Raw genomic sequence first — 57,671 nt, forward strand, 5'->3', positions numbered from 1 at the left:
GGCTCCCAGCTCACCAGGTCGTGGCGCCGGGCGGCTCCACGGTGCGCGATGGCGGCTGGGGCGTGGCCTGCGACACCGCCCCGCCCTCCGGTGACACGGGCCCGGGGTGGGCGCTGGCCCGTCGCCAGGACGGTCTGACCACCGCGTTGGTGAGCCTGCTCGGCGATCCGGCCGCGGACGCTCCGCACCACGGCACCGTCGCGCACACCCGCGGCCACAACGCCTACGGCCGCTACGCCGCCACTCCCCTGCTCACCTCGACGCATCCCGGCGGCACCCTGCTGCTGGTGACCCTCGTGGTCGTCACCGCCGACCCGTCCGTCCACCGCGACCCGCACGCTCTGCGCACGGGGACGCGCGCCGCGGTGACAGCCGGGAAGACCGTTGAGGTGCGCTTTCCCGACGGCCACGAGGAGCAGGTGCGCCTGGCAGCCGAGCACCGCCGGCCCCCGAGTCGTACGCCCGAATCCGGTAGGGCGTGATCCCGACCCGGTCGTCGACTACAGGAAGCGGTGCAGCGGAGCGGACTCGGTCAGCAGCATGGTCACCCGGTGGGCGAGACGCTGCCACGCCTCCTCCTGTGCGTAGGTCAGCCTCACGTCCTCGCCGTCGGCCGCTTCCACTGCCGCGAAGAGGGTGTCGGCGTCGGCGTCGGGCGTGAGGTCAACCATCGACAGGACGCGCGCCAACGCCCCGACGAGGCCCACCGCGGGCTCCGCCGCCGAAAGGACGCCGCCGTGGAGTGCGGCGGCGAGGCCTGACGGGTCGGGAAGGTCCCGCGGCGCCACCAGGGCACCGGACAGCTCGCGGAGCAGCGCGTACAGCACGTCCGTCTCCGCGGTGGGCAGGGTGAGGATGCGCAGGCCCTCGTGTTCCCAGCGGCCGTTCGGCGTCCACACCCGCGGTCCTCTCGCCACCGCGGCGGCCAGCGTTTCCCGGATGCGCAGGAAGGCGTCGAGACTGTCCGCGAACAGCCCGTGATCATCCGTCACTCGGGGGGATCCGGCCAACGGCGCCAGCAAGTGCTTCTCCACCCGGTCGCATTGGGCGGAGAGGTCCGGGTCCACGACGACGAGGCGAACTGACATGCGCTGTTCGTGCTGCTCCATGGCGAACACTCTGCCAGGCGGGTCGGACAACGGTCGCGGCGATGCCGACCTCCGCCCCGGTGTCAGGCCTCACCTTCGGGGCCGCCCTCGTCCGTCACCGACCGGACGGCTCGGCCACGTAGCATGGTCCCGGTCAGGTGGGATGCCGTGCCGCGGTGGGTGCGCCGACCTCTCGGACCGCAACAGTTGGGATCCACACGATGGACAGGACCACTGTTGGCAGGGACGATGCCAGGCCCGGCGGCCGGAGGTCGGACGGTATGCTCCCGGTCGGTCGAGAGGTGGAGCTCGGCCTGATTCTGGACTGTGTAGAGCTGGGTCGCAGCCGTCCTCAGTCCCTTCTCCTGCTGGGCGACGCCGGTGCGGGCAAGACCGAGTTGCTCCGTTTCGCGACGGAGCAGGCGAGGCTGCGGCACACACGTGTGCTGCCCGCCCAGGGCTGCGAAGCCGAGGCACAGCACTCGTTCGCTTCGCTGCACCAGTTGCTCCTCCCGGTGCTGGGCGACCTCGACCCGCTCCCGGAACATCTTCGCGACGCTCTGCGCACGGCCTTCGGGCTCGCCCCGGCCACCGGCCCGGTGGAACCCCTGCTGTTTCGCGTAGCGGTCCTGACGCTGCTGGGGCAGGTCGCGCGGACGGGCCCGGTGCTGCTGGCGGTCGACGACATCCAGCACTGCGACCGGGACTCGCTGGAAGTCCTCTCCTTCGTGACGCGACGCCTGACGACCGAGCCTGTGGCCGTACTGCTCGCCGCACGCGGCGAGGTGCCCCCGCCGGGTGTGGCCCCTGGTCTCACGGTGCTCTCGCTCGGCCCGCTGTCGGATCAGTCGGCGGCCCAGCTCCTGGATTCACTGCCCGGTGCGCCCACCGGGGGCGCCAGGCTGGACCTGCTCCGGCAGGCGGAGGGCAATCCGCTGGCGATCATCGAGCTGTGCCAGGCCCTGCGCACCGGTGGCGCTTCCGCACTGTCCAGCGACGGCAGGCCACGGACCTCGCGCATCCAGCAGATGTTCGCCGCCCAGCTGACGGGGCTGCCCGCGGCGACGCAGCGCGCCGTGCTGTATGCGGCGGCCGCTTCGGAGCAGGAGGAGCTGACGACCGTCATGGCCGCGTTGGGAGCCGGCCAGGACCTCGCGGTGTGGGAGCCGGCGGAGGAAGCGGGCCTGGTCAGCGTCACCGCCGGCCGTGTCGTCTTCCGGCACCCGCTGATCCGGACCGCGGCCTTGCAGCGCGAGCACGCTCAGCAGCGGCAGCAGGCCCACCAGGACCTGGCAGCGGTCCTCGGCGAGCACCCGTCCCGTCAGGCCTGGCACCTGGCAGGAGCGGCCATCGGCCCGGACGAGTCGGTGGCCACGGCCCTGGAGAACACCGCCCTGCTCGCCCAACGAAGGGGAGGCCTCTTCGCCACCGCCAAGGCGTTCGAGCTGGCCGCACGTTTCAGCCCCTCCGACGACGACCGTGCCCGCCGCCTCGCCAAGGCCCTGACGGCCGCGAACGACTTCGGAGACCCTGCCTGGGTGCGCGAGCTGTACGCGCGTTTCGCCGCGGTCAATCGCGACGCCGACCTGCTGCGCATCGCCACCTCCGCGACGAGCTGGGCGCTGTCGCTCTCCTCGTTCCAAAGAGAGGCCTTCGACCTCGTGCTGGACGTGTGGGAGCGCCATCCCCCGCGCGGCAGCAGGGTGGCCCTCACACTGACCGCGATCGCCGCCGGGATCGCCCATCAGTCCGGACTGACGGCACACCGGCAGGTGCTGCCGGGGATGCTCGAACAGATCGCACGGATCGAGCAGACCGAACGGCACGAGCTCGACGAGGCGGAACCCCACCACCACTATCTCGTTCCGGACGAGGTGGTCACCTCCCTCAAAGCGGTCGTTCTGACCTTGAGCGACCCTGCCGCGCACGCCCGCGGCCTGCTGAGCAGTCCGACTGCTCTGCCACGCGTCTCAGCTGCCCATGGTCTGGCGACGTTGACCTACTTGAACCAGATCGCCTCACTCGCCTACTTCGCCGACGAGTCGGACCAGTGTGTGGATCTCTTCCGGCAGACGTTCGCGCCTCTCCAGGCGCACGGCGCCATGGGCCCGGCAACGGGCTACTTCGCTCTGCAGGTGGACTCCCTGCTGAGCACCGGACGATGGGCCGAGGCAGCGGAGCTGATCGAGGAGGCACATGCCTTCGCCGTGGTCCGCAGGATGACGTACGTCGAAATGGATCTCGAAGCCCTGCGGGTCACCCTGCGTGCCCTGCGCGGGGAAAGCAAGCCGGGGATCGTACTCACCGGCTCCCACTGGCACTCCGTCAGCCTCGACGAGAACCGGGCCACGCACGCCCGGATGCTGCGGGCCCGCGGTGCTACCGCGATGGACCTCGGTGACTGTGAGAACGCCTTCCGCCACTTCCGTTCCCTGTTCGCGGACGACGGTGCGCCCCTGCACTACTTCCTCTCCAGCCGGTCCATCGCCGTCCTCGCCGCCGCCGCTCAGCGGATCGGCCGGCAGGAGGAAGCGGCGCGCATCCTCGCGGCGGTTCGCGCACACGAGGGAGCCCGGCCTACGACCAGGATGAAGCTGCTCATGCACCATGCGGCGGCCCTCGTCGACGAGGAGGCCGACACCGAGCACCACTTCCGGCTGGCCGTCGTCAACCCGGTGGCGGACCAGTGGCCGATGGAACGTGCCCAGGCACGCCTGAACTACGCGATCTGGCTGCGCAGACGCAGACGGCCGCTGGAAGCCCGCACCCAACTCGCGAGCGTCCTGGAGGCCGCGACCCGCCTCGGCGCCAAGTCCCTGACGGAGCAGGCCCATGGCGAGCTGCGCGCCAGCGGCGTAGCCTCTGCTCCGGCATCCGCTGATCCACTGGCGGAACTGACCGCCCAGCAGCAGCAGATCGTCCGGCTCGCGGCGAACGGACTGTCCAACCGTGAGATCGGGGCCCAGCTCCTGCTGTCCCCGCGCACCGTGGGTTCGCACCTGTACAACGTCTATCCCAAGCTCGGCATCAGCAGCCGCCATCAACTGCGCGACATACTCGAAAGTGACTGAAGGGACGGTTGAGAGATGAGTGGGATGCGGCCGGACCCCGAGCGGGGCACCGACGCGAACAGCCCGTCCGTCATCGCCCTCGAACCGTTGGCACGAAGGCTCCTCGAGGCGTCGTCCGCACCACCCTTCCTGCATGAGCTGGGACCCGTCGACGGCCGACAGGCACTGCTGGAGTCCCAGGGTCATGAGATCGACGACTTCGAGGTGGATGTCACCTTCCAGGCAGCGCCCGTGGGACCGTCCGGCCTGGTGGGCTTCTGGATCTTCCGGCCGGCCCGGGCGAAGGGACCGCTGCCGACCGTGTTCTACGTCCACGGCGGCCGGTGGATGCTGGGAGACGCGCAGACCCACGCCCGTCTGATCAGCGAAATCGTGCTGGGCACAGGTGCGGCGGCCCTCGTCCCGGAATACAGCCGGACGCCCGAGGCCCGCTATCCCGTGGCTGTCGAGGAGTGCTATGCACTGCTGATCTGGGCCGTCGGGCAGTCCAGTGAGCTCAGCCTGGACACGAGTCGGCTGGCGGTTGCCGGGGACTGCGCGGGCGCCACGATCGCCACAGCGCTCACGATGATGGCGAAGCAGCGCGGTGGCCCGCGCATCCAAGCCCAGCTCCTGTACTACCCGATCACGGACGCACGCTGCGACAGCCCCTCCCAGCGGCAGTTCGCCCGCGGGTACCTGCTGACCCAGGAGGCGCTGCACTGGTACTGGGAGCAGTACACCGACGATCCCGAGGAACAGGCCGAGCCGACCGCCTCCCCACTGCGCGCGAGTCCCGCCGAGCTCGCGGGTCTGCCACCGGCGCTCGTCGTCACGGCGGAGGCCGACGTGGCCCGGGACGAGGGCGAGCAGTACGCCGACCAGCTGCGCCGTGCGGGTGTCGAGGTGACCGCTGTCCGCTTCCTGGGCACGGTGCACGACTTCGTGTCGCTGACCTCGTTGCGCGAGAGCCCCACGACACAGGCAGCGGTGGGCCAGGGCTGCGCGTTCCTGCGCCGGCTGCTCGGCTGAGCACGCCCGGGAGACTGCGGAGTCCGACGCACGGACCAGTCAGCCGACTGATGCGTTCGTCCCCCTGCTGACGGCACGCTGGCCCCATGCCTGCGATCACTGTCTCCCCCCGATGGGGCGGCGGCACCGGCCTCGACGTCACTGCGACGCCACGGAGCCAGGTGCTGTCCACGCATTCGGTGCCGCGCCGAGAGAGCCTGGCCTACTGGCACGACGCGGTCCTCGCGACGCTCGTCGGCATGGACATCTTCGCCGAGGGCGGCACCTACAACGCGACGATGCGCACGGACCAGCTCGGAGACTTGCAGATCATCACGGTCGACTGCGATCCGGGAGAGGTCTACCGAGCGCCGCGCTTCATCGCCCGCGGCGACGGCGAACAGATATTCGTCGCTCTGCAGGACACTGGTATCGCCCAGGTCGAGCAGGACGGCCGCTCCACAGAACTGCATCCGGGGGACGTCTCCTTCTACGAAACCATCCGCCCCTTCCGCACGCGCTATCCGCAGCGCTTCCGGATGCGGGTCTTCGCCGTGCCGCGGCGCCTGCTCGGCCAGTCGGAGGCGGATCTGCAACGGATCACGGCCAGGGCCCTGCGCCCGACGGCGGGGCTTGCGGCGGTGCTCTCGCCGTTCATGGCACGGCTGGCCGACACCTGCGCCTCCTACTCCGGAGCGATCGCCCATGGGCTGGGCAGCAGCGCTGTGAATCTCCTGGCCGCCGTCGCCCAGGAACAACTCGGCAAGAGCTCGGCCGACGGCCCCGGAACCGATCAGGTTCTTCTCCTGCGTGTACAGACGTTCATCCGCTGGCATCTGAGCGATCCCGACCTGACGCCCGCGGTCATTGCCCGAGCTCATCAGATCTCCGTGCGTTATCTGCACCGCCTGTTCGAGAACGAGGGCACCACGGTCTGCCGTTGGATCCGGGAACTCCGGTTCGAGGAGTGCCGCAGGGAGCTGGCGAGCCCTGGGGTGGCGAGCGCGGGCATCGGCGCGGTCGCCCGTCGCTGGGGATTCACCAGCGCGACCCACTTCAGCCGGGTGTTCCGGAGCCGGTACGGCATGCCTCCGACGGAATGGCTGCTGCGTGAACGTACCCAAGGCTCCCGTGAGGAGGACCGGTGCCCCGTCCCCAGCCACTGAGCCCGGCACTGCACCTGTCCCTCTCCACGGAAACGGGCCCGCCCACAGACCGGATGACCTCCTGGAAGCAGGCCCTGTCCAGGGCTTTCGTCAGCCTGGAGGTGCTCGTCGACAATCCGGGGGCGTGGCGGGCGTCGGTGTACGCCGACCGGATCGGTCCCCTGCAGATCGCGACGGAGGAGTCCGATCCGGTCAAGTTCATGCGCACGCCCGAGGAGATAGCCTCGGACAACCAGGCGTACATCTTCGCCCGCCTCCAACTGCACGGCACGGTGGCACTGTTCCAGGACGGCCGCTCGACAGAACTGCGTCCTGGACTCCTCGCCTTCTACGACGCCGGCCGCCCGTTCAAACTCGTCATGTCCGAGCGCTACCGCTCCTGTGTCCTGATGATGCCCCGCCAGTTGCTGCGGCTGGACGACACGCAGGTACGACAGCTCACCGCCACGCCCGTCGGCGACGCCCCCGGCGGGCCCGCCGCGCTCCTCCTGCCGCTGCTGTCCGGTCTGGTGGCGGAGGTCCCCGCGACGGCGCCGCCCCTGCGGGAGAAGCTCGCCCGTACCATCGCGGATCTCCTCGCCACCTTGGCCGCGGGCCAGTTGACCACGCCCGGTTTCTCTCCGGCCGGGGCAGGTCCGACGCTGCTCGATCAGGTGAAGGCATCCGTCGAGCGCCGACTCGGCGAGCCGGAGCTGTCCCCTCGGCTGCTCGCCGACGAGCACAACATCTCGCTGCGCTACCTGCACAAGCTCTTCCATGAACAGGGCACCACCGTGGGCCGCTGGGTGCGACAGCGCCGACTGGAGGCCTGCAAGGAGGAGCTGGCTCGGCACGACGGAACGGACAGGGTGATCGGCACCGTCGCCGCACGCTGGGGATTCTCCAGCCCCGCCCACTTCAGCCACGTCTTTCGCAGCGCCTACGGAATGTCACCGGGCGAGTGGCGCAGCACCGCCGCCGGGGCAGCCCGGAGCCGCTGAGCACACCGGAAGCCGGACAGAAGGCGAAGACCCGCGCACTCCCTGTCCCGACGGAAGACCCCCTTCACGTTCGGCGCACCCACGGCCCGGCAGCGGTCACCTGATCGGGCTACTCGTTTCGCTCCCGGTCAGCCGACGCGGCGAGGAGCGACGACACTGGGAGGCGACGGACAAGCTCTGCCGGGGCTTCGCCGAACTGCTTCCCGCCTTCGATCCGGCCTTCCCGGCACGAGCACATCGAGGAGGCTGACCGGGTTGTTCGACGAACCCTCGTCGCCGCGCGTCGCCATGCTGCTGCGCCGGATTCTCGATGACACCGAGGCCGCCGTCGGCGTCCTCGACACGGAGCTGCGCTACCGGTACGTCAATCCCACGCTCGCCCGGATGAACGGTGTCGCGGCCGCCGAGCACCTCGGCCGTTCCATCGCCGAGATCGTCCCGGACATCGATGCGGGCGAGGACGTGATGCGCCGAGTCCTCAAGGACGGCCGGCCGCGCGAGATCGTCTCCAGCGGGCACACCCGCGCCGAATCGCCGCTGGAGCGCCGCTACTGGCATGGCGCCTACCACCGTCTGGAGGCACCGGACGGCGCCGTACTCGGTGTCGTGGGGATCATCCTGGAGATCTCGGCGGCGCGGGAGCAGCAGCGCGCGCTGGAGCAGGCCCGCGAACGGCTGGCCCTGCTGGACGCGGCCGCCACCCGGATCGGCACCACCCTCGACATGGACACCACCTGCGGCGAGCTGGCCGACTTCCTGGTGTCCCGTATCGCTGACGTGGCAACGGTGGAGGTGTTCCCGCAGACGGGGTCCGCCCGCAGGCCCGGCGGCGGAGTACTGCGGCTGCGCCGGGCCGCGATGGCTTCCGTACCGGAGTTGCGCGAGGCGGTACGACGCTTCGGCCCGCCGGGTTCGTACGTCGACTACCAGCCGGGGTCCACGATCCCGCGCTGTCTGGACGCGAGGCTGCCGATCATCGAGAACCTGCTCGCGGACGCGGAGTTGGGCCGCTCCGCCCCGCAGCCCGACCGGGTCGCCGCCTACCGGAAACTGGGCATCCACTCGGCGCTCGTCGTCCCGCTCACGGCTCGCGACCACGACGTCGGCACCGTCACCCTGATCCGGGCCGGCGACTCACCCGCGTTCGGCGCGGAGGACGCGGTGGTCGCGCTGGACCTGGCGGGCCGGGCCGCGATCAGCCTGGACAACGCGCGGCGCTACACGGCCGAGCACAACGCGGTCGTCGAGTTGCAGCGGGCGATGCTCGCCGAGCCGGGCCTGCCGCATCCGGACGTGGAGATCGCGCACCGGTACCGGCCCGCCGGGCGGCGCGTGCTCGTCGGCGGCGACTGGTTCGAGATCGTCGCGCTGCCGGGCGGCCGGACCCTGATGGCGGTCGGTGACGTGATGGGCCATGGTCTGGAGGCGGCGGTGGAGATGAGCCGCTACCAGGCGATGCTGCGGGTGGCGGCGAGCGAGGACCTGCGGCCGGACCGGATCCTGGAGCGGATGGACGTTCTGCTGGCACAGGTCGGCGTGCAGCGGCCGGCGACGTGCGTGATCGCCGTCGCCGACCCTTCCGAAGGTTCATGTCTGTACGCCAGTGCCGGGCATCTCCCGCCCGCCGCCGTCGCTCCCGACGGCACGGTCGTTCTGGTCCCGGTGCCACCCGGCCCGCCCCTCGGCATGGGCTTCGGCGGCTACGCGACCATGGCCGCCCCGTGCCGCCCCGGCCACACCCTGCTGCTCTACACGGACGGTCTGGTCGAGCGCCGCTCCGAGGACATCGACGCCTCCCTCGCCCGCCTCACCGGCCTCCGGCTGAGCGGTCGGGAGTCGACGGAAGAACTCCTCGACCGCCTGCTCGACGACGTCGCCCCGCCCGCCGCGGAGGACGACTTCGCGATCCTGGCGGCACGGATACACCCGAACCGGCCGGAAGGCTGACGCACCCGGTCAGCGCCTTGCCGCCGGCGCGGGGACAGGTCCGGCCCGGGGCGACGCACGCCTCCGGGCCAGATCCGTCGTACCTAAAGGCGATCCGCCTACGCCTCGCTCGCCTTGAGCATGTCCTCACGCTCAACGATCTTCACGCGCTCGCGGCCCTGCGGTGTGCCGAGGGCCTTCTCCGCGGCGTCGAGCCGGTACCAGCCCTCCCACGTCGTGAAGCGCACGTTCCGCTCGGCGAGGAACGCGTCCACGGCCTCCGGTGCGGGCGAAGTCGGCTCGTGCAGACGGCCGTTCTCGTGGTCGTCCAGCAGGCTGGCGACCGTCTCGTTCGCGTCGCCCTTGGTGTGGCCGATCAGGCCCACCGGGCCACGGCGGATCCAGCCGGTGACGTACGTCGACTGCAGGTGCTCGCCGGTGTCCTCGAGCACCCGGCCACCCTTGTCAGGCACTGTGCCCGACTCGACGTCCCAGGGCAGCTTGGCCAGCGGGTCGGAGAGATAGCCGACGGCGCGGTAGATCCCGGTGACGTCCCAGTCCTTGAACTCACCGGTGCCCTTGACGTTGCCGGTGCCGTCCAGGGCCGTACGTTCGGTGCGCAGGCCGACGACCTTGCCGTCCTCGCCGAGGATTTCGGTCGGCGACTCGAAGAAGTGCAGGAACAGCTTGTGCGGCCGTTCGCCGACATCGCGGATCGCCCAGTTCTCCAGCGTCTTGGCGACCATGTCGGCCTGCTTGTTGCCGCGCCGTGTCGCGATCGAGCCTTCGTCGTAGTCGATGTCCTCGGGGTCGACGATGACCTCGATGTTGGGCGAGTGGTCCAGTTCGCGCAGTTCCATCGGGCTGAACTTCGCCTGGGCCGGGCCGCGTCGGCCGAAGACGTGGATCTCGCGGGCCTTGTTGGCCTGCAGCCCCTCGTGGACGTTCGGCGGGATCTCGGTGGGCAGCAGTTCGTCGGCCGTCTTGGCCAGGATGCGTGCCACGTCCAGGGCGACGTTGCCGACACCGAGGACGGCGACCTTCTCGTCCTGCAGCGGCCAGGTCCGCGGTACGTCCGGGTGGCCGTCGTACCAGGAGACGAAGTCCGCGGCGCCGTAGGAGCCGTCGAGGCCGAGGCCGGGTATGTCCAGGGCCCGGTCGGCGGTGGCACCCGTCGAGAAGATCACCGCGTCGTAGAAGGCACGCAGGTCGTCCAGGCTGATGTCGCCGGGGTAGTCGACGTTGCCGAAGAGGCGGATCTGCGGCTTGTCGAGCACCTGGTGGAGGGCCGTGATGATGCCCTTGATGCGCGGGTGGTCGGGGGCGACACCGTAACGGATCAGACCGAACGGGGCCGGCATGCGCTCGAAGAGGTCGATGGAGACACCGGGCTCGGTGGCGGCCATCGGGGACTTCAGCAGCGCGTCGGCGGCGTAGATCCCAGCGGGTCCGGCACCGACGATGGCTACCCGCAGGGGGCGGGGCATGATCAGGTTCCCTTCGAGCGGCGATAACTGACTCGTCCGCAACCGTAGACTAAGGCAAGCCTTAGTTAGCACCCGGGTCCGATCTATGCCCCCATAAGGCCGGCTTATGAGGTGGCAAACCCTGCCTAGGGGCAGGGATATCACAGGCGGAGAGAGGGCCGACCAGTCGGCCCCACCGCGGACGGACACCCTCCTCTCAGCCCACCGCCACCGGCGACGACCCGCCCGCCACGACCTTGCGGGCTGCGCCGGTGCCGTCCGCGGGGACGCTCCAGATGTCGCTCCTACGACCGCCGCCCGCACCCGGCAGGGCGTACGCGACGGTGCTGTTGTCCAACCAGGCCGCCTGGTCGTCGACGCTGCGGGTCTCGGCGAGCGCGGTCTCCCGCATGGTCCGCAGATCGAGGACGTACAGCCGCCACGGCGCGGACGGCTCGTCGGACACCTTCTTCTTGAAGGCGATCCTGGTGTTGTCGGGCGACAGGGACGGACACTCGGCGTTCCGCCGCAGCGCCTTCGCCGACCAGTGCTTCATGTCGCCCGCCACGAGGTAGGTGCGGCCCTTGGTGGAGACCGTCGCGTAGAAGCGGTTGTCGTCGCGGGCGAAGGTCATCCCCCAGTAGTTGAGGTCGGGGGCGTGATGGCGGACGCCGTCGATGGTGAGAGGGATCTCCTCCATGGACTTGATGAGGTAGCCGGTGCGCAGGTCGAGGACGGCGGTGCGGGTGGAGAAGGCGGTGGTGGCGTAGGAGTCGCCGGTGGCGAACACCGTCCAGGCCAGCATCCGCCCGGAGGCGGAGACACGGGCCCGGGTCGGAATGCCCGGCACAGTGATCCGCCGCACCTCGCGCAGCCGCCGGTCGAGCACGATCGCGTACGTCCTCGGCAGCACCCCGGGCTTGGCACGCAGGCAGAGCGCGGTGCCCCCTGCCGCGTAGAACCGGTCGCAGGCGGGGCCGCCGGCGGTGCGGGCAACGGTGGTGCCGGCACCGGGAGTTGCGGCGCGAGGCTGGTGCGCGACGCGTCCGGTGGCCGTGTCCCGGAAGTACAGTGCGGGCCCGCCGAGGGTGAACGAGGCGTCGGCGCCGGCCTGTTGGCCGCCCGCGCGGGTTTCGGCGTGCAGTGCGTACCCCACGGAACCGGCCGCGAGGAGCAGTACCGCGGCCACCAGGACGGCGATACGTGCCCGGGGTCCGAGGGGGCTCGGGGGTCCGGGGAGTCCGGCAGTCATACGGTCCGCCTCTCAGGTGTCTGATCCACTGGTGGCCCTGCAGAGGCCGGGGTGCGCGGCAGCAGTGCCCAGCCGCCCGCGAGGGCGGCGAGCAGGATCGCTGTCGCCGCCCAGAGGGCGGGGCTCGGCCCCCACACCGTCCACGCGGCGCCGAAGCCCGCCGCGGCGAGCATGCGCGACAGCACCTGACCGGTCTGGAGCAGGGCGAGCCCGCTCGCGCGGCCGTCCGTGGGCAGCACGGATCCGGCGAGGGCCATCAGCACCCCGTCGGTGGTGGCGTAGAAGACGCCGAGCAGTACGAGGACCGGTGCGAGGACGAGCAGGGGTGGGCCGGCGACGGGGGCGAGGAGCGTGACGTACACGCCGAGCAGCGCGAGGTGGCCGGACAGGAACGGGATGCGTCTCCCGATCCGGTCCGCGACACGGCCGGCCGGGACGGCGAGCAGCAGGTAGCACGCGGCCGCGCCGAGCGGCAGCAGCGGGAACCAGCCGACAGGGAGATGGAGTCGGTGCTGCAGCAGGAGGTAGACGAAGGCGTCACCGATCGTGGCGGTGCCCAGCAGCGCGGCGGCCCCCAGTATGCGCCGGAAGGCAGGATCTCGCAGGGCACCGAATGGCTTTGTCCTACGTGGAGTTGGGGCCGGAAGCGGTGATACCGGTCGGTGCCCGGGAACGTACAGGACGAGGAGCAGCACGCCGAGCAGGCCGACGCAGAAGCTGACGACGAACACCGCGTCGTAGGCGTCGGCGGTCGCGCCGAGCAGGGCGAACGCTGCGAGCGGCCCGAGCAGGGCGCCCGTGGTGTCCATGGCCCGGTGCACACCGAAGGATCGGCCGAGTGCGTCGGGCGGGCTGTTGAGGGTGATCAGGGCGTCGCGGGGCGCGGTGCGGATGCCTTTGCCGATCCGGTCGGTGGCCAGGGCAGCCGCGATGCCGGTGGCGGCGCCGCCCGCGAGCAGCAGGCCGAGCCGGGAGCAGGCGGAGAGGGCGTAGCCGATTCCTGCGACCCGTTTGTGCCGGTGGCCGCGGTCGGCGGCGTGTCCCGCGAGCAGCCGTACGATCGCGGAGCCGCCGTTGAACAGGCCGTCCAGGAAGCCGAATTGGAGGGGTGAGAGACCCAGTCCGAGGACGAGGTAGAGCGGTAGCACCGCGGTGACCATCTCCGAGGAGATGTCGGTGACGAGGCTGACCGCGCCGAGTGCCAGGACGGTGCCGGGGACGCGTCGGCCCGTTCCGCCGGTGGCGGGCGGGGCCGACGCGTCCCGGCGGCCTGTGGTCGCCAGGTACATCAGTGGCAGGTGTACTTCGGGCTGGTGTCCTTGGTCTGTCCGTCGGTGCCGACGTAGGTCCAGCCGTAGCCGGAGTCGGTGAAGTCCAGTTTCAGGACGCCGTATTGACCGCTGATCCGCTTCTGGCTGTTGGGCTGGACGTTCTCGATCGGGTAGGGCTCGGCACCGCCCATCCCACCGACGATCTCGGTGATTCCGTCGGCCGTGGCATGTCCGTCGGGGTCCTGCGGGGCGAAGCGCTCGTAGTGGTGGTCGTGGCCGTTGAGCACGAGGTCGGCCCGGGCGCCGTAAAGGATCTTCCAGACCGGCTTGCTGACCGGGTCGTTGCCGTGTCCGCCCGAGGAGTACAGCGGGTGGTGCCAGTAGGCGGCGATGCACGCCTTGCTGTTCTGGGTGAGGTCGGCCTTGAGCCAGTCGATCTGGGCGCTCTGGTCGAAGGAGTTGGAGTCGAGGGCGATGAAGTGCCAGTTGCCTTCGTCGAAGCTGTAGTAGCTCTTGCCCTGGGGGTAGGCGATCGCCCCGAAGTACGCCTTGTAGCCGACCAGCGAGCCTGCCGGGTCGTACGTCTCGTGGTTGCCCGGCACCGGGTGCGTCTTGCCCTTGAAGGCGCCCCAGGTCTTGTCGTAGTAGGCGCGATAGTCGGCGATCCGGGCGTCGTCGTACTGGTTGTCGCCCATCGTCAGATAGAACTTCGGGTTGATCCGCTGGGCCAGCGCCGCGGTCTTGGGGTGGGCGCAGCCGCTGTCGGAGGCGGTGCACTGCGCGGCGATGTCACCGGCGGCGACCACGGTGAAGGCCCCGGTGGGCGGGGGCCCGTCGTCGAAGGTGCCGTACACCTCGACCTCGTACAGCGAGTAGCCGTACGAGGTGCCACGTGCGGTGCCGTACACGCGCAGGTAGCGGCCCTGGCCGGAGAGGCCGGACCAGTCGTCGGTGCCGCCGTTGCCGGCTGTCTCGCTCGCGAGGCGGGTCCAGGTGGTGCCGTCCGCAGAGATCTCGACCCGGTAGGCCTTGGCGTACGCGGCCTCCCAACGCAGCGCCACCCGTGTGACGTCGGCGGTGGCGCCGAGGTCGACGCGTATCCACTGGGGGTCCTTGCCCTCGGCGCTCGCCCAGCGGCTGGCCGGGTCGCCGTCGACGGCGTTCTGCGGACCGAGGCCGGAGCTCTCGGCGGAGGAGGCGGTGGGGCTGCCGCGTGAGATGAGGGGATCGGCGGCGGCGCCCGCCCGGTCGGGATAAGCGAGCAACAGGCCGCCGACGAGGAGGAGTACGGCGGCGACGATCACGCCCACCGTACGGCGCCGCGCGGGCGTGAAGGGCGGAGCTGAGGCGTTCAGGCGCATCCCTGAAACTCCCTGGCCTTGGAGTGGCGAGAGCTGGACACCGGTGCGTGACCGCCCGCCCCGACCGGTGTGCGGGCAGGGGGGCGTCACGGCGGCCGGGTCAGAGCTCTCGCTGAGCGCGTCATGCCCATATGCGTCGGGCACCGCGCCGAGCCACCGCCGGGGATGCTAGCGAATAGGAAACCTTCTTACCAGTCCCCGGCGTTCATCGATCTCCCCCGGGTCAGTCGGTGCCGAACTCCATCGCGGCGCGGTCGAGCATCTGGTCGTCGTCCTCGACCGTGCCACGGGAGGCGATGATCTCGGCGCCACCCTCGGGCATCGCACCGATCAGCCCGGTGGAGGCGGCCTGGGCGGCACCGATGAGCGTCGCGTGCGTGTTGCCGACGATGCCCAGCCCGGCGTACTGCTCCAGCTTGGCGCGCGAATCGGCGATGTCCAGGTTGCGCATGGTGAGCTGGCCGATCCGGTCCACCGGGCCGAACGCCGAGTCCTCGGTGCGCTCCATGGAGAGCTTGTCCGGGTGGTAGCTGAACGCCTGTCCGGAGGTGTTCATGACCGAGTAGTCCTCGCCGCGGCGCAGCCGCAGCGTCACTTCGCCGGTGACCGTCGTACCCACCCAGCGCTGCAGCGACTCGCGGATCATCAGCGCCTGCGGGTCGAGCCAGCGGCCCTCGTACATGAGACGGCCCAGGCGCCGGCCCTCGTTGTGGTACTGCGCCAGGGTGTCCTCGTTGTGGATCGCGTTGACCAGACGCTCGTACACGGCGTGCAGCAGCGCCATGCCGGGCGCCTCGTAGATACCGCGGCTCTTCGCCTCGATGATCCGGTTCTCGATCTGGTCCGACATGCCCAGGCCGTGGCGTCCGCCGATGGCGTTGGCCTCCATCACCAGGTCGACCGGGGAGGCGAACTCCTTGCCGTTGATCGTGACCGGGCGGCCCTGGTCGAAGCCGACCGTGACGTCCTCGGCGGCGATCTCGACCTCGGGGTCCCAGAACCGCACGCCCATGATCGGGTCGACGGTCTCGACGCCGGTGTCCAGGTGCTCCAGGGTCTTGGCCTCGTGGGTGGCACCCCAGATGTTGGCGTCGGTCGAATACGCCTTCTCGGTGCTGTCGCGGTAGGGGAGGTCGTGGGCGAGCAGCCACTCCGACATCTCCTTGCGGCCGCCCAGCTCGTGAACGAAGTCCGCGTCGAGCCACGGCTTGTAGATGCGCAGGTGCGGGTTGGCGAGCAGGCCGTAGCGGTAGAACCGCTCGATGTCATTGCCCTTGAACGTCGAGCCGTCGCCCCAGATCTGCACGTCGTCCTCGAGCATCGCCCGGACCAGCAGGGTGCCCGTGACGGCGCGGCCGAGCGGCGTCGTGTTGAAATAGGCACGCCCGCCCGAGCGGATGTGGAAGGCACCGCATGTGAGCGCTGCCAGGCCCTCCTCCACCAGCGCCGCGCGGCAGTCGACCAGACGCGCGATCTCGGCGCCGTACGCCGACGCACGGCCGGGCACCGACGCGATGTCGGGCTCGTCGTACTGGCCGATGTCGGCCGTGTAGGTGCACGGGACGGCGCCCTTGTCGCGCATCCACGCGACCGCGACGGAGGTGTCGAGGCCCCCGGAGAAGGCGATGCCGACGCGCTCGCCGGTGGGCAGGGAGGTGAGAACCTTAGACATAGGAAGAGTATGCGCCATCACGCATGATCATGCAATATCGACCCGGACGGAACAGCCCCGGACGGAACAGCTCGATGATCGGAGCGGACCCCGCATGACCCTCGCAGAAACGCGCCGCCTTCTCGTGCAGGCCCGCGGCGAGCCCTCCCCCGTGTACGAGTCGTACGAGTACGGCTACGGGCCGTACCAGGACTGGACGCACGACGAGGACATCGACACGTTCACCGGCCACGTGCCGTTGGACGAACCCGAGCTGGGCCTCCCGGAGGATCTCGCCGAGACCCTGCGCTCGTGGTCGCTGTCCCGGCCGCCGGAGGGGTCCGACTCCCGGGCGGAGCTGAGCGAGCACGTCAAGCAGGGCGCTGCGGTTGCCCACCGCCTGGCCAGGCATCTGGGCCCGGCAGCGGCTGTGCGCTACTGGGACGAGCAGCACAGCAGGTCGCACGGGATCTGCTGGGGCTGCGACCGTCCGCACGCTGAAGGCGACGGCCACGGCAGGCCGCCGCACCCGGTCCACATCGAGGTCGACGGCGAATACCGGTTCGCCCCGCTGCGCTCCGACGGATTCGGGGACTTCTTCCCCGACGATCCCGCCGCCGCCCTCCACCTGTCCGAAGAGTTGAACACCGCCCTGTACGCGTGGGCGGGCAGGATCAACACCACCCTCGACCTGCTGATCCGCGACCGCGACGAGGCCAAGTACGACGACGAGTGGCAGCGGCTGTTCCGCGAAGGCAAGGATCTGGCGCGACTGGTCGCCCACGAGATCGGCCCCGCCCGGACGGTCACCTACAAAGGCCTGGCGCACGGCGGCCCGACCGTCCTGACGTCGGTCACCTGGCAGGGTGACCGGGAGTTGTAGACGCGGGTCGGGCGCGACCGGCCCCGTGCGGGTCCGGGCGGCACGCCGCCCGGACCCGGCGTTGACCGGGCCCGTCAGCGGCCCATCAACGCGAAGATCCCCCAGCCCAGGTATTCACGCTCGTAGCGTGCGTAGCGGGCGGGTCCTTCGGTGAGTTCGGCCCGTATCTCGGCGGCCAGTTCGTCGTCGGGGTTCCGGTCGAGCCAGCGACGCAGGTTGAGCCACTCGGCCGCCCGGTAGCGGTCCCAGCTGTCCTGGTCGGCCAGCACCATCTCCACGACGTCGTACCCGAGACTGCCGAACTGCTCGATCAGCTCCGGCAACGACCGGAAGTCGCTCTCACTGACGGCATGGCACGCTTCGAGGGTGTCCTGGTCCGGCGGCTGCCGACGCCAGTACGGCTCGCCGATCAGCATCACCCCGCCTGGGCGGAGGCTGTGGCTGAGCAACTCGACCGTGCCGGCGGCGCCGCCTCCGATCCAGGTGGCGCCGATGCACGCGGCGAGATCGACCGGCTCGTCCGCGATGTAGCCGGCGGCGTCGCCGTGGACGAAGTCGACACGGTCGGCGACCCCCAGTTCGGCGGCACGGGCACGGGCCTTCTCGGTGAACACCGTGCTGATGTCCACCCCGGTGCCGGTGATGAGGTGGTCGCGGGCCCAGGTGCAGAGCAGCTCGCCCGACCCGCTCGCGAGGTCGAGCACACGCGTCCCGGGCTCCGGGTCGAGGGCCCGGCCCAGCGTGGCGAGTTTGTCAGTGGTGATCGGGTTGTGGACGCGGTGACTGCTCTCGCGGATGGTGAAGATACGTGGAAGATCCACAGAAGTGATTCCTTGGGTTCGAAGAGATCCTGGCGTTTTCGGAGGACAGCCGGTCACTGTCGGCCGCCGCTGCTCGGACCGTCATCACATGCACCCCGCCAAAGCGTGGGGACCGCGAAAACCCTGCCGCCTTCGCACCCCTGTGGACTTCGAACCCGGGCGACGCTAGGACGCCACGGGCCGAGGTGTCCACTGGTTTTCGCCGCCGACGTCGCTCCCACGCCTACGAGTTCGGTACCCGCGGCTGCCTCGGTCGGGGGTTCCCACTCCCTACCCTCATCGTCGAGGATGAGCCGCATGACCAGCCCCAGCAGAAGAGCGCAGTTGTTCACCGCCGAGGAGAACGACCCCCGGTTCAGCGGTCCCGCGACGGGCGACGAGCGGCGCATGCTCGTCGACTTCCTGGGAGCTCAGCGCAGGACGCTGGAGCTCAAGTGCGCGGGCGTGGAAACGGAGTTGGCCCGTCGGGCAGTGGAACCGTCCACGCTCTCCCTGCTCGGCCTGGTCCGGCACCTCGCCGATGTGGAGCGCCGCTGGTTCCGGCAGGTTCTGGCCGGGCAGGACACGCCGCTGCTGTTCTCCTCACCGGCCGCCCCCGACGGGGACTTCGACGGTGCGGTGGCCGACCCGTCGGGTGTCGCGGCGGCATGGGAGGCCTGGCATGCCGAGGTGGCGTTCGCCGAGCGCTTCGTCGCCGAGGCGCCCGACCTCGACCTCGTGGGCCACGACGGATGGCGCGGCAAGGTGTCACTGCGCTGGGTGCTCATCCACATGGTCGAGGAGTACGCCCGGCACAACGGACACGCCGACCTGCTGCGTGAGCGGATCGACGGCGCGACTGGTGTCTGAAGCCCCCGCCGGGCGCCGCGGGGCTCGATCGCGGGCGCCGTTGCGTCAGGGCGCGCGTTCCGTGAGCCCGCCACCGCCCGGGTCCCTCGCCCTCACCCCACTCGCCTCGTGCATGATGCGCTCATGAGCGACCGCAAACCCATCCGTGTCCTGATCGCCGACGACCAGGACATGGTCCGTACGGGCTTCCGCTTCTTCCTCGACGCGCAGCCGGACATCACCGTGGTCGCCGAGGCCGGCGACGGTGAGGAAGCCGTGACGCTGGCCCGGCGGCTGCGGCCCGATGTGTGTCTGCTGGACATCCGCATGCCCAAACTGGACGGGCTGGAGGCCACGCGTCTGCTGGCCGGGCCGACCGTCGCGGACCCGCTGCGGGTCGTGGTGGTCACGACGTTCGACCTCGACGAGTACGTCTACGGCGCCCTGCACGGTGGGGCCTGCGGCTTCCTGCTCAAGGACTCCGGCCCGACGCTGCTGGCCGAGGCGGTACGCGCGGCCGCGAACGGCGACTCGCTGGTGTCCCCGTCGGTCACCGTACGGCTGCTCAAGCACCTCACCGCCGCACAGGCACCGAAGCCCGCCGCCCCGCCGCAGCCCCAGGACCCGCTCACCGACCGCGAGTTGGACGTCGTACGCCTGGTCGCCCTCGGCCACACCAATGCGGAGATCGCCGCATCCCTGTACGTCTCCCTCTCCACGGTCAAGACGCACCTGGCCGGCATTCAACTCAAGCTCTGCGCGCGCAACCGCGTGGAGATCGCCGCGTGGGCCTGGCAGACCGGCCACGCCGGTACCCCCGGCGCGCAGTGACGAGGGCCTCACTTCGGTCAGCAGTGGTCCGGCGCGGGTGAAGCGGCGTACTGCGAGCCGATCCGGTACGCGCCCGGCCGGGCCACCGTCAGCCGTGTGAACTCGCCGTCGGGGGCGAGGCAGCCGCCGTCGACGCGCAGCCACGGCGAGTACGCGACCCGCAAAGTCGCCGAGCCGGATGCCGGCACGTGGACGTCGACCTCGGCGCTCGTGGTCCGGACGACGGAGGCAGGCGCCGACACCAGCGGCACCGCGTCGCGCACCCGGTAGACCCGCCAGTGAGCGTCCTGCCACACGGGCTCCAGCCAGTCGGGCCGGTGCTCGCGGACCAGGCGTGCCTCGTCCTCGGCGTAGCCGTCGGGTTCGGCGAGCGGCAGTACGACGTAGCCGACGGCCCAGCGGTCCAGCCAGGTCCGGTAGGTGGTGGCCGAGAAGGTGCCGTCGTAGAAGAGGCGGTCGCGTTCCATGTCGAGCTGACGGTTCCAGCCGCGCGCGAGGCTCACGTGCGGGGCGAGTGCGGTGGCCTCACGATGGTCGCGGGCCGGGACCGCCTCGACCCTGGTGCGGTCGGCGCCGAGCCCGTCGAGGGCCCGTACGACGCCGTGTGTGTCCGCCGCCCACGCCGGCACGGCCGCGCTCACCCTCAGATCGGAGATGGTCTTGACGCCCACCCAGCCGACGGAGAAGACCAGGGCGGCGATCAGGAGGCCCCGCGATCGCCGCGCCGGTCGCGGGGTGCTCAGGAGCGCCGCGAGCAGCGCCGCCGGGGCGAAGAGTGCCGCGAGCCGCTCGATGTTCGTGCCGATGGGCGAGGGGATGAGATAGACGAGCACGGTTCCGGCCGCGTAGACGGCACCGATCCGGCGCGCCACGCGCCAGCCGCGAGGGGCCAGGACGGTGACGGCGAGGCCGAGCGACGCGGGCGCCCAGATCCGATCGGCCGGCATCAACTGCTCGCCGGTGAACGGGAAGAGGAGCGTGGTCGTGGCGACGACCCCGGCGGGCGGGACCAGCAGCGCGAGGGCGCGCCTCCAGTCCCGTACGAGAAGGAACGCCGCGCCCATGACGGCCAGGAACAGCCCGGCGACCGGACTGGCCATGGTCGCGAGCGCGGCGTACGCGCCGGCGAGGACCAGGCGTCGTTCACGGGCGAGCAGCAGACAGGCGGCGAGGCCGAGGGCGACACCGAGCGCGAAGGTCGTACGGCCCGAGGCGACGTTGCACCACAGCGCGAACGCGGCGAGCAGCGCCGGACCCAGCGGGCGCCGTATGCCGGTCCGGGTGATCAGCACCGCGGCCAGCCAGGTGGCGGCGATCCCGGAGACCACGGTGACCGTGCGCACGCCGACGGCGGCCATCAAGTACGGGGAGAGGAGGCTGTAGTTGGCGGTGTGCATGCCGCCGTACCAGGACAGGTTGTAAGCCGATCCCCCGTTCTGCGCCGTGAACTCCGCCCACGCCTCCTGCGCCGCGAGGTCACCGCCGCCGGTGGCGAGGCACGCCCACCACACCGCGTACAGGACCAGCATCGGCAGCGTGGCGAGGAGGGGAACGCGGTGGCGTTTCCAGCGTCCTGGCGCGGCGCGCGGCGCGAGTGGGGCGGGTGCGGGATGGGCCGGCGCCGGTTGAGCAGATGCCGGTTCGACCGGTGCCGCTTGGGCGGGAAGCGGTCGTTCGACGACCGGGTGGACGGGGTCGGCTGTGTGGGTCACGGGCATCCTGGGGATCACGGGAGTCGGCTGTCGCCATCGTGGCTCTGCGCCCTCAACCCGTGCCTGGCCCGAACGGTCATGGCCGACCGGCCCGCAAACCCTTCACGTCAGCCATTCGGCCGATCCAGCCGAGGCGGCCCTCCCCTCCCGTCGTCGTCGCGAACGCCGTGCGCAACGCGCCGCTTCCGACAACTGGCCTGGAACCAGCAGTACTTGAACAGCGCGGCCTGTTGAGTCATACGGTCACTTTGGCGACGAACGCGGCGACGTTGGCGACGGTCCGCTGGATCTTCTCCTCCAGGGTGAGCGACTCATGGAGCCGCGCCCCGATGCCCGCGTCCTTCTTGCCCCGCACATACAGCGAGCAGGCGAGGTCGCTGCATATGTACGCCCCGACCGAGTTGCCCTGCTGTCCGGCCTTTCCCGCCTTCGGGGCGACCATCAGCGAGACTCCGCCGGCATGGGTGGTCAGGCACATCGAACACATGCTGCGCCGCAGCTGCCCGGAGACAGAGCTCGGGCAGCGCAGCGCCAGAGCCCTCGGGCGCCCGTCCAGCTCGGTGACGAGGTAACCGCGGTCAGGGGCCTGCGGATCTCGCCAGCCGAGGTAGTCGAGGTCGTCCCAGGGCCGGTCGGCCAGATCGCGCGGGACGGCCAGGCGCTTCGCCTCGCCCTTGGTGCAGTTGACGAACGCGGCGCGGATCTCTTGCTCGGTCAGCGGCTTCATAACAACCACGCTAATTTGCCTAAACCTTATAGGCAAATACATAATCCCTTCAGGCAAGCGAAGGAGAGGCCATGGCACGTGCAGGACTGAACACCGAACGCCTGGTCCAGGCGGGTGCGGAACTGGCGGACGAAGTCGGTTTCGACCAGGTGACCGTCTCCGCGCTCGCACGGCGGTTCGACGTCAAGGTCGCGAGCCTGTACTCCCACCTCAAGAACTCCCAGGACCTCAAGACGGGGATCGCCCTGCTCGCGCTGGAGGAACTCGCCGACCGGGCCGCCGACGCCCTGGCCGGACGGGCCGGCAAGGACGCACTCGCGGCCTTCGCGAACGTCTACCGCGACTACGCCCGGGAACACCCCGGCCGCTACGCCGCGGCGCAGCTCCGGCTCGATCCGCAGGCGGCGGCCGCGAGCGCGGGCGGCCGGCATGCGCAGATGACCCGGGCCATCCTGCGCGGCTACGACCTGACGGAGCCGGACGAGACACACGCCGTGCGGCTGCTGGGCAGCGTCTTCCACGGTTACGTCAGCCTGGAGATGGCCGGGGGCTTCAGTCACAGTGCTCCCGACTCGCAGGAGACCTGGCCGTGGATCCTGGATCGACTCGACGCCCTGCTGCGGACCTGGCCCACGCCCTGACCTCCGCCCTCCACGGCACCGCGGACCGTCGAAGGACAGCCACGCCTTCTCGGTTCGCCTCAGCCGACCGGCGTCCGGCTGCTCCGACCGAACCGGGCACCTACTTCGGACACCCTCATCAACTCCGGCATCCCATCAACAGGCTGAGACCATGACCGCCACGCACCAATGGATCACCACGCCCGTCACCGCCGACCTCCTGCGCGGCGCCCTCGACGTGGAACGCACCCCACATGGCGTCCTGCCGCACCGGTTGCCCGCCCGGGCCCGCGCTCAGAGCACCGACGGGCAACTCGCGATGGCCGAGGCCCAGCCCTCCGGCGTCCGGTTGGTCTTCCGCACCCGGGCCAGGGCCCTGGAACTGGACACCCTGCCCACCAAGCGGGTCCACGTGGGCGCCCCGCCTCGTCCGGACGGCCTGTACGACCTGCTCGTCAACGGCCGCCTGGCCGGTCAGTCCGGTGTGAGCGGCGGCAACACCCTGACCATCGACATGGCCGAGGGGACCTTCGAGCACCGGCCCGGCCCGGTCGGCACCCTCCGCTTCACCGACCTGCCCCACGGCATCAAGGACGTCGAGATCTGGTTGCCCTACAACGAGAGCACCGAACTGGTCGCGCTGCGCACCGACGCCCCCGTGGAGCCCGCACCGGACCGGGGCCGCAAGGTGTGGCTGCACCACGGGAGTTCGATCAGCCATGGCTCCGACGCGGCGAGTCCCACCACCATCTGGCCCGCCCTCGCAGCCGCCCTCGCAGGTGTGGAACTCGTCAACCTGGGGCTGGGCGGCAGCGCCCTGCTCGACCCGTTCACGGCCCGCGCCATCCGGGACACTCCCGCCGACCTCATCAGCCTCAAGATCGGCATCAACCTCGTCAACACCGATCTGATGCGCCTGCGCGCCTTCACCCCCGCCGTCCATGGCTTCCTCGACACGATCCGCGAAGGCCACCCCGGCGCACCGCTGCTGGTCGTCTCGCCGATCCTGTGCCCCATCCACGAGGACACGCCCGGCCCCAGCGCCGTCGACTTCACCGCACTCGGCACCGGGCGACTGCGGTTCCGGGCCATGGGCGACCCCGCGGAACGTGCGAGCGGAAAGCTGACCCTGGGCGTCGTCCGCGACGAACTGGCCCGGATCGTGCGGCAGCGGGCGGCCGAGGACGCGAACCTGCACTACATCAACGGACGTGAGCTCTACGGCGTGGCCGACTTCGCCGAGCTTCCGCTGCCCGACGGACTCCACCCGGACGCCGCCACTCACCAGCGTCTCGGCAGGCGCTTCGCCGACCTGGCCTTCGCTGCCGACGGACCCTTCGCCGGCAGCGACGTCTGAGGCGACAGGCGAGGACGGCTCAGGACTTCTGCACCACCACCGTCACCGTCCACTCCTGAAGGCCCTTGCATGCGATGTGGACGGGGTCGGTGCCGCACACGGGGCGGGACGAGGTGAGGTGTGCCGTGCCGGCGGATGTCGCGGTGAAGGCGGCGGTGGCGTCACCGGGCTGGATGACGATGCCCGCGTTGGTGGCTTCGAGGGCGTCGCCGGTGGCCGAGACGGGCTTCCAGGCGCGTTTGGTGGTGCCGTCCAGGGTGATCCGCAGGACGCCGCCCGCCGCCAGGCACACCGTGCGGCCCGTGTCCTCGGCGGTGAGCGACGACTCCGGCACGCACCCTTTCTCGCCGGCCGTCGGTGACGACGACGGCGCTTTCGACGGCGCCTTCGACGGTGTCACGGCGCTGCTGCCGGAGCCACTGTCGCCGGACTGCGTGCCGCAGCCTGCGAGGAGAAGGGCGGATGCCGCGAGGGCGAGGACGGTGGTCGGGCGGGGGGTCGTACGGCGCATGGGTTGGCCTCCTTTCCCCTGTGACGTGCCACGAGCCGATCAGGATCCACTGACCTGCGCAACGCTTGTGCAACGGGTGACGGAAGAGGGCTTCCGCCGGCGCAGTGTGGGCTGACGCGTCGGCGCAGCGCGGGCCGACGCTTCGGTGCAGGCTGGGGCGCACGCTTCGTCGCGAGGCGGGACGGGCCCTGATTTCCCGGGCCCGCCCCGCCTTCGCACACCGGCTGGCTCTCCCTTACGTCCCGGCAGGCTCCGCGTCCGGAGTCGGTGGGGCCAGGTACTCCTCCGTGATCTCCTTCGGGCCGAAGGGCCACACCTTCTCCAGGCGTGCCCAGACGACGTACGCGACGCAGCCGAGGGCGACCCAGGCGAGGGACCATTCGATGGGGTGGCGGCCCGGGGAGTTCTTGTCCGCGTAGCCGTAGATGGTCAGCCAGCCGGCGAGGGCGATGAAACTCGGCAGCGGGTAGAGCCACATGCGGTACGGGCGGCGCAGGCCCGGCTGGCGTCGGCGCAGCACGGAGAGGGCGAGGATCTGGGCCAGCGCCTGGACGATCACCATGACCGTGGTGAGGAGCTGGATGAGGGTGGCCAGGTCGGTGTGGCGCCCGATGAGGAAGCCGATCGCCGTGACGACACCCATGGTGGCGAGGCCCAGCATCGGGAACCGGTGACGGGGGTGCAGCTTGGCGTACGGGCGGAAGAAGACGCGTTCGCGTGCGGCGTCGTAGGGGACGCGGGAGCCGCCGAGCAGGCCGGTGAAGACCGAGGCGAAGGCCGTGATGAGGATGAGGACGGTGACCGTGTCGGCGGCGCCCTTGCCCCAGGTCTTCTCCAGTACGGCGGAGGCGACGGAGGTGGAGGCGATGTCGCCGGGGTCGGTCATCCGGCGCCAGTCGATGACGCCGAGCGTGCCGATCTGCAGCAGCAGGTAGATCGCCATGATGCCGAGGATCGAGAAGATGATGGAGCGGGGCAGCGTGCGGCCCGGGTCCTTGATCTCGGCGCCCATGTAGGCGGTGGTGTTGTAGCCGAGGTAGTCGTAGATGCCGATGGTCAGGCCCGCGGCGAAGCCGAGCCAGAAGTGGTTGCTCGCGAAGTCGAAGGCGTGCGCCGGGTAGGTGAAGGCCAGGTGCGGGCTGAAGTCGCTGGCCGCGGCCAGGATCACCAGCAGGACCGAGGTGATCATGACGGCCCACATCACGGCGGTGATCCGTGCGATGTGCTCGATGCCGCGCCACAGCAGCACGACCACCAGGGCGACGATGCCGAGTCCGACGAGGTCACCGGTGGTCTCGCCCATGTCGGGCGCCAGGTAACCCAGATATTGGACGAAGCCGACCACGCCCGTGGACATGATCAGCGGAATGAAGAGCATGGCCGTCCACACGAACAGGAAGGGCATCAGGCGCCCGGTGCGGTACTGGAAGGCCTGGCGCAGATAGACGTAGCTGCCGCCGGATCCGGGCATCGCCGCGCCCAGCTCGGCCCAGATGAGTCCGTCGGCGAGCGCCAGCAGGGCGCCCGCGACGAAGCCGATGACCGCCTGCGGGCCGCCGAAGGCGGCGACCATCAGCGGGATGGTCACGAACGGCCCGATGCCGCACATCTGGCTCATGTTGATGGCGGTGGCCTGGAACAGGCCGACGCGGCGGACGAAACCGCCGGTGGGTGGCGGGTTTTCGGACATGGAGGCCTCCTGAAGCAAGACACGGGGAGGGGTACGGCGGGACGGCCGACGTCGGTCGACGGCCGTCGGATCAAGGGCGGCGGGTATCCGGCCGGCGCTGGGCTCCCCTTGGCTCGCCCGGCGAGGCTGACTGGGCGATAAAGTTAAGGAGCCTTACTAGATGCGTCAAGAGGGTGCCACGTATGCGTGAGAATGGTGCGATGCCCGACAGCGACGCCGCAGCGCAACCCGAACAGCCCTGGAACCGTCAGCGGCTGCGGAGCTCCAACGAGCGGCTGCTGCTCGACCGGCTGCGTACCACGGGTGCCGCCTCGCGCGCCCAACTCGCCCGCGACACGGGCCTGTCGAAGCCCACGGTCTCCAGCGCCCTCGCCTCTCTGGCCGGGGCCGGACTGGTCCACGAGGTCGGCACCCACGCACCTGAACGCGGCCGGGTGGCGGTCCTCTACGCCCCGGACCCGGCCGCCGGGTACGCGCTGGGCATCGACATCGGCCGCGGCTGGCTGCGCGTGGCGGTCGCCGATCTCGACGGCGCCGTGGTCGCGCGCGCCGACGTGCGCAACCGCGCACGCACCTCCGGCGCCATGGCCGACCTGGTGGTCTCCACGGCACACCAGGTCGTCGCCAACTCCGGCGTGAAGCCCGACGAGGTGGTGCACGCGGTCGTGGGCACACCGGGTGTGTACGACGAGAAGCAGCGCCGGGTGCGCTACGCGATGCATCTGCCCGGCTGGGGCCGCGCGGGCCTGTTCGACCGGATGCGCGAGGAGTTGGGCATTCCGCTGGAGGTGCACAACGACGCCAACCTCGCCGCGCTGGGCGAGTACACCTACGGCGTGGGCGCGGGGAGCCGCCTCTTCACGTACATCATGATCGGCACCGGGCTCGGCATGGGCGTCGTCAGTGAAGGCCGACTGTTCACCGGAGCGCACGGCGGGGCCGGGGAGATCGGATTCCTGCCGTGGCCGGGGCGGCACAAGCCGGACACGCTGGAGGACGCCGTGTCGGGGGTGGCCGTCGTCGAGGCGGCGCGGCACTTCGGGATGACCGGGCAGCTCACCGCGAAGGCCGTGTTCGACGCGGCACGGCAGGGGAACCCCGCCGCGGTCAAGGCGGTTGGGCTGGAGGGTGAGCGGATCGCGCACACCGTGGCGGCCGCGGCCGCGGTGCTCGACCCCGACCTGGTGGTGCTCGGCGGCGGCGTGGGCCACAGCCTCGACCTGCTGCTGCGTCCGGTGCGCGAGACCCTGCGCGGCCTCACACCGCTGCGCCCCAAGATCGTACCGAGCCGGCTCGGCGAGGACGCGGTGCTGCTGGGCGCGGTGGCCACGGCCCTGGGGACCGCGCGCGACGTGGTGTTCGAGCGGCGCTCGGCCTCGTAACTCCGGCTTGTGCGGCCACTCTTGCCTCCCCTCGCGCGGGACTCTTCCGCCAGGCGGCGGTCTCCCCTCCGGGCGCGGTGGTGATTGACATGGTCTGCTCTGCGGCTTAGCTTGTGGGCCTAGTTAGTAAAGTTTCCTAACTTGATTGGTCGCGGACTCGCTCACCCGCCCCTGCTGTGCCCAGCCCCCGCCCCCTGACCCGCAGTGCCGAAGCGCGGATGCTCCCCCACCTCCCAAGGAGACCACCGTGTTCCACCGCCCTGCCTCCAGACGGCGCTTCGCCACGGCCGCCGTCGCCCTCGCCCTGCTCGGCACGCTCACCACGAGCGCGTGGACGGGCGGCCATGGCAACGGAGAGCCTCACTCCCCCACTCCTCGCACTACCGCCGTCGCTTCAGCGCCGGGAAGCACCACCGCGCTCTCCGGATACGCGATCCAGTCGACGGCCGAGGTCACCGACTCGGCGGCCGCCGTCTCCAGCCCCGGCTACCCGACGGGCGGCTGGTATCCGGCGGGCCCGCGCTCCACCGTTCTGGCCGCGCTGCTCGCAGGCGGAAAGTATGCGGACCCGTTCTACTCGACCAACCAGCAGAAGATCCCGAAGGCCGACTTCGACGTCCCCTGGTGGTACCGCTCCGACTTCACCGTCGCCGACACCTCCGAGCGCACCCAGCTGGACTTCAGCGGGGTGATCTCGGCGGCCGACGTCTATGTGAACGGCCGGCAGATCGCCAAGGCCGCCGACGTGGCGGGCGCCTACACCCACCACGAGCTGGACGTCACCTCACTGGTCCGGGCGGGCACGAACACGGTCGCCTTCCGCATCCAGCCCAACAATCCGAACAAGAACCTGACCATGGGCTGGATCGACTGGCTCCAGCCGCCGCCCGACGAGAACATGGGCATCGTCCGCGACGTCCTCGTGCACCGCGGCGGCCCGGTCGCGCTCCGCGACGCGCACGTGGTGACCAGGCTCGACGTACCGTCCCTGGCCTCCGCGGATCTGACGGTCAAGGCCCGGGTCCGCAACGACTCCGACGCCCCGGTCACCGCGACGGTCTCCGGCACGATCGGCTCGCTGGCCGTCAGCAGGACCGTGCCCCTCGCGGCGCACGAGACGAAGCCGGTCGTCTTCGCGCCGGCCGACTTCCCGCAGCTCCGTCTGACCTCCCCGAAGGTGTGGTGGCCGGCGGGCATGGGCGAACAGCCGCTGTACGGCCTCGATCTGACCGCCTCCGTCGCCGGCACCGTCTCGGACACGGCCCACGAGCGCTTCGGCATCCGGGACGTACAGGCGCCGCTGAACTCCGACGGAGCACGGCAGTACCGCGTCAACGGCCGCAAACTGCTCATCAAGGGCGGTGGCTGGTCGCCCGACGAGTTCCTGCGCTGGGACCGGACCTACGTCGAGGACCGGCTGAAGTACGCGCTCGACCTCGGCCTCAACACCATCCGTCTGGAAGGCCACATCGAGCCGGACGAGTTCTTCGACCTCGCCGACCGGTACGGCATCCTCACGCTTCCCGGCTGGGAGTGCTGCGACAAGTGGGAGGGCAACGTCAACGGCGGTGAGTCCGGTGACAAATGGACCGCGGCCGACTATCCGATCGCCAAGGCGTCGATGGCCGCCGAGGCCGCACGTCTGCGCGACCACCCGAGCGTCATCTCCTTCCTCATCGGCAGCGACTTCGCTCCCGACGCGACGATCGAGAAGAACTACGTCGACGCCCTCAAGGCCTCCGACTGGCCGACCCCGGTGGTCGCAGCCGCCTCCGACAACTCCGCACCGATCAGCGGCAGTTCAGGCATGAAGATGTCCGGCCCCTACGACTGGATCCCGCCGAACTACTGGTACGCCAAACGCGAGGGCGGCGCCACCGGCTTCAACTCCGAGACCAGCGCGGGCCCCGACATCCCCACGCTCGACACCCTCCGCCGTATGCTCTCCCCCGCCGAGCTCGACACCCTCTGGAAGAACCCGAACACCAAGCAGTACCACCGCTCCCCGTCGTCGACCTTCGGCACCCTCAAGCTCTACGACGACGCCCTGACCGGCCGCTACGGCGCGCCGGCCGGCCTCACGGACTACGTACGCAAGGCCCAGCTCGCCCAGTACGAGAACGTGCGCGCACAGTTCGAGGCGTACGGCCGCAACGCGACGGACGCCTCCAAGCCGTCCACCGGAGTCGTCTACTGGATGTTCAACAGCGGATGGACGTCACTGCACTGGCAGTTGATGGACCGATACCTCGACCAGGGAGGCGCCTACTTCGGCGCCAAGAAGGCGAACGAGCCGCTGCACATCCAGTACTCCTACGACAGCCGCTCCGTCGTGGTGGTGAACAGCCGGCATGCCGCCGCCTCCGGACTCACGGCCAGGGTGACGCTCTTCAACACCGACGGCTCACAGCGGTACGACAAGTCGGCGGCCGGTCTGAGCGTGGGCGGGGACGGCGCGCACAGTACGGCGCTCACCGTGCCGTCCTCGGTCAGCGGCCTGTCGACGACCTATCTCGCCCGCCTGACGCTGACCGACTCCGCGGGCCGGGAGGTCAGCCGCAACGTCTACTGGCTCTCCACCAAGCCTGACACCCTCGACTGGGCCAACACCGACTGGTACTACACGCCGACGACCAGCTACGCCGACCTCAAGGGGCTCAACTCCCTTGCACAGGTACCGATTACGGCCTCCGCGTCGACCGATGCCGGAGCGGACGGCACGTCGACGACGACGGTCACCGTACGGAACGTGGGCAGCGACAGAACTCCCTCACTGCTGACCGACGTCCACCTGGTGGACGCGTCGGGCAGGCCGGTGCTGCCCGTTCAGTGGTCCGACAACCAAGTCAGCCTGTGGCCGGGCGAGTCGGCGACGCTGAAGGTCACGTACCGCACCGCGGACCTGCACGGGTCCGTGCCGCACCTGCGGATCTCCGGGTGGAACACACCGGAGAGGACGGTCACGGCGGCCAAGGTGCCGAAGCAGCGGTAGGAGCGAAGGACTGAGGGACTGGAGAGGCGGGCCCGGACGGCGGGCCCGCCCCCTCGATCAAGTCGGCACGTCTCAGCTCACGTTGAGCGCCGCGTCGTCGAGGACGAACGACGTCTGCAGGGTGGAGCCTTCGGTGCCGGTGAACTTGAGCGTGACCGTCTGGCCCGCGTAGCTCGCGAGGCTGAAGCTGCGCTGCGCGTAGCCGCTGGCCGCGTTCAGGTTCGAGTACGTGGCCAGGGTGGACAGGACGGTGCCGCTGCTGTTGAGCACCTGCGCCTTCAGGGTGTCGTACGCCGTACTCGTGGTCGTCTCGGCCGTGTCGACGTGGAGATAGAAGGTGAGGGCGGCGCTCGTGCAGCCGGCCGGGATGGTCACCGACTGGGCGACGGTGTCGGTGTGGGCGGAACCGTAGCCGTTCAGCCAGGCCTTGTAGGCGCCGGTGCGGGCGGCCTCGCCGGTGTCGTTGGTGATGACACCGCTGGTCGTGGTCCACGAGGTGCTGCCCGACTCGAAGCCGGGGTTGGCGAGGAGCTGGGCAGCGGTGCAGGTGCCGCCGCCCCCGCCGCCGCCGTCACTGCCGCCTGCGCCCGCGAGCCACTCGGTGGCGTTGAGGGCGAGGGCGGCATTGGTGGCACCGGTGTCGTTCCAGCCGTCGTAGAGCGTGTTGCCGGACTGGCCCGTGCCGTCGTCGATCGGCGAACTGTCGCCCCAGAACGCCACCCGGCCGCTGCCGAAGGTGCTGGTGGCGAAGAACGCCCCCGTGTTGCCCGAGTAACCACTGCGGTAGAGCAGGCCCTTGACCGCCGAGTTGTCGGCGGGCTTCAGCGTGGCCGTCGTGCCACTGGCGATCAGGCTCTTGGTGACCGTGCCGAACGAACCGTGCAACACCGCGTTCGTACTGTCCGAGATCGCGGCGGGGTATCCCGAACTGATGCTGAGCGAGTCGATGGAGAACCCGAACGGGTCGCTGCTGTCGACGCTGTTGTTCGACATCAGGTCGTTGAGGATCTCGACCGCGTCCTCGCCGTCGTTGTTGCGGTCGGCACCGGTGTGATCGGAGATCATGAACAGGCCGCCGCCGTTCTTCACGAACGTCATGATGGCCGTCTTCTCGGCCGTCGTGAACAGCGTGTTCGGCTCCGGAAGCACCAGCGTGTCGAAGTTCGACAGATCCGTCGCCGTCGAGCCGCCATAGGCGAGACTCGAACCCGAAGGCAGCGTCTTGAGGCTGTAATCGCCTGTCTTCTGCAGGGCGACACCCCACGAGGACAGCGCACCGGTCCAGTCCGTCTCCGCGGACGGCGAGGAGTCCTGACCCAGCGGATCGGGCTGACTCGTGGAGACGATCCAGTCCGCGTTGCCCGCCGTCTCGGCATGCGCGTTGTCGAACAGGACACGATGCGTGGCCGCCGCACGCGCCGGAGCCGCAGCGGCCCCCTGAACGGCAGCGCCCGTGGCGAGCAGACCGAACACAGCCAGAGCGGTGGAGAGTCTGTGGCGGGATCTTCTGAATCCGTGCATCCGACGTACCTCCGTGAGGGGTGGGGAGAGGTCTTGCGGGCGCCAAGTCTCCGCGCGTAGAACGACAGTTGGCCGTCCTCAGGGCGACAGATTGTTGAACTGTACATGGCAGAACGAGCTCTGAACAGGAGCCGAACGCGCCCCATACCGAACCGTGGAAGGCGCAACGGACTGGCTTCGCGCCACGGGGGCACCCTCTTAGCTGCGGGGAACCTGACGAAGAGGGGTGGAAATGGAGATCTCGGGCATCATCAGTGCCATCGTCATCGGCATCATCATCGGTGTCCTCGGCCGACTCGTCGTGCCGGGGCGTCAGCGCATCGGCATCCTCTGGACGATCGTCGTCGGCATCGTGGCCGCGTTCATCGGCGCGGGCATCGCGGCGGCGTTCGGCGTGGCCGACACCAAGGGCATCGACTGGATCGAGTGGCTCATCCAGATCGGCCTGGCCGCACTGGGTGTCGCCGCCCTGGACCGCTCGAAGGCGCGCCGCTGACGGGCGGGGCCTGACCTGACGGATTGTGTCACTGACGAGCCGGGACGGAGGGGTGCGCCGCTGGTGGGGCGGCGGGACGGGAGGCGAACGGGTGGTGCGGAATCCAGGGTGGTGCGGCGTTAATTCTCTTGCCGGTCGTACGGCGATGCCGCTAGGTTCTGCGGGTTTCGCCCCGCAGCCCAGCCACTCGGAGACACCTTGCCACTGCGCATCACACCGCTGACCGATCCCGACGCCGCACCCTCCAGCCGCCGCCTGGCGTGGCTGGCGTCCGGCACGGAGGGCGCTCCCGTCGGCTCCGCCTTTCTGCGGTTGTTCATGAAGGAAGGGCAGGAGCATCTCGCCGAGGTGGAAATCGCGGTACACCCGGCCGAACGACGGCAGGGCGTGGGCGGCCGGCTTCTGGACGCGGCCGTCGCCGTAGCCCGCGACGAGGGACGGCGATCACTCGTCGCGCAGGCCGAAAAGGACTCCCCCGGCGATCTGTTCCTGGCTGCGCGCGGCTTTCGCAGGGTGCTGGCGCTGACGTACAGCCGCCTGCCGCTGCCCGAGGCCGATCTCGCCCGGATCGAGCAGATCGCCGAACACCCGCACCCCGGCTACGCGTTGACGCAGTGGGACGGCACCGTGCCGCCCGAACTCGCGCAGACCTTCGCCGACTCACGTCGCGCCATGGACGACATGCCGATGGAGGGGAGCGACTACGGGACGGTCGTGTGGGACGTGGAGCGTGTCGTGTCGGCGGCCGAAGCCGTCGCGAAGCGCGGGGAGTTGCTTCACGTCATCGCCGCCGTGGACACCTCCGACGGCTCGATCGTCGGGTTCTCCGAGCTCGTCGTGCCGGGCGACGGCAAGGGCGACGGTCAGCACTACGGCACCGGGGTGCTGACCGAGCACCGCGGCCACGGCCTGGGGCTGTGGATGAAGGCGGAGTCCATCCGCCGCGCCCGGCAGCAGCACCCCGAACTCGGCGGCCTGCTCACCGACACCGCCGACAGCAACGCCCCCATGCGCGGCATCAACGACACGCTCGGCTATCTGCCCACGTACAACGCGGTGGAGTACCAGCTCGACCTGTGACCCGGGCGAAGGCCCCGGTGCCGCACTGGCTGTAGGCGGAGCCGGCATTCCGCCTACAGCCTCCGGTCCTGTCGTGGAGGCTGAGCCCCCGTTCAGGCCCGCCGACGCGGCTCCCCTCGGCAATCGGCGGGCCTGCCGCCTCCTCCGTGCGCCGGGCGCGGGAGTAACTGGCGCGACGGGAGGCAGTCCCCCTGGGGTGGCTTGTGCTGACTCAGCATGACAGCACGCCACCCCCCGGAGCGGGGGCCGACCGGCCCACAACCGCGGCCCGTTCGGCCCCGGTTGGGGGCGAGCCGCAGGACGGCAACAGCCCGGCTGCCCTACGAATGGTTGGCCGCCTGCGGCAAGCGCCGCGGTTCCGGCAACCCACTTGGACCCCCAAGCGACGGGTACCCGACTCAGGGGCCGGTCGGCGCCGGCCGCGCCCGCAGTCGAGTCGGCGGCTCCTCAGGCGCGGCCATCACCTTGGCCGATGGACGAACCCGTACCCGCAGGGCAGATCTCCGTCAGGCTCCACACGGGCCGCCCGAAGTCCTCTGCCATGAACCGATGTTGACGTTCCGTCAGGTCGGCCAGGAAGACCACGGCGTCGGCGCCGGTCTCTTCGCATGTCGCGGCGACCTCCCGGACCTTTCCGCGGCTCAGGACTGTCCGCGAGGAGTACGGCAGGTGCATCTTCTTCGCCCCGCCGTTGGAGACACCTCGGCGCTGCACCACTCGTGCCAGCACCCGGGCACCACGCGCCGCCAGCAGGACGGCGGCCGCGTCCATGAGCGCGCCGAAATCCTTCTGCTTGGCGGAGAAGTAGCCCACGACCACCACCCCGGCACCCGCGATCTCCACCGGCGCGGCGGGCTGTTCGGCGCGCACCACGGGTGCGCGCCGGGTGGGCCGGCGCTCCCGTCTGCGGTTCCGGTGCATGCCGACACCGTAGACGTGCCGCGCCGGCGGTCACAGCTGTTTACCTGCGTGGCAGTGCTCAGGTCTTCGGCTGGGTGAAGCGGATGCTGTTCCCGAAGGGATCGCGCAGACCGCAGTCGATGCCGTACGGGCGCTCGGTGGGCTCCTCGGTGAACTCGACGCCCCGGCCCAGCAGGGTCTCGTACGTCTTGCGGCAGTCGTCCGTGCTGAAGATGAGCGAGCCGCCCGTGGCACCCTTGGTCACCAGCTCGCGTACCTGCTGTGCCGTCTCCTCCGACATCGCCGGAGGGCCCGGCTTCTCCAGCAGGATCTGGCGCTCCGGGTGTCCCGGGATGCTGATGGTGAGCCAGCGCATGAAGCCCATGTCGACGTCGGCGCTGACCTCCAGGCCGAGCTTGCCGACGTAGAAGTCGAGGGCTTCGTCCTGGTCGAGGACGTAGATCTGTGAGTGTGTGATGGCGTTGAACATGTGCCTCACGCTACTGGCCGGACCGGACGAAAACTTATCCAAAACTGCTCAGCCGACGCATGTCGACGGGCGGTGGCCGAGGCGCGGACGGTCAGGCTCTCGGTCGCATCCACGCCATCGTGAAGCACGTCGGGACGTCCGCGGCCGCCGCTTGCCTGCGGTATGTCCTCGGCGACCGGCCGACGATGTCCCGGAAGGTGCGACTGAAGGTCCCCGGACTGCCGAAGCCCACCTCGTAGCAGATGTCCGTCACACTGCGGTCGGTCTCCCGCAGGAGGAACATCGCCCGCTCGACGCGCCTGCGCTGCAGGTAGCGGTGCGGTGTCTCACCGAACGTGGACCGGAACGTGCGAGCGAAGTGCGCCGCCGACACATGGGCGATCCGCGCCAGTGCCGGAACGTCCAGCGGCTCCCGGTAGGCGCGATCCATCACGTCCCGTGCCCGAAGCATGCGGCGATTGGTCTCTTCCACGGCGCGGCTCACAGCGCCATCACACCACGGTTCCCCGCCCGTCGTGGCTCGCCCGGTGCGCTCTCACCGATCGCCGGCCATCGCGGCCAGGCCGTCGTACGTGGAGGGATACGCCGGGGACCAGCCCAGCTCGCGTTCGGCCTTCGCCGAGGAGACACGCATGGTCGTGGTCATCATGGTGTGGGCGTACGACATGGGTTTCGTCAGCCACAGGGGGACGGTCACCGGCTTGGGCCGGCCGAACTGCCGGGCCACGGCGTGGACATGGGCGGCGAAACCCAGGGGTGTGCGGTCGGTGACGTTGTACGCCTGGCCGGGGCGACCGTGGTCGACGGCGGCGGCCACCGCGCGCGCCGCGTCGGTGAGGTCGATCCACGGCAGGACGCGGCCGCGGTCGGCAGGCGCGGGGAGCTGCCGCTTGCGCAGCATCGGCAGGAGGGCGTCGGTGCCGCCCGGACCGTAGAAGAGGCCGAAGCGCAGCGCGATTCCTTCCAGTCCTTCGGCTGAGAAGGTGAGCTCCTCTTTGATGCGCATGCCCTCGATGTGCCGTTCGAGTTCGGCCGTGGTGCCGTGCGGGCCGAAGGGGTCGGCCTCCGTGAGGACGTGGTCGCCGTGATCGCCGTATCCGTAGCCGAAGACCATCGACTCCGCGACGAAGCGTCGTGCGCCGGTGGCGCGGGCTGCCTCGATGAGGTGGGCGGTGCCCTCGATGCGCAGGGCGTTGGTGGCGTGCATGTCGCGGTGGCGCATGGGCGCCTTGCGCAGGGCGGTGGCCGCGTGGATGACCGTGTCGAAGTGCTGCCCGTCGACGGCGCGCAGAGTTGCGTCGCGGTCCATCAGGTCGGCCTGGACGCCGTTGCCCGGGCCCCGGCCGAGACCGGTGACCTTGTGGCCCGCTTCGGTCAGGGCGTGGGTGATGTGGGTGCCGAGGACGCCGGTCGCGCCCGCGAGGAGGATGCTCTGGTTCGTCGTCATACCTGTGCGACGGAACGAGCGGCACGGGATGTGACATCGGGTCGCGCAAAGGTGCGCACAGGGCCCCCTAGGGGGTGTTTTGAAAGTCCTGTGCGGTGCCCGCGGTGTTCGGTGCTTGCCCTCGGCGTGCCGGACGAAGACCCTCGTACTGGACGTACTTGGGGCTTCGGCCGGTGCGGCGAGGGTGCGTGCCGGGCGCCGTGGGTGCTGTGCGGGACTTTCACAACACCCCCTACGGGGCTTCGGGCGTGCGTACGTACGGCGTCGTGGTCGTCAGGGGTGCGAAGCCCAGGCGGGCCAGGATCGGGCGGCTCTGGTGGGAGGCGTCGACCTGGACGTAGCGGTAGCCGCGGTCCACGGCGACGCGGGCGCGGTGGGCGACGAGGGCGCGGTAGATGCCGCGGCCGCGCCAGGCTTCGACGGTTCCGCCGCCCCACAGACCGGCGAAGCGGGTGCCGGGTACGAGTTCCATGCGGGCCGCGCTGACCGGTGTGTCACCGGCGAGGGCCACGACGGCGACTACGTTGTCATCGTCGCCGGTGAGCTGGGCGAGCAGCTGGTGGCGCAGCCGGGTGCTGTCCGTGCCGAAGGCTTTCTCGTGGACGTCGGCCACGAGGTCGACGCCCGCGCGGTCGGTGACGGGCAGGAGGCTCACGCCGTCCGGCGGTTCGACGTCGAGTGTCAGGTCGCCCACCTCGGCGACCATCACCGTCTCCTCCGGTTCGGCGGTGAACCCGGCCGCCCGCAGGCGCCGCCCGAGGTCCTCCGGCCGGTCGTGCCCGTACAGCTTCCATTCGAACTCACGCCCGAGGTCGGCGTAGTACCGGATCTGCTCGGCGATCGCCGCGTCGGCGCCCGCCTCGTCCAGGTCGGACCAGACCACCCCGTTCCAGCCGTGCTCGGCGCCGACCTGGCGCACCACCTTGTCGACCCGCTCGATCCGGGCACCGGGCCCGTCGGGCCGGGCACCTTCTCGCATGTCCCGATCGAACAGAGCCAGTACCGCTACGTGATCCATGCGCTCACTCCACCATCAGTGGACGCGCACGGCAATGGCATTCCGCCGGGGCGGTGCCGCCCGACCGGCCCCGCCCCCTGCGTCACCCCAGGTCAGGAGCGGGTCAGTTGCGGGTCCACTGCTGGTTGGATCCGCCGTTGCACGACCACAGGTCGATCGCCGTCCCGTTCGCCGTGCCGTTGTTCACGGCGTCCAGGCACAGCCCGGAGACGTTGTTGGTGATGGTCCCGTTGGTGTTGACGGTCCACTTCTGGTTGGTGCCGCCGTTGCAGTCCCACAGGACCACCTTGGTGCCGTTGGCGGTGCCGCTGTTGTAGGCGTCCAGGCACTTGTTGCCGTAGACGACCAGTTCACCGCGCGCGGTGGAGGTGAAGGTCTGGTTCTGGCCGCCGCCGCAGTCCCAGAGTTCGGCCTGGGTGTTGTTGGTGATGGTGTTCTGGAAGAAGTCGAGGCAGCGCCCCGAGCCGGTGCCGACGATCGCCGTCCCGTTGGTGCCCGGTACGGCACGGACGGCCACCGCGTCGATGTCGGGCGCGGTGCCGGTCGCGGTCCCGAAGGTCACCGTGTTCGCCCCCTTGGCGAGATGGGCGAGGACGGAGACGGTGCGGTACGTGCTCGACGAACCCGTGGGCGGGAAGGCGAGCGTCTGCGTGTACTGGCCGTTGACCTTGAGTGTCGCCTGGCGGGCGGACGTGCCTGCGTTGGCGTAGGTGATGTCGAGGAGCTTCGTCCCCGCGGCGGAGGCGGAGACGCCGGTGAACGTCGGCGTCGTCGCGGTGGTGGTGTCCTCGTACGTCGTCCCGGAGCCCTCGGTGCCGGAGACGGTCAGCAGCACGCCTTCACCGGCGGGCACGGCAGCGGTGTAACTCGTCGCGTAGGAGCCGACGTTGGAGGCGGACCAGAGGTTGCGCACGGCGGCGGAAGCGGTGGTCAGCCCCATGTCCTGCCAGCGGGCGGTGATGTTGGCGGCGGCGGAGGTGCGGTTGAGCAGCAGGACCGCGCGTTTGCCGGTACCGGAGAGGATCTTGCTGTAGACCTGAAGGCCCCTGCTGTCCTCGGCGACCTTGACGCCCTGCAGTCCGCGCGCGTCCTGGTCGACGGCAATCACCTCGGAGTTGGTGAGGATCGAGGCGGTCGACGCGCTCATGGTGGCGAGGTTGTTGCCGGCGAGCAGCGGGGCGCCGGAGATGGCCCACAGGCCCATGTGGGTGCGGTTCTGGGCGGCACTGAGCCCGCTCATGCCGACGGTCATCATGTCCGGGTCGTTGTAGTAGCCGGTGTGCTGGGCGGCCGGGTGCAGCGCCTTGTCGAAGTTGGCCAGGATGTTGGACATCGTGGGGTTGCTGGGCCAGTAGACGATGTCGGTGCTCGTGCGCCACATGGCGCCTGTGCCCGCGGCCCAGTTCCACGGCTTGCCCGTGCCCCACTCGCACAGCGACAGGACGAGCGGACGTCCGGTGACGGCGGTCGCGGCGGTGTTGGCGTCGCGGATCGCCTTGTACGTCGACTCCTGGTCGAGGCCTTCGGCGTCGCCGCCGCACCAGTCGATCTTGAGGAAGTCGAAGCCCCAGTTCTGGAAGGTCTGCAGGTCCTGCTGGTTGTGGCCCTCCATCCCGGTGTTGGGCGCGGCGGGCGTGCCCTCCGGGGTCGGGTAGTAGTAGCCGCAGCCGTTCTTGCCGGCGTCGGTGTAGATGCCGGCCTTGAGTCCCTTGCTGTGGATGTAGTCGGCGATGGCCTTCATGCCGCCGGGCCACTTGGCGGTGTCGACGCTGATGTTGCCGCTGCTGTCGCGGGCGCCCTCCCACCAGCCCTCGTCGATGTTGACGTACTTGTAGCCCGCGGCGGCCATGCCGGAGGAGACGAGGGCGTCGGCCTGGGCCTTGATGGTGTTGTAGTCGATGTCACTGGCGAAGCTGTTCCAGGAGGCCCAGCCCATCGGGGCCGGGGCGACTGCGGTCTGGCTGGTGCTCACCGCGGCCGGCTCGATGCCGAGCGGGGCGGTGGTGCGGCCGAGACCTGTCAGTCCTGCGAGGGCGAGGCCGAGGACGGCGCACCGGACGGCGGCACGGCGCAGGAGGCGTCTGAGGCGGGGGGTGTTCCGGGGGGACATGCGGCTCTCCCTTGAGCGGCTTTGTTCGCAGACTCGAACAAAAGTCAACGAGACTCGCCACATAGCAGCGCTCCCATGAGAATCCGTCAAGTCCCGCTTCCATAAAGGGCGTTCGGCCCCGGTCACCTCTCGGCGCACATCCACGCATACGTCTCCGCGCATCCGTACGCACACCTCCGCACGCATCCGTCCCCGCAGCTGCGCAGGGGCCCGGTCACCGCGTGCCGTCGGGGATCAACTACCTTCCTGAGGGCACGTACACAGGTTTCGGGAAGAGGGAGAGGACATGCGGGAAGAGGCCATCGTCCAGGCCGCGGAAGGCGTCCATCTCGTGCACGGCAGCAACACGAACTGGATCGTCCTGTCCGAGGGCGACGCCGTCACCCTGATCGACACGGGCTACCCCGGCGACCGCGCCGAGGTCCTCGCGTCGCTGAAGGCTCTCGGCCACGCGCCCGAAGCCCTGGCAGGCGTGCTGATCACGCATGCGCACAACGACCACCTCGGTTCGGCCGAGTACCTCAGCAGCACCTACGGCGTCCCCGTCCACCTCCACGAGGAGGAACTCCCGCACGCGCGCCGCGAGTTCCTGCACCAGGTCACCGTCGGCCGGGTGCTGCGCGAGGCCTGGCGGCCCGGAGTGCTGCCGTGGGCGGTGCACGCGCTGCGGTCGGGCGGCAAGACGGACGTCCGCATGACACGTCCCGCGCCCTTTCCCGCCCCCGGGCCGCTCGATCTGCCCGGTCGACCGGTGCCGGTGCACACGCCGGGGCACACGGCGGGCCACTGCGTCTACCACCTCCCGGACGCCGGCATCGTGATCTCCGGGGACGCCCTGGTCAGCGGCCACCCCACCGCACGCACCCGCGGACCGCAGCTGCTGCCGGCCATGTTCGACACCGAGCGCGCGGCCGCCCTCGCGTCACTCGCCCGTATCGAGTCCCTCGCCGCGGACGTGCTGCTGCCGGGGCACGGCGCGGTGCACCGCGGTTCGGTGCGCGAGGCCGCCCAGCGCGCGCGGGAACTGGCTAGCTGACCGCCCCGACTCCCCCGGCGCCCGGCTGGACCGCCGCGAGATAGGAGCGCAGCGCGTCCCGGTTGCGGGCCAGGCAGTCGATGCGGCTCTGGATGCGGTCGATTTCCTCGCGCAGCAACGCGGCGGTCTCCGGGGTGAGGCACTCGGGGTGGAGATGGATCTCGCCGGGGTCCGACAGGAACGGCAGAATGGCGCGGATGATCTCGGTGGTCAGGCCGGAGTCGAGCAGTCCGCGCAGCTGCCGTACGCACCCGACCGCCGACTCGCCGTACTCCCGGTAGCCGTTCTCGGCGCGCTCGGGGTGCAGGAGGTTCTGTTCCTCGTAGTAGCGCAGCATCCTGGTGGGGACGCCTGTGCGGCGCGACAGTTCACCGATCTTCATGGCTCTCCACGGGCTTGCGGTGGCGTTCCGGGATGCTGCTTGCCTTCACACTGATGTGAAGGTTCCAGCATGGTGCCATGTCCACCGCACCTACGGCCAAGGGCACCGCCATGTCCTTGCGCCACACCTCCGCACTGCCGTGGCCCGGGCTGCTCGCCCTGTCCACGGCGGCCTTCACGGCCGTCATGACGGAACTGCTCCCGGCGGGACTGCTGCCGCGGATGGCGCCGGCCCTGGGCGTCTCCGAGGGGCGCGTCGGGTTTCTCGTGACCGGTTACGCGCTTGCCTCCTTCCTCGCCGCGGTGCCGCTCACGGCCGTGCTGCGCGGACTGCCGCGCCGCCGGGTGCTGATCGGCACTCTTGTGGGCTTCGCCTGCTGCAACGCCGTCACGGCGCTCTCCACGTCGTACGCGCTGACCTTCGCCGCCCGGCTCGCGGCCGGCGTCATGGGTGGCACGCTGTGGGCGATGCTCGTCGGCTACGCGGCCCGCATGGTGCCCGCCGAGCGGCGCGGCCGGGCGATCGCCGTCGTCCTCGCGGGCATCACCCTCGCCCTGTCCCTGGGCGTTCCCGCCGGCACCGTGCTCGCCGGCGCTCTCGGCTGGCGCGCCGCGTTCGCCGTGCCGGCCGTGCTCGCCGCCCTGCTCGTGATCTGGGTGCGGTGTCAGGTCCCGGACTTCCCCGGCGAGTCGGCCGGCACGCGCGTACCGCTGCGCCGTGTCGCCGCCCTCCCCGGCATCGCACCCATCCTGTCGGTCACACTGTTTCTGCTGCTGGGCCATCAGGTGATGTACACGTACGTGGGCCCGTTCGCGAAACATGTGGGGTTCGACCACACCGGTCTCGTCCTTCTGGTGTTTGGGCTCGCCACCGTCGTCGGGATCTGGATCGTCGGCATCCTGGTCGACGCGCATCTGCGGCCCACCCTGCTGGCGACGCTCGCGGTGATCGCCGGGGCAATGCTCACGCTCGGTCTCGCCGCGCGCAGTCCCGCCGTCCTGCTGGGCGCGGTCGCCCTGTGGGGCGCGGCCTTCGGCGGGGCGCCGACCCTGATCCAGACCGCCCTGATCGACGCCTCCGGTCCCGTCCACGCGGACCTGGCGACCTCGCTGCAGACCACGGTCTACAACACGGGCATCGCGGCGGGGTCGTTCGCGGGCGGGCTCGTCCTGGAGGGGGCGGGGGCGGCGGCTCTCCCGTGGACGGCGCTGCCGCTGGTCGCGGGCACGCTCGGTGTCGTGGTCGCCGGGCGTCGTCGGGCGTTTCCGGCGCGCCGCCCCGTCGAGGATCGGGCACCGGACGCGCCCTCGGCGGACATTCCCGCGCCCTCCCTTCCAAGCGGGTGCATGCCTCCACTTGACGTAGGAGGGCCAGAGGAGCAAAGTCGTACATATACGTCGTAAACATACAACGTCAGCACCACGGTTCACGCAGTGACTCACGAGGGGAGCCTCGTCCCATGACGCACGGGGATGCGGCCGCTGTCTCCACCGATCCGACTCCGGTGGAGCGCCACCCCTCGCTGCTCACCAGCGTGCCCACCACGACCTTCATCCTCGCTCCGAGGCTGCGCCGGGTCGGCCCGGCGTCGGCGATCTCCTTGCTGCCGGTCCCCGACGCCACCACCCGCGCACCCTCGGAGCCCCGGGTCACGGTCGCTGCCCACGCGGCCGAACGTCCCGTGCTGCCGCCGTCCTGAGCGGGGTGGCCACCGTGAATGCGAAGTCGTCCCGTGCACGGACCGTCAAGGGTCCGTCGACGGTCCTCGTCACCGGCGGAGCGGGCTTCATCGGCAGTCACGCGTGCGTCGAACTCCTCGACCACGGATACGAGGTGATCGTGGTCGACGACTACTCCAACGGCACACCGCAGGTCTACGCCAGGGTGGAGCGGGTAGCCGGACGCTTCGTCGGTGCCGTCTACGAGCTGGACATCCGTGATCGGCGCGCCCTATCGGCCGTCTTCGACCGACACTCAGTGGACGCCGTCGTGCACTTCGCCGCGCACAAGGCCGTGGGCGAGTCGACACGGATGCCCGTCGAGTACTACGACACGAACGTCGGGGGCACCATCGCCCTGCTGTCCGTCATGCACGCCCATCAGGTGTACCAACTGGTGTTCTCGTCCTCCTGTTCCATCTACGGGGACGCGGGTCGCGGGGCACTCGACGAGGCGACGCCCGCCCGCCCCACCAATCCGTACGCGATGTCCAAGTGGCTCTGCGAACTGATCCTCACCGACGTCTGCCGCCGCTGCCCGGAGTTCGCCGTGCTCTGCCTGCGCTACTTCAACCCGGCCGGCGCCCACCCCAGCGGACTGCTGGGTGAGGACCCGCGGGGCACGCCCGACAACCTGATGCCGTACGTGGCACAGGTGGCCATCGGCCGCCGGGAGCGGCTGAGCGTGTTCGGCGGCGACTACCCGACGCCCGACGGAACGGCGATCCGCGACTACCTCCACGTCGTGGACACCGTCGAGGCACACCGACTGGCCCTGGACCACCTCGCCGACGGGCCGGGTCTGCGAGTGTTCAACCTCGGCGCGGGCAGGGGCAGTACGGTACTCGAGGTCATCGACGCCTTCGGTGACGCGTGCGGCAGACCGCTGCCGTACGAGGTCGTCGGGCGCCGCCCGGGCGACGTGGCCGAACTCGTCGCCGACGCGAGCGCCATCGCCCGCGCGTGGGGCTGGCGTCCCGCCCGTGACCTCGCCGCCATATGCCGGGACTCCTGGCGCTTCCAGCAGCTCAACCCCGAGGGCTACGCCGGCTCCGCCCGGCGCCCGAACCCCAAGGAGTGACCGGGCCCCGCCTGCCACGAGATGCAGGCGTCCACCGCCGGTGCCTACGATCTACGAAGGGACGGACCGAGCGGACGGCCCGGTGTCCTCCGACACGGGGAGGCGCGTGCCATTGCTGCGGGTGCACCGGCTGACGGCCACGTACGTCGTGCTGGTCTCGGTCGCCACGATCGTCTACATGACCGTCCCCACGGCCCGCGCGCCCCTGTGGGCCGTCATAGGACTTTCCGGCGTCCTCGCCCTGTCGACCGGCGTCGTCCTGCACCGCCCCGCGCACACATGGCCCTGGTGGCTGCTCGCGGGCGGACTGCTCACGTTCGCCGCGGGAGACACGTACTACAACGTCATGGAGCAGTACTTCAACGCGGCCAACCCGTTCCCGTCCCCGGCCGACGCGCTCTACCTCTCGACCTACCCACTCCTCGCCGCCGGGCTCTTCGGCCTCATCCGGTACCGATGGGTGGGCCGCGACCTGCCGAGCCTGCTGGACGCGTTGATCTTCACCGCCGGTCTCGCCCTGCCGGTGTGGGTGTTCCTCGTACAGCCGCTCACGCAGGTGGAAGGCATGACCTGGCAGCAGCGCGCCATCAGCATCGCCTACCCGCTGGGCGATGTACTGGTGCTCGCGCTCCTGGCCTGTCTGCTCGCGCCCAGCCCCACACCCGGGCACATTCCCGCCGTGCACCTCCTCGTCCTCGGCACCGTGACGCTGCTCGGCTTCGACATCGCGTACGGGATTCTGCAGCTCAACGGGTCCTGGCAGGCCGGGACGCTGGTCGACTCAGGCTGGATCGTCTTCTACACGGCCTGGGGACTTGCCGCCCTGCATCCGTCGATGGTCGAGCTGACCGCCTCCGCGCACCGGCGGCAGTCCCTGCTGCCACCACCACGCAGGCTGCTGCGGCTCACGGCGGCCACCCTGATCGCGCCGGGCATCCTGCTGTACGAGGGTCTGCAGGGCTCTGCCCAGGACGCGGCGGTCATCGCGATCTTCTCCGGCGTGCTCTTCCTGCTGGTGATCCTCCGCCTCACGGGCATGGTCGTGGCCCACCGCAAGGCCATGGCACGGGAACGGGCACTGAACACGGCGACCGCCTCCCTGGTGTCGGCGATACAGCTGGAGGAGATCACCGAGAGCTGCCGACTGGCGGTCGGCGCCCTGTTCGGTCCGAAGATCCCGCACGGCACACTCCTGCTCCCGGCCGATCAGGCGCCGGGCCCCGCGACGAGCCGAACACGCCTGGTGGCCTCCGCCGACCTCGGACCGAAGATCGCCGCCCGGCTCGGCGACCAGCCGACCACCCTCGTGTGCTTCATGAGTCCCAGCGACCGTCCCGCGAGCGAACTGCAAGGACTGCTGCTGGCGGCGGGTCCCGAGAAGCAACTCTCGGAAATGCGCGGCGCGCTGGAGATCCTCGCCTCCCACGCGGGCCTGGCCATGGAGCGCATCGCACTGCGCCAGGAGATCATCCGGCAGGAGAGCGAGGCGTACTTCCGCACGCTGGTGCGCGACACCTCTGATGTCATCCTCATCGTCGAGGACGACAACACGGTGCGGTACGCCAGCCCGTCCGCGCAGGCCATGTTCGGTGCGGCGCAGCTCATCAACGCGCTCCTGCCGGATCTGGTGGACCCCCGCGATCGCGAGCGGGCGGCGCGCGCACTCGCGGCCATGCGAAGCGGGGGGCAGCCCGAGACGCACGACCACTGGTGGATGCTGCGGGACGGCGTGCGCATCGAGGTCGAGGTGCGCTGCAGCAACCTGCGCGACGAGCGCACCGTGGGCGGGCTTGTCGTCACCCTGCGGGACGTGACCGAGCAGCGCCGCCTGGAACAGGAACTCACACAGCGTGCCTTCCACGACTCGCTGACCGGTCTGCCCAACCGCACGCTGCTCCTGGAGCGAATCGAGCGCGCGCTGCTGCGCGGCCTGCGCGAGTCGACGCTCACCTGTCTGCTCTTCATCGACCTGGACGACTTCAAGCTGGTCAACGACACGTTGGGGCACTCGGCCGGCGACCACCTGCTGATCTCCGTCGGCGAACGGCTCTCGGAGGCCCTGCGGCGCAGCGACACGGCGGCGCGCCTCGGCGGGGACGAGTTCGCCGTGCTGATGGAGGACGCGAAGGAACCGCTCGACGCCGAGCTGCTGGCGGCCCAGGTCATCCAGACCCTGAGCAGGCCGTTCAACCTGCCCGAGGAATCCGTGAGCGTCTACGCCAGCGTGGGCGTCGCCACGGCCCGGGACAGCACGGACGCGGAGGAACTGCTCAGCCATGCCGACCTCGCCCTCTACGCGGCGAAGGCGGCGGGCAAGCGCCAGTGGCGCCGCTTCCAGCCCCGGCTGCGGGTGCAGATGGTGGAGCGCCACGATCTGCAGGCCCGCCTCAACAGCGCCATCGCCGGCGAGGAGTTCGCGTTGCGCTACCAGCCGGTCGTGGACATCACCGCGGGCGAGGTCGTCGGCTTCGAGGCGCTGGCCCGCTGGCCGCGTGCCGCCCGGGACCCGGTCCCGCCGGAGCAGTTCATCGCGCTCGCCGAGGAGACCGGGCACATCACTTCACTGGGCGCGTGGGTCCTGGAGAACGCCACCGCCGACATCGTGGACCTGCAACGCCTGACCGAACCAGCCGCTTCGCCGTACATCAGCGTCAATGTGTCCGCCCGGCAGTTCCGGGACACCGGCTTCCTGGACCAGGTGCGCAAGGCGCTGGAGACGCCCGGTCTCGCCCCGGGGTCGCTGCAGCTGGAGCTCACCGAGACGGTGATGATGGGCCGGGACGCCCAGATCCAGGCGGTGCTGGCCTCGCTGAAGGACCTTGGGGTCCACATCGCGGTCGACGACTTCGGCACCGGCTTCTCCTCGCTGGGCTATCTGCGGGAGTTCCCCGTCGACGTACTGAAGATCGACCGTTCGTTCATCAGCGACATCACCCAGGACAGCCGGCAGGGCGCGCTCGTCGAGGGGATCGTCAACATCGCCGACACGTTGGGCCTGGAGGTGATCGCAGAGGGGATCGAGGACTCCGCCCAACGGGATCTGCTGGCCGACATGGGGTGCAGGTTCGGGCAGGGCTATCTTTTCGCGCGGCCCATGACGGTGGAGCAGAGCGAGTTCCTGCTGCGGCAGCGCGACGGCACGCAGTTCGCGTCGGCGGCGGACGGGGTGCGGGGCATCGCGGGGGCGAGAGGATCGCCCGGCGCCCGGCGGCGGGAGAGGACCTCGGTGGTCTCGGGCGGGACCCGGCCCCCTGCTGCCCGCGGCGACCCGCGCTCGGGCGAGCTGGAACACCTGCGGCGGACCAGCCCCATGAGCGACGCGGTCCTCGACGAGGTGCGCGGCCGTCACATCCGCAGCGCGGACCACTGGCTGATCGACTTCGCCTCGTGCAACTACCTCGGATTCGACTGGGATCCGGAGGTCATCGAGGCCATCGAGCCCGCCGTGCGCACGTGGGGCACGCATCCGAGCTGGTCACGGCTGATCGGCAGTCCGCGCCTGTACCCCGACATCGAGGAGCGGCTCGCCGCTCTCCTCGGTGCACAGGACACCCTTCTGCTGCCCACCGCGACCCTCATCCACGCCTCCGTGATCCCTGTGCTGGCGGAGCGCGGACATGTCTTCGTCGAGGCGACGGCCCATCGGACCGTGTACGACGGTGCGCTCGCCGCCCGGACACGGGGCGCGACGCTGCAGCGCTTCCACGCGGAACGGCCCGACGAACTGGACGCGATGCTGCGCTCCCTGCCCCGGTCCTCACCGCGTCTGGTGTGTCTGGACGGCGTCAACAGCATGAGCGGGAACATCCCCGACCTGCCACGACTGGCCGACATCTGCCGGGGCCGGGGCGCCACGCTGTACATCGACGACACGCACGGCTTCGGCGTCATCGGCCAGCGCGGGCCGCAAGAGTTGTCTCCGTACGGAATGCGCGGCAACAGTGTCGTCCGGCACACGGGCGAGACCTACGACGGCATCGTGCTCGTCGGCGGCTTCTCCAAGGCGTACTCGTCGCTGCTGGCCTTCCTCGCCCTGCCACCCGCTCTCAAGGACCGCCTCAAAACGGCCGCGGCGCCCTACCTCTACTCGGGCCCCTCGCCCACGGCCTCCCTGGCCACGGCACTGGCCGGGCTGGATGTCAACGACCGTCGTGGGGACGTCATCCGGGCCGAGCTGCACCACAGGACCGCCCGGGTGCTCGGACACCTGCACACGCTCGGAGTGGACACCCTCAACACGGACGGACTGCCGATCATCGAGATCCCCCTGGCGAACGCGTCCGATCTCGACGCGGTCGGCCAGTTCCTGTGGGACGAGGGCATCTACGTGACCTTGGCCGCCCACCCGCTCGTGCCTCGCGACCGGGTCGGCTTCCGCGTCCAGATCACGGCCCTCAACTCCGAGGAGGACATCGACCGGCTCACCGTCACACTCACCCGGCTCTCCGAACGCTTCGCGCTGCGGCCGAGGAGCTGACTTCGGTATGCCGACCCTCAACGACGACGTGGACTGGGACAGTTGGCCGGTCGCGGACTATCTCGCGGAGAACTACCGCGAGCTGCACCCCTGCGACGCCGCCGTCATCGCCCACCACTCCGCGTTCTACCGCCGTCTCGCCCCGGACAGCATCGAACGCTCCGTCGAGTTCGGTGCCGGGCCCAACCTGTACCCGCTGATGCTCGCCGCTGCCGCGAGCCGCCGCATCGACGCCGTCGAGGCCGGGGCCGCGAACGTCGCCTATCTGCAAAGGCAGTTGAACCGGGCCCCCGAGGCGAGCTGGCTCCCGTTCTACACGCGCTGCCGAAACCTCAACCCGGACCTGCCGACGACGCTGGCACGAGCACTGTCACGCGTCCTCGTCGTCCACCAGGACGTCCGGGCTCTGCCGTCCGGCGGATACGGTCTCGCCTCCATGCACTTCGTCGCCGAAGGCGTCACCGAGGACTTCGCGGAGTTCACGGAGTTCTGCCGGCGCTTCGCACGCTCCGTCGTACCGGGCGGGCACCTGGTCGCCGCCTTCATGGAGAACATGCCCACCTACCGAATCGGCCCGGCATCGAAGTGGCCGGGCTGCCCGGTGAACCCGGACGTCATCACCGAGGTCTTCACCCCCCTCACGCAGCAGCTCGCGGTGACCCGCATCGACGTCGACCCGACCCTGCCGGACTACGGCGACTCCGGCATGGTGCTGCTCACCGCGGTCTCGGCGTCGCCTTCTGCAGGGTGAGCGCCGTCTCGACGAGCGCGATGTGACTGAACGCCTGTGGTGCGTTGCCCAGTTGACGGCCCTCGACCGGATCCCACTGCTCCGAGAGCAGTCCGACGTCGTTGCGGATCGCCAGGACCCGCTCGAACACGTCGTACGCCTCATCCACGTCACCGATCGCGGCCAGTGCCCGCGCGTACCACAACGAACACGCCACGAACGCGCCTTCCCGGCCGGGGGCACGGTCGTCGCACGCGAACCGGTGCATGAACCCGTCGCGCCGCAGCGCCCCCATGGCACGCACCGTGTCCCGCACCCGTGGGTCGGCGGCCGGCAGGAAGCCGAGGCTGGGCATGAGCAGGGCCGCGGCGTCGAGGGCGGACGAGTCATAGGCCTGGACGAAGGACCGCTGCCCGGCGTCCCAGCCTCGCAGGCACACCTCCCGCCCCACCTCGTCGCGCATGGAGTGCCAGGTGCCCGGCACCTCGGCTCCGAGCCGTTCCCCCAGCGCGAGCGCACGGTCTGCGGCCACCCACACCATGACCTTCGAGTGGACGAACTGCCGTGCGGGACCGCGTACTTGCCACAGTCCCTGATCGGGGTCCTGCCAGTGCCTCTGGAGGAAGCACATCAGGTCCTTCACCAGGCACCACACATGTTCGGGCAGCGGGATGCCCGACCGCTGCGACAGCCAGAGCGCGTCCAGCACCTCGCCGTACACATCCAGCTGGAACTGGCCCATCGCGGCGTTGCCGAACCGCACCGGGCGTGATCCCTCGTAGCCGGGCAGCCAGGGAGCTTCCGTCTCCGGAAGCAGTCGCTGGCCCGCCACGCCGTACACGGCCTGGAGTTCGGCGGGATCACCGGCGATGGCGCGGACGAGCCAGTCGAGCCAGGCCGCCGCCTCCTCCCGATAGCCACTGCGCAGGAGGCAGGAGAGGGTGAGGGTGGAATCACGCAGCCAGCAGAAGCGGTGGTCCCAGTTGCACTCTCCTCCGATACGTGCGGGAAGCGAGCTGGTGGGAGCCGCGATGATGCCGCCCGTGGGTGCGTAGGTGAGCGCCTTGAGGGTGATCAGGGAGCGCACCACCGACTCTCGCCACGGGCCCTGGTAGCGGCACTGTGCGGTCCAGTGCCGCCAGAAGTCCCCGGTCTCCTTCAGCGCCGTGTCCGGGGGTACGCAGAAGGGGGCGGGCAACTCCGTCAGATGCGAGGGCGCCCAGACCAGCGTGAGGGCCAGCCGGCGCCCGGCGGTGACGGTGAAGTCGTACACCGTGGACTCCTCGTCGCCGGCTTCCTCTACCGGGCCGTCGGCGCCCAGCCAGACCGAGTCGGGTCCGGCGACGGCGACGGTGCAGTTGTCGGTGACGCGGGTCCAGGGAGCCACCCGGCCCTGGTGGAAGCGCAGCCGCAGGGTGCTGCGCATGGGCACGGCACCGGTGAGTCCCTCGACCACCCGTACCAGGCAGGGCAGTTGGGTACGCGGAGGCATGAAGTCCGTCACCCGCACCGTCCCCGACGCGGTCTCCCACTCCGAGTCCAGGACGAGCGTGTCCGAGCGGTAGGAGCGGCGCGTGCACACGGTGCCGTCCGCGGGGGAAACCCGCCAGAAGCCGTTGTCCGGCGCGCCGAGCAGCGCGGCCAGACAGGCCGGCGAGTCGAAGCGCGGCAGGCACAGCCAGTCGACGGACCCGTCCCTGCCGATCATGGCAGCGGTTTCCAGGTCGCTGAGGAGGGCGTAATCCTCGATGGGTCTACTCATGATCGGATTACGCCGTCGTGCACTTGGCCGCTTCTCCACGGTACGCCCGTTTCGGGTGCCTGGCGCCGGCGGTTCGGAGCGACTGCGCGGTCGGCCTGCGGGCCCTTGGGAAACTCGTTGCCGGGCCCGCTAGGCGAAGCGGTCGAGGAGGGCGTCCAGACCGGCGGCCAGACCCTCCGGGCCGCCGTGCTCGGCGAGGGCCGGGGCGGCCTCGCGGAGCCGGGGGAAGTCCTGCGACGGCATGCGGTGCAGGCCGAGGCGGAAGGCGGGCTCGGACTCCTCGGGGTTGTCCACCATGGCGCGCAGCTCCACCGACACGTAACCGAGGAGCCAGGCGGTGAAGGCCCGGAAGACGGCCGCGGCGCGGTTCTCGTCGAGGCCGGCCTCTTCGAGCAGAGCCAGGACGCGTTCGTGGTCGCGCAGGACGGCCTCGGGGCGCCGTGCCAGCGGAACGGCGAGCATACGCGTGGCGAGCAGCGGCACGACCTCGGGGTGGGCGAGGGCGACTTCGTAGGTCGCGAGCGCGATGCGCTGCAGCCGAGTGCGCCATTCGGGGGCCGCCGCCGTGGGGCGCGCGGTCCGGGGCGAGGGCTCGCCGGACGCGGAGTCCAGACGGTCCTCCAGTTCGAGGTACAGGGCCTCGACGAGGCCGTCGAGCAGAGCGTCCTTGCTGGGGGCGTACCGGTACAGGGCCATCGCCTCCACGCCGAGCTCCGCCCCCAGGCGGCGCATGCTCAGCGCCGACAGCCCCTCGCGGTCGACCAGCTCCAGCGCGGCCGCCAGTACGCGTTCGCGACTCAGCCGGCCGTATCGACCGCGGTCGCTGGCGCGTCGGGCCGGACCGGAACCCTGCTCCTTCGCCATGTCTCGCCTCCAGAAATGAGTCTGGGCCACATCACCGCGGGCGGGGCCCTTTGTCCCGGACGTGTTCCCCGCCGCTTGACTGCATGCAGCAACCGGGGCAAGGTGTACGTATACGGTGTAAATATACAGCAATAAAGGACGACACCGTCGGGACACCCCCAACCGCTCCGGAAGCGGGGGAGCACTGAGATGACAGTCCATCGGTCCCACATCCCGCGCGTGCCCTTCGCCGTGACCGAGATCAGCCCGGAAGCCCGGCGGGCAGCCGAGCGCGTTCTCGCCTCGGGATGGGTGACCACCGGACACGAGACGGAACTCTTCGAGCAGGAGTTCGCCTCCTATGTCCGGGCCGGTCATGCCGTCGGGGTGAGTTCCTGCACGGCGGCACTCGAACTGGCGCTGCGCGCTCTGCGGCTGCCCGCCGGCGGCCGCGTGCTGATCCCGACGGTGACGTTCTGCGGCGCAGCCCAGGCGATCCTGCACGCCGGGCTTCGTCCGGTGCTGGTGGACGTCGATCCGCGCACGGGGATGCCCACCGCGGCCACGGTCGCCGAGGCGTCCCGGGCCTGCGGATGCGCCAACGCGATGATCGTCCTGCACTTCGCGGGGGCTCCGGCGCCGGTCGCCGAGCTGGCCGAGGCCGCCCGGCTCCCGCTGTCGCTGGTCATCGAGGACGCCGCGCACGCCCTCGGGACGTCGGTGGGCGACCACCCCGTCGGGGCTCTCTCCGCGGCGGCCTGCTTCAGCTTCTACGCCACCAAGAACCTGCCCATCGGCGAGGGCGGCATGGTGACCACGGACGACGAGAGCATCGCCGGACGCATCCGCCGCGCACGCCTGCACGGTATGTCCGCCGACGCCTGGCGCCGCGACCTGCCGGGCGCCGACTGGCGCTACACGGTCGAGGACGCGGGCCTGAAGGCCAACATGACGGACGTGCAGGCAGCCATCGGGCGCGCCCAGCTGCCCCACGTCGCCGACTGGCAGGGGCGGCGCCACGCGGCAGCCGACCGGTACGCGGTCGGTCTGGACGGCATCTCCGGGATCGAACCCCTCGACGTCCCCACCCGCGGCACACATGCCCGGCACCTCTATCCGGTGCGGGTCCTGGAGGAGTACGGGACCGGGCGCGACGAACTGATCGAGCGGCTCGCGGAGCGCGGGATCGGCACGTCCGTCCACTTCATCCCGCTGCACCGCATGCCGTACTTCCGCCGGTCCACGACCCTGCCTCCGGGAGGTCTGCCCGGAGCCGACGAACTCTTCCCCCAAGTGCTCTCGCTGCCCCTGTACCAGGGCCTCACCGCGGACATGGTCGACCAGGTCTGCTCCGAGCTCGGCCGGCTCGCCGGACCACACCGCAGTGCGCCCTCCGCTCCGAACCCGCGGCGGTCCGAGGAACTGCGCACCCTCGTGATCGGCGCCGGGGAGGCGGGGCAGGCACTCGCCCGCGACCTCGCGCGGACCCCCGAGTTCGGGCTGGCCCCGGTGGGTTACCTCGACGACGACCCGGTCAAGCAGAGCGCCGGGAGCATCGGGGACCTGCCCGTCCTGGGGAACCTGGACGACACCAAGGCGGCCGCGCTCGAACACCGGATCGACGCGGTGGTCGTGGCCATCCCCGGGTTGAGCCCGGAGCGGTTCCGGGAGGTGGCCGAGGCCGCCGAGGCCACGGGGGCGAGCGTGCGCTACCTCCCGTCCTTCATCGCCGCCCTGCGCCGGGACGTGGCGGGCAGCGACATGCGCGCGCTGGACGTGCACCAGCTGATCGGCCGCAACGAGATCCATGTGGTCAGCCCCGAGGCCCGCTCCACGGTCGCCGGACGCCGGGTCCTGGTGACCGGGGCCGGGGGGTCCATCGGGAGCGAACTGTGCCGGCAGGTCCGTGCCTTCGGCCCGAGCCGGCTCTTCCTGCTCGACCACGACGAGTCGAACCTGCACCGGTTGCAACTGGAGCTGTACGGCGACGCGCTGCTCAGCGACGACATCGTGATCTCGGACATCCGCGACCGGCCCCGCATCGACCAGATCTTCCGCGAGCTGCGTCCCGAGGTCGTCTTCCACGCGGCCGCCCACAAGCACCTGCCGCTGCTCGAACGCCATCCCTGCGAAGGCGTGAAGTCGAACGTGATGGGGACACAGCACCTGGTCCGCGCCGCGGCGGCGTGCGGCACCGAGCGGTTCGTGCTCATCTCCACGGACAAGGCGGCCGATCCCGTCTCGGTGCTCGGCGCGACGAAACGCCTGGCCGAACTCATCGTGCAGGAGGCCCAGCAAAGCGCCCCCGCCGGGACGGTGTTCACCGCCGTCCGCTTCGGCAATGTGCTGGGCAGCCGCGGCTCGTTGCTGTCCGTCGTGGCCGAACAGCTGGGCTCGGGCGGCCCGGTGACGGTCACCCACCCGGACGTGACGCGGTTCTTCATGACCATCGAGGAGGCCGTCGGTCTTGTCCTGGAGGCGGCCCGGATGGCCGAGGGCGGTGAGGTGTTCGTCCTGGACATGCACGATCCGGTACGGATCGTGGACCTGGTCCGCAAGTTCGCCCAGTCGGTCAACGTGCCGGACGTGGACATCCGCTTCACCGGCCTGCGCCAGGGCGAGAAACTCAACGAGACGCTGTTCTCCCGGCACGAGAGCCACACCCGCACGTCGCATCCGCAGATCCTCGCCGCGACGCCCTCCCGACGCCGCAACGGCCGCGGGGCCCTGTCGGAGCGGCTCCCGGGCCTCTACGCCACGGCCCAGCACAACGACGCCACTGCCGTACGCCGGGAGCTGGCCGGCCTTCTCCCGGGCTTCCCCGCATCAGCCGCGTCGCCGTCGCACACCGCCATGACCGCCCCTTACCCGGACGGCTTCTGATGTCCGCGCGGCGCTCGTGGCCCGCTTGGCCGCCACGGCCGAGGCCTGCGACACCTCGGAGGCGGCGCCACGTCGTGCGCACCCTGATCGTCTGCGGGCTGACGGCCGTGCTCGCCCTGGCCGGACTGGTCGTCGGCGGAGTCTGGTGGGGAACGGACCACTACGGCGACCAGGTCGCCAGGATTCCGCACGCCTTCCCCAGCGGCCCTCGCCCGCACAAGCCGCCGGGCAACACCGGAGGCACCACCTTCCTGCTCGCGGGTGTCGACCGCCGCTCGGACAAGCCGACCACCGGCCGTGATGCCCAGACGGCACTGTGGCAGTACGGCGCACAGCGCAGCGACACGCTGATGCTGGTGCACTTCAGCGCCGACGAGCGCCGGGCCGACATCGTGTCGATACCGCGCGACAGCTGGGTTCCCATCCCCGGCCACGGATCCGCGAAGATCAACGCCTCCTTCTCGTGGGGCGGACCGGCCCTCCTCGTGCAGACCGTCGAGCAGCTCACCGGCGCCCGTATCGACCACTTCGGCATCGTCGACTGGTACGGCTTCAAGTCCCTCACCGACGCGGTCGGCGGCGTACCGATCACCGTCCACGAGAACTCGTACGACTCCGAGCAGCATCTCGGCTTCAAGACCGGCACCCACACCATGAACGGCACGGAGGCCCTGTCGTACGTGCGACAGCGCCACGGTCTGCCCGGCGGTGAGCTGGACCGCATCCGACGCCAGCAGCAGTTCCTGCGCAGCCTGGTGGGCGAGATGCGCGGCGAGGTCAGCGTCACCAATCCGCTCGGCATCGCCAGAATGCTGGACACGATCACCCGCACGGTGAGCGTCGACGACAACATGTCCAACGCCGATCTGCGCGACCTCGTCCTCGGCCTGCGCCATCTCAACACCTCCGACGCCCACTTCGGCATCGCGCCGATCGTGCATCCGCAGATGATCCGGGGGCAGTACGCGCTGATCCTCGACCGGGAGAAGCTGCGGGCGCAGTGGCGTGCGGTCGAGACGGGAGACCTGTCATGAACGCGCGTCAGCCGATGTCCGGTGACGCCACGGCACTCTCTCCGGGCTCCGAGGAGTTCGTCGTCGGCCCGCAGTCACGCAGGCGTGTCCTGGTCATCGGTCAGCTGGACGGTTTCGGCAACAGCCTCAAGCCCGTCGCGATCGCGCGGTTTTTGCGGGAACGCGGGCATCAGGTGCGGTTGGTGGACACATCAGGGCTGAGCAGAGCCTCCACCTCGGCCGGGTTCCGCGGCAAGCTGCCGGCTCCCGACGCCGGGAAGATCGCCCTGTACGTGAACGAGGTGCTGTCGATGCTGATCAGGCGCTACGGAGGTCGGAGCAGACACTTCCTCTCGTACTACACCCTCGTCGCGGACCAGCGCATTCGCCGCGCCGTTCTGCGGCGCGCACTGCCCCTCGACGACTTCGACCTGGTCATCTGCGAGACCCCGAACAACGCCTGGGTGCTGACCGCCGCCACCAAGAGCCACACGATGTACGACTGCCCCACGCCCTGGGCGGACGACGTCCACCTCCAGGGCAAGGTGACCGAGCGGCAGCACGTCCGGCTCCGCCGACGGGAGATCCGTCTCTGCGAGAGCGTCGACCATCTGGCGTTCCACTGGGATTCGTACGCCCGCTACGCGAGGGAGCAGTACGGTCTCAGCGGACGGAACCTGATGACACTGAACTTCGGCTGCACACCTGCCGACCCCTCCCTGCGGGCCAGGTTCGAGGATCCGCCGCGCATCGTCTACCTCGGCCACCTGGGCCTTCGCTTCATCGACCTTCCCCTCCTGGCACGGCTCTCCGCGCTGTACCCGATCGACGTGTACGGAGGTCCGCCGCCCGATCCGAAGCTGGGGCTGCGGTACCTCGGCTACGGCACACCCGACAGCCTGCGGAACTACCAGATGGGCCTGATCACCTGCAGTCAGGATCTGTTGATGAAGGAGGGGTTCTCGGCCAAGCACCTGACGTACCTGGCGCATGGGCTGCCCGTCCTCGTCCCGGCATGGCGGCGCAATGTCGACGTCCTGCGCGGCACGGTGACCTACACCGAGGCGACCTTCCGCCAAGTGGTCGACGGGCTCGGTGACAGGGCACTGTGGCAGGCGAAGAGCGACGAAGCGTACGAGCAGGCACATCACCTGTCCTGGGACCGGACGCTTCTCCCCCTGGACTCCTTGTTGCAGCGCGTGCCTCGCGTCGATCGACCGCCCTGCCCGGTCGGCGGATGACATGAGGGAGAGCACGGATGACTCCCCCACGGACGACGGCACGCTGTCCCCCGGCGAACTGAAGCACCGCGCAGCTTCGGGCGTCTTCATCGTCGCGACGCGCGGCGTGGTCATCATGGCCCTGGGGCTCATCGGCAATGTCGTGGTCGCCCGGGTGCTCGCTCCTGACGACTTCGGTGTCGTCGCCATCGGCATGTCCGTGGTCTTCTTCTCCCAGCTGATCTCCGATGGCGGCCTGGCCGCGGGGCTCATCCGCCGTGCCGAGCCGCCGACTTCGGCGGAACTCGGAGCCTTCAGCGCGTTCCAGCTCTCGGTCACCGGCGTGGTCGCTGTGACCGCAGTGGCCGTGGCCCTCGTCTGTCCCTTCGGTGAAGTCGGCTGGGTCACCGCGGTCATGGTGGCTTCCATGCCCTTCGTCGCCCTGCAGTTCCCAGGGCGGATCCTGCTGGAGAGGGATTTGCGCTACCGGCGCCTCGCGGCGGTCGAACTCCTCCAGTCCCTCTGTTTCCAGGCCTGGGCCGTGGGCACCGTGGTGGCCGGGTTCGGCGTGTGGGGACTGGCGACGGCGACCGTCGTCCGTGCCGTGGTCGGCGCGATCGCGATGGGCTTCGCGTGCCGGGAGGGGTTGGTGCGGCCCCGGTTCTCCATGCATCTCATCAGGCCTCTCGTCGGCTTCGGCCTGCGCTTCCAGGCCGTCAACGCCGCCTGGATCGTGGGAGAGCAGTCGCTCAACGTATCCGTGGGCGTGATCGGCGGCAGTGCCGCGCTGGGCCTGTGGGTTCTCGGCAGAAGGGTCCTGGAGGTTCCTTACCTGCTCATCACCACCTTGTGGCGCGTGTCGTTCCCCACCATGTCCAAACTGACCGC

45 protein-coding genes and 1 pseudogene (1 of these 46 running past the window's edge) are annotated in these 57,671 nt (G+C 70.3%); 25 read left to right on the top strand and 21 right to left on the bottom strand.

The features are described 5' to 3' along the window. A pseudogene (locus tag ABZS97_RS09370) lies at positions 1-482 on the top strand (hypothetical protein); the annotation flags it as partial. Positions 483-500: 18 nt separating this feature from the next. Here ABZS97_RS09370 and ABZS97_RS09375 read toward each other — a convergent pair. Then, complete coding sequence (locus ABZS97_RS09375; protein ID WP_356135418.1) at positions 501-1,109, bottom strand: hypothetical protein; 609 nt, start codon at positions 1,107-1,109, stop codon at positions 501-503. 260 nt (positions 1,110-1,369) lie between these two features. Here ABZS97_RS09375 and ABZS97_RS09380 point away from each other — a divergent pair, with 260 nt between their 5' ends. The 5 genes from ABZS97_RS09380 to ABZS97_RS09400 all read left to right on the top strand — a co-directional run bounded on the left by ABZS97_RS09380 (position 1,370) and on the right by ABZS97_RS09400 (position 9,242). Continuing rightward, positions 1,370-4,159 carry a LuxR family transcriptional regulator gene (locus ABZS97_RS09380; protein ID WP_356135420.1) on the top strand — a complete coding sequence of 930 codons (2,790 nt, stop codon included), beginning with the start codon at positions 1,370-1,372 and terminating at the stop codon, positions 4,157-4,159. Between the two features lie 15 nt (positions 4,160-4,174). Then, positions 4,175-5,170, top strand: a complete 996-nt coding sequence (locus tag ABZS97_RS09385) for an alpha/beta hydrolase (protein ID WP_356135422.1) — start codon at positions 4,175-4,177, stop codon at positions 5,168-5,170. A gap of 86 nt (positions 5,171-5,256) precedes the next feature. Next, positions 5,257-6,315: a helix-turn-helix domain-containing protein gene (locus ABZS97_RS09390; protein WP_356135424.1), complete on the top strand. Its 1,059-nt coding sequence runs from the start codon at positions 5,257-5,259 to the stop codon at positions 6,313-6,315. Continuing rightward, positions 6,294-7,295 carry a helix-turn-helix domain-containing protein gene (locus tag ABZS97_RS09395; RefSeq protein WP_356135426.1) on the top strand — a complete coding sequence of 334 codons (1,002 nt, stop codon included), beginning with the start codon at positions 6,294-6,296 and terminating at the stop codon, positions 7,293-7,295. The genes ABZS97_RS09390 and ABZS97_RS09395 overlap by 22 nt, the downstream gene beginning before the upstream one ends. A 255-nt stretch (positions 7,296-7,550) precedes the next feature. Then, positions 7,551-9,242 carry a SpoIIE family protein phosphatase gene (locus tag ABZS97_RS09400; RefSeq protein WP_356135428.1) on the top strand — a complete coding sequence of 564 codons (1,692 nt, stop codon included), beginning with the start codon at positions 7,551-7,553 and terminating at the stop codon, positions 9,240-9,242. A gap of 98 nt (positions 9,243-9,340) precedes the next feature. Here the strand turns inward: ABZS97_RS09400 and ABZS97_RS09405 are convergent, their stop codons facing one another. The 5 genes from ABZS97_RS09405 to argG form a co-directional block, all read right to left on the bottom strand. Further along, the gene (locus ABZS97_RS09405) at positions 9,341-10,708 is read right to left on the bottom strand and encodes an FAD-dependent oxidoreductase (protein WP_356135430.1); all 1,368 of its coding nucleotides are present in this window, start codon (positions 10,706-10,708) and stop codon (positions 9,341-9,343) included. A gap of 196 nt (positions 10,709-10,904) precedes the next feature. Beyond that, positions 10,905-11,939, bottom strand: a complete 1,035-nt coding sequence (locus tag ABZS97_RS09410) for a hypothetical protein (protein ID WP_356135432.1) — start codon at positions 11,937-11,939, stop codon at positions 10,905-10,907. Next, positions 11,936-13,228, bottom strand: coding sequence for an MFS transporter (locus ABZS97_RS09415; protein WP_356135434.1), 1,293 nt, complete (start codon positions 13,226-13,228; stop codon positions 11,936-11,938). The genes ABZS97_RS09410 and ABZS97_RS09415 overlap by 4 nt, the downstream gene beginning before the upstream one ends. After that, positions 13,228-14,571 carry a discoidin domain-containing protein gene (locus ABZS97_RS09420; protein WP_356135436.1) on the bottom strand — a complete coding sequence of 448 codons (1,344 nt, stop codon included), beginning with the start codon at positions 14,569-14,571 and terminating at the stop codon, positions 13,228-13,230. Before ABZS97_RS09420 ends, ABZS97_RS09415 begins: the two co-directional genes overlap by 1 nt. 223 nt (positions 14,572-14,794) lie before the next feature. Next, positions 14,795-16,243 (bottom strand): argininosuccinate synthase, encoded by a 1,449-nt coding sequence (gene argG, locus ABZS97_RS09425; RefSeq protein ID WP_356135438.1) that lies wholly within the window; start codon positions 16,241-16,243, stop codon positions 14,795-14,797. 94 nt (positions 16,244-16,337) lie between these two features. Between argG and ABZS97_RS09430 the strand changes: the two genes are divergently transcribed. Further along, positions 16,338-17,105, top strand: coding sequence for a hypothetical protein (locus ABZS97_RS09430; protein WP_356135440.1), 768 nt, complete (start codon positions 16,338-16,340; stop codon positions 17,103-17,105). Between the two features lie 74 nt (positions 17,106-17,179). Here the strand turns inward: ABZS97_RS09430 and ABZS97_RS09435 are convergent, their stop codons facing one another. Further along, positions 17,180-17,926 carry a class I SAM-dependent methyltransferase gene (locus ABZS97_RS09435; RefSeq protein WP_356135442.1) on the bottom strand — a complete coding sequence of 249 codons (747 nt, stop codon included), beginning with the start codon at positions 17,924-17,926 and terminating at the stop codon, positions 17,180-17,182. 297 nt (positions 17,927-18,223) lie between these two features. Here ABZS97_RS09435 and ABZS97_RS09440 point away from each other — a divergent pair, with 297 nt between their 5' ends. After that, positions 18,224-18,775 carry a DinB family protein gene (locus tag ABZS97_RS09440; RefSeq protein ID WP_356135444.1) on the top strand — a complete coding sequence of 184 codons (552 nt, stop codon included), beginning with the start codon at positions 18,224-18,226 and terminating at the stop codon, positions 18,773-18,775. 123 nt (positions 18,776-18,898) lie between these two features. Further along, positions 18,899-19,585, top strand: coding sequence for a response regulator transcription factor (locus ABZS97_RS09445; RefSeq protein WP_356135446.1), 687 nt, complete (start codon positions 18,899-18,901; stop codon positions 19,583-19,585). 17 nt (positions 19,586-19,602) lie between these two features. Here ABZS97_RS09445 and ABZS97_RS09450 read toward each other — a convergent pair whose 3' ends face one another. Further along, positions 19,603-21,297: a glycosyltransferase family 87 protein gene (locus tag ABZS97_RS09450; protein ID WP_356135450.1), complete on the bottom strand. Its 1,695-nt coding sequence runs from the start codon at positions 21,295-21,297 to the stop codon at positions 19,603-19,605. Between the two features lie 235 nt (positions 21,298-21,532). Then, the gene (locus tag ABZS97_RS09455; RefSeq protein ID WP_356135452.1) at positions 21,533-22,024 is read right to left on the bottom strand and encodes an FBP domain-containing protein; all 492 of its coding nucleotides are present in this window, start codon (positions 22,022-22,024) and stop codon (positions 21,533-21,535) included. Positions 22,025-22,095: 71 nt separating this feature from the next. On the opposite strand from ABZS97_RS09455, the gene ABZS97_RS09460 reads away from it, so the two are divergent. Continuing rightward, complete coding sequence (locus ABZS97_RS09460) at positions 22,096-22,665, top strand: WHG domain-containing protein (RefSeq protein ID WP_356135453.1); 570 nt, start codon at positions 22,096-22,098, stop codon at positions 22,663-22,665. Between the two features lie 151 nt (positions 22,666-22,816). Then, positions 22,817-24,001, top strand: coding sequence for a GDSL-type esterase/lipase family protein (locus tag ABZS97_RS09465; protein ID WP_356135454.1), 1,185 nt, complete (start codon positions 22,817-22,819; stop codon positions 23,999-24,001). A 19-nt stretch (positions 24,002-24,020) separates the two neighbouring features. Here ABZS97_RS09465 and ABZS97_RS09470 read toward each other — a convergent pair whose 3' ends face one another. Both ABZS97_RS09470 and ABZS97_RS09475 read right to left on the bottom strand, forming a co-directional pair. Next, positions 24,021-24,512 (bottom strand): hypothetical protein, encoded by a 492-nt coding sequence (locus ABZS97_RS09470; protein WP_356135456.1) that lies wholly within the window; start codon positions 24,510-24,512, stop codon positions 24,021-24,023. 235 nt (positions 24,513-24,747) lie between these two features. Then, entirely contained in the window at positions 24,748-26,202 is a 1,455-nt protein-coding gene (locus ABZS97_RS09475; RefSeq protein ID WP_356135457.1) for an APC family permease, read from the bottom strand. Between the two features lie 200 nt (positions 26,203-26,402). Between ABZS97_RS09475 and ABZS97_RS09480 the strand changes: the two genes are divergently transcribed. Together ABZS97_RS09480 and ABZS97_RS09485 are read left to right on the top strand one after the other, a co-directional pair. Beyond that, a complete protein-coding gene (locus tag ABZS97_RS09480; RefSeq protein WP_356135459.1) occupies positions 26,403-27,584 on the top strand; it encodes an ROK family transcriptional regulator in 1,182 nt (393 codons plus the stop codon). 247 nt (positions 27,585-27,831) lie between these two features. Next, positions 27,832-30,576, top strand: coding sequence for a sugar-binding domain-containing protein (locus ABZS97_RS09485; RefSeq protein ID WP_356135461.1), 2,745 nt, complete (start codon positions 27,832-27,834; stop codon positions 30,574-30,576). A gap of 72 nt (positions 30,577-30,648) precedes the next feature. On the opposite strand, the gene ABZS97_RS09490 is transcribed toward ABZS97_RS09485, so the two are convergent. Continuing rightward, positions 30,649-32,097 (bottom strand): hydrolase, encoded by a 1,449-nt coding sequence (locus ABZS97_RS09490; protein WP_356135463.1) that lies wholly within the window; start codon positions 32,095-32,097, stop codon positions 30,649-30,651. A gap of 232 nt (positions 32,098-32,329) precedes the next feature. On the opposite strand from ABZS97_RS09490, the gene ABZS97_RS09495 reads away from it, so the two are divergent. Together ABZS97_RS09495 and ABZS97_RS09500 are read left to right on the top strand one after the other, a co-directional pair. Then, the gene (locus ABZS97_RS09495; RefSeq protein ID WP_356135466.1) at positions 32,330-32,593 is read left to right on the top strand and encodes a GlsB/YeaQ/YmgE family stress response membrane protein; all 264 of its coding nucleotides are present in this window, start codon (positions 32,330-32,332) and stop codon (positions 32,591-32,593) included. A gap of 198 nt (positions 32,594-32,791) precedes the next feature. Further along, positions 32,792-33,673 (top strand): GNAT family N-acetyltransferase, encoded by an 882-nt coding sequence (locus ABZS97_RS09500; protein WP_356135468.1) that lies wholly within the window; start codon positions 32,792-32,794, stop codon positions 33,671-33,673. Positions 33,674-34,120: 447 nt separating this feature from the next. Here ABZS97_RS09500 and ABZS97_RS09505 read toward each other — a convergent pair whose 3' ends face one another. From ABZS97_RS09505 to ABZS97_RS09530, 6 genes are all read right to left on the bottom strand, one after another. Further along, positions 34,121-34,594: a hypothetical protein gene (locus ABZS97_RS09505; RefSeq protein ID WP_356135470.1), complete on the bottom strand. Its 474-nt coding sequence runs from the start codon at positions 34,592-34,594 to the stop codon at positions 34,121-34,123. Positions 34,595-34,652: 58 nt separating this feature from the next. Then, the gene (locus ABZS97_RS09510; RefSeq protein ID WP_356135472.1) at positions 34,653-35,063 is read right to left on the bottom strand and encodes a VOC family protein; all 411 of its coding nucleotides are present in this window, start codon (positions 35,061-35,063) and stop codon (positions 34,653-34,655) included. A 91-nt stretch (positions 35,064-35,154) separates the two neighbouring features. After that, positions 35,155-35,514: a helix-turn-helix transcriptional regulator gene (locus ABZS97_RS09515; protein ID WP_356135474.1), complete on the bottom strand. Its 360-nt coding sequence runs from the start codon at positions 35,512-35,514 to the stop codon at positions 35,155-35,157. An 84-nt stretch (positions 35,515-35,598) separates the two neighbouring features. Beyond that, positions 35,599-36,510: an NAD(P)-dependent oxidoreductase gene (locus ABZS97_RS09520; protein WP_356135476.1), complete on the bottom strand. Its 912-nt coding sequence runs from the start codon at positions 36,508-36,510 to the stop codon at positions 35,599-35,601. 232 nt (positions 36,511-36,742) lie between these two features. After that, positions 36,743-37,528, bottom strand: a complete 786-nt coding sequence (locus ABZS97_RS09525) for a GNAT family N-acetyltransferase (RefSeq protein ID WP_356135478.1) — start codon at positions 37,526-37,528, stop codon at positions 36,743-36,745. Positions 37,529-37,631: 103 nt separating this feature from the next. Further along, positions 37,632-39,638, bottom strand: a complete 2,007-nt coding sequence (locus tag ABZS97_RS09530) for a ricin-type beta-trefoil lectin domain protein (RefSeq protein WP_356135480.1) — start codon at positions 39,636-39,638, stop codon at positions 37,632-37,634. Positions 39,639-39,924: 286 nt separating this feature from the next. Between ABZS97_RS09530 and ABZS97_RS09535 the strand changes: the two genes are divergently transcribed. Beyond that, a complete protein-coding gene (locus ABZS97_RS09535) occupies positions 39,925-40,674 on the top strand; it encodes an MBL fold metallo-hydrolase (protein ID WP_356135482.1) in 750 nt (249 codons plus the stop codon). Here ABZS97_RS09535 and ABZS97_RS09540 read toward each other — a convergent pair. Further along, positions 40,667-41,056, bottom strand: coding sequence for a MerR family transcriptional regulator (locus tag ABZS97_RS09540; protein ID WP_356135484.1), 390 nt, complete (start codon positions 41,054-41,056; stop codon positions 40,667-40,669). The two genes, ABZS97_RS09535 and ABZS97_RS09540, sit on opposite strands and share 8 nt — an antisense overlap. A 77-nt stretch (positions 41,057-41,133) precedes the next feature. On the opposite strand from ABZS97_RS09540, the gene ABZS97_RS09545 reads away from it, so the two are divergent. The 5 genes from ABZS97_RS09545 to ABZS97_RS09565 all read left to right on the top strand — a co-directional run bounded on the left by ABZS97_RS09545 (position 41,134) and on the right by ABZS97_RS09565 (position 49,083). Next, positions 41,134-42,459 carry an MFS transporter gene (locus ABZS97_RS09545; protein WP_356135486.1) on the top strand — a complete coding sequence of 442 codons (1,326 nt, stop codon included), beginning with the start codon at positions 41,134-41,136 and terminating at the stop codon, positions 42,457-42,459. A gap of 56 nt (positions 42,460-42,515) precedes the next feature. Next, the gene (locus tag ABZS97_RS09550) at positions 42,516-42,755 is read left to right on the top strand and encodes a hypothetical protein (RefSeq protein WP_356135488.1); all 240 of its coding nucleotides are present in this window, start codon (positions 42,516-42,518) and stop codon (positions 42,753-42,755) included. A gap of 14 nt (positions 42,756-42,769) precedes the next feature. Then, positions 42,770-43,855, top strand: a complete 1,086-nt coding sequence (galE, locus tag ABZS97_RS09555; protein ID WP_356135490.1) for a UDP-glucose 4-epimerase GalE — start codon at positions 42,770-42,772, stop codon at positions 43,853-43,855. A 178-nt stretch (positions 43,856-44,033) separates the two neighbouring features. Further along, a complete protein-coding gene (locus ABZS97_RS09560) occupies positions 44,034-48,332 on the top strand; it encodes an aminotransferase class I/II-fold pyridoxal phosphate-dependent enzyme (protein WP_356135540.1) in 4,299 nt (1,432 codons plus the stop codon). Between the two features lie 7 nt (positions 48,333-48,339). After that, on the top strand, positions 48,340-49,083 hold the full coding sequence (locus ABZS97_RS09565) for a class I SAM-dependent methyltransferase (RefSeq protein WP_356135492.1): 744 nt from the start codon (positions 48,340-48,342) through the stop codon (positions 49,081-49,083). On the opposite strand, the gene ABZS97_RS09570 is transcribed toward ABZS97_RS09565, so the two are convergent. Beyond that, positions 49,049-50,824: a glycoside hydrolase family 15 protein gene (locus ABZS97_RS09570; RefSeq protein WP_356135494.1), complete on the bottom strand. Its 1,776-nt coding sequence runs from the start codon at positions 50,822-50,824 to the stop codon at positions 49,049-49,051. The genes ABZS97_RS09565 and ABZS97_RS09570 overlap by 35 nt on opposite strands. Positions 50,825-50,953: 129 nt before the next feature. Further along, positions 50,954-51,688 (bottom strand): TetR/AcrR family transcriptional regulator C-terminal domain-containing protein, encoded by a 735-nt coding sequence (locus tag ABZS97_RS09575; protein ID WP_356135496.1) that lies wholly within the window; start codon positions 51,686-51,688, stop codon positions 50,954-50,956. Between the two features lie 189 nt (positions 51,689-51,877). Here ABZS97_RS09575 and ABZS97_RS09580 point away from each other — a divergent pair, with 189 nt between their 5' ends. The 4 genes from ABZS97_RS09580 to ABZS97_RS09595 form a co-directional block, all read left to right on the top strand. Next, the gene (locus ABZS97_RS09580; RefSeq protein ID WP_356135498.1) at positions 51,878-54,550 is read left to right on the top strand and encodes a polysaccharide biosynthesis protein; all 2,673 of its coding nucleotides are present in this window, start codon (positions 51,878-51,880) and stop codon (positions 54,548-54,550) included. Positions 54,551-54,624: 74 nt separating this feature from the next. After that, entirely contained in the window at positions 54,625-55,584 is a 960-nt protein-coding gene (locus ABZS97_RS09585; RefSeq protein ID WP_356135500.1) for an LCP family protein, read from the top strand. Continuing rightward, a complete protein-coding gene (locus ABZS97_RS09590) occupies positions 55,581-56,804 on the top strand; it encodes a hypothetical protein (protein WP_356135502.1) in 1,224 nt (407 codons plus the stop codon). Before ABZS97_RS09585 ends, ABZS97_RS09590 begins: the two co-directional genes overlap by 4 nt. Before the next feature lies 1 nt (position 56,805). Continuing rightward, positions 56,806-57,671: the 5' portion of an oligosaccharide flippase family protein gene (locus tag ABZS97_RS09595; RefSeq protein WP_356135504.1), read on the top strand. It continues 640 nt past the right edge of the window; only the first 866 of its 1,506 coding nucleotides appear in the window; it begins with the start codon at positions 56,806-56,808; the stop codon falls past the right edge of the window.

The organism is Streptomyces sp. NPDC005485 (assembly GCF_040606085.1).
In the GTDB taxonomy this organism is placed as follows: domain Bacteria; phylum Actinomycetota; class Actinomycetes; order Streptomycetales; family Streptomycetaceae; genus Streptomyces.

What these genes read in the sequence shown, in the direction of transcription:
- ABZS97_RS09460 (WP_356135453.1), top strand. Translation starts at nt 22,096, where the DNA reads ATGGCACGTGCAGGACTGAACACCGAACGCCTGGTCCAGGCGGGTGCG.
- ABZS97_RS09580 (WP_356135498.1), top strand. Translation starts at nt 51,878, where the DNA reads ATGACAGTCCATCGGTCCCACATCCCGCGCGTGCCCTTCGCCGTGACC.
- ABZS97_RS09570 (WP_356135494.1), bottom strand. Translation starts at nt 50,824, where the DNA reads ATGAGTAGACCCATCGAGGATTACGCCCTCCTCAGCGACCTGGAAACC.
- ABZS97_RS09385 (WP_356135422.1), top strand. Translation starts at nt 4,175, where the DNA reads ATGAGTGGGATGCGGCCGGACCCCGAGCGGGGCACCGACGCGAACAGC.
- ABZS97_RS09565 (WP_356135492.1), top strand. Translation starts at nt 48,340, where the DNA reads ATGCCGACCCTCAACGACGACGTGGACTGGGACAGTTGGCCGGTCGCG.
- ABZS97_RS09375 (WP_356135418.1), bottom strand. Translation starts at nt 1,109, where the DNA reads ATGGAGCAGCACGAACAGCGCATGTCAGTTCGCCTCGTCGTCGTGGAC.
- ABZS97_RS09410 (WP_356135432.1), bottom strand. Translation starts at nt 11,939, where the DNA reads ATGACTGCCGGACTCCCCGGACCCCCGAGCCCCCTCGGACCCCGGGCA.
- ABZS97_RS09405 (WP_356135430.1), bottom strand. Translation starts at nt 10,708, where the DNA reads ATGCCCCGCCCCCTGCGGGTAGCCATCGTCGGTGCCGGACCCGCTGGG.
- ABZS97_RS09415 (WP_356135434.1), bottom strand. Translation starts at nt 13,228, where the DNA reads ATGTACCTGGCGACCACAGGCCGCCGGGACGCGTCGGCCCCGCCCGCC.
- ABZS97_RS09480 (WP_356135459.1), top strand. Translation starts at nt 26,403, where the DNA reads ATGCCCGACAGCGACGCCGCAGCGCAACCCGAACAGCCCTGGAACCGT.
- ABZS97_RS09465 (WP_356135454.1), top strand. Translation starts at nt 22,817, where the DNA reads ATGACCGCCACGCACCAATGGATCACCACGCCCGTCACCGCCGACCTC.
- ABZS97_RS09445 (WP_356135446.1), top strand. Translation starts at nt 18,899, where the DNA reads ATGAGCGACCGCAAACCCATCCGTGTCCTGATCGCCGACGACCAGGAC.
- ABZS97_RS09530 (WP_356135480.1), bottom strand. Translation starts at nt 39,638, where the DNA reads ATGTCCCCCCGGAACACCCCCCGCCTCAGACGCCTCCTGCGCCGTGCC.
- ABZS97_RS09535 (WP_356135482.1), top strand. Translation starts at nt 39,925, where the DNA reads ATGCGGGAAGAGGCCATCGTCCAGGCCGCGGAAGGCGTCCATCTCGTG.
- ABZS97_RS09420 (WP_356135436.1), bottom strand. Translation starts at nt 14,571, where the DNA reads ATGCGCCTGAACGCCTCAGCTCCGCCCTTCACGCCCGCGCGGCGCCGT.
- ABZS97_RS09475 (WP_356135457.1), bottom strand. Translation starts at nt 26,202, where the DNA reads ATGTCCGAAAACCCGCCACCCACCGGCGGTTTCGTCCGCCGCGTCGGC.
- ABZS97_RS09520 (WP_356135476.1), bottom strand. Translation starts at nt 36,510, where the DNA reads ATGACGACGAACCAGAGCATCCTCCTCGCGGGCGCGACCGGCGTCCTC.
- ABZS97_RS09455 (WP_356135452.1), bottom strand. Translation starts at nt 22,024, where the DNA reads ATGAAGCCGCTGACCGAGCAAGAGATCCGCGCCGCGTTCGTCAACTGC.
- ABZS97_RS09540 (WP_356135484.1), bottom strand. Translation starts at nt 41,056, where the DNA reads ATGAAGATCGGTGAACTGTCGCGCCGCACAGGCGTCCCCACCAGGATG.
- ABZS97_RS09550 (WP_356135488.1), top strand. Translation starts at nt 42,516, where the DNA reads ATGACGCACGGGGATGCGGCCGCTGTCTCCACCGATCCGACTCCGGTG.
- ABZS97_RS09390 (WP_356135424.1), top strand. Translation starts at nt 5,257, where the DNA reads ATGCCTGCGATCACTGTCTCCCCCCGATGGGGCGGCGGCACCGGCCTC.
- ABZS97_RS09560 (WP_356135540.1), top strand. Translation starts at nt 44,034, where the DNA reads ATGACCGTCCCCACGGCCCGCGCGCCCCTGTGGGCCGTCATAGGACTT.
- ABZS97_RS09490 (WP_356135463.1), bottom strand. Translation starts at nt 32,097, where the DNA reads ATGCACGGATTCAGAAGATCCCGCCACAGACTCTCCACCGCTCTGGCT.
- ABZS97_RS09590 (WP_356135502.1), top strand. Translation starts at nt 55,581, where the DNA reads ATGAACGCGCGTCAGCCGATGTCCGGTGACGCCACGGCACTCTCTCCG.
- argG (WP_356135438.1), bottom strand. Translation starts at nt 16,243, where the DNA reads ATGTCTAAGGTTCTCACCTCCCTGCCCACCGGCGAGCGCGTCGGCATC.
- ABZS97_RS09440 (WP_356135444.1), top strand. Translation starts at nt 18,224, where the DNA reads ATGACCAGCCCCAGCAGAAGAGCGCAGTTGTTCACCGCCGAGGAGAAC.
- ABZS97_RS09505 (WP_356135470.1), bottom strand. Translation starts at nt 34,594, where the DNA reads ATGCACCGGAACCGCAGACGGGAGCGCCGGCCCACCCGGCGCGCACCC.
- ABZS97_RS09380 (WP_356135420.1), top strand. Translation starts at nt 1,370, where the DNA reads ATGCTCCCGGTCGGTCGAGAGGTGGAGCTCGGCCTGATTCTGGACTGT.
- ABZS97_RS09495 (WP_356135466.1), top strand. Translation starts at nt 32,330, where the DNA reads ATGGAGATCTCGGGCATCATCAGTGCCATCGTCATCGGCATCATCATC.
- ABZS97_RS09545 (WP_356135486.1), top strand. Translation starts at nt 41,134, where the DNA reads ATGTCCACCGCACCTACGGCCAAGGGCACCGCCATGTCCTTGCGCCAC.
- ABZS97_RS09510 (WP_356135472.1), bottom strand. Translation starts at nt 35,063, where the DNA reads ATGTTCAACGCCATCACACACTCACAGATCTACGTCCTCGACCAGGAC.
- ABZS97_RS09515 (WP_356135474.1), bottom strand. Translation starts at nt 35,514, where the DNA reads ATGCTTCGGGCACGGGACGTGATGGATCGCGCCTACCGGGAGCCGCTG.
- ABZS97_RS09470 (WP_356135456.1), bottom strand. Translation starts at nt 24,512, where the DNA reads ATGCGCCGTACGACCCCCCGCCCGACCACCGTCCTCGCCCTCGCGGCA.
- ABZS97_RS09430 (WP_356135440.1), top strand. Translation starts at nt 16,338, where the DNA reads ATGACCCTCGCAGAAACGCGCCGCCTTCTCGTGCAGGCCCGCGGCGAG.
- ABZS97_RS09525 (WP_356135478.1), bottom strand. Translation starts at nt 37,528, where the DNA reads ATGGATCACGTAGCGGTACTGGCTCTGTTCGATCGGGACATGCGAGAA.
- ABZS97_RS09575 (WP_356135496.1), bottom strand. Translation starts at nt 51,688, where the DNA reads ATGGCGAAGGAGCAGGGTTCCGGTCCGGCCCGACGCGCCAGCGACCGC.